Here is a 51,909-nt window from a genome sequence, read left to right as displayed (position 1 = left end):
CGCGCGATGAACTGGCGGCGTCTCGTCTTGGAAAACCGGCGCCTTCGCGGCGCCGGGCGAATCACCGAAGACGACCTGGAACTGCGTCTCGTCGGGCGCAGTCAGAAGATGGTTGACCATCGTTACAAGATACGAGCCATTGCGCCCACCGACGCCGACGTGCTGATCATCGGCGAAACCGGCACCGGCAAGGAGGTGACAGCGCGGGCTATCCACGACCTCTCTGCACGTGCAGCCAAGCCGTTCGTCGCGATCAATTGTGCAGCCATGCCGGCCAACTTGATCGAGAGTGAACTATTCGGCCATGAGATGGGTGCCTTTGCTGGGGCTGTGCGAGCTCGCTGTGGCAAGTTCGAGCATGCTCGAGGCGGCACCATCCTGCTCGATGAACTCGGCTCCATGCCGCTCGATGTGCAGGCCAAACTGCTACGGGTCGTGCAAGAGCGTCAAATCACTCGGTTGGGCTCAAACGAGTTCATCGAGTTAGACGTGCGCTTTGTCGCAACGAGTAAGACAGATCTTGAAACCGAGGTCGCCCGAGGTCTCTTCCGCGCGGACCTGTTGTACCGGCTAAACGCCGTGACCTTGCGCACACCACCCCTGAGAGAGCGGCGCACCGACATACCGCTGCTCTTTTTTCACCTGGTTGATCAGGCCGCCCGCCGCTACCGCCGGCCTGGGGTTGAGGTGCCGCCACATGTTACAGTCGCAATAGCCGACCGGGAATGGCCAGGCAATGTGCGCGAACTGCGCAATGCCGCGGAGCGCCACTTGCTCGGCTTAGGTTGGATCGATGACGAAGGGAGTGATCGGGAGCAAGCCGGTGCCACCCTGTCCGAGCGTATGGGCCGGTTTGAGCGCAACACCATTACTGCATTGCTGGCGGCTCATCCTGAAGGGCTCAAACCTGTTTACGAGTCACTCGGCATTTCGCGTAAGACGCTTTACGAGAAGATGCGGCGCTATGGCCTGCACAGCCACGAAAAAAGCAACGAGGAATAGCGGCGATCGTCAATAGAGTGAACAAGGAGAGGGTTAGCGACCGTCGCCTCACTCGGCACGCTCCCTTGTTGACCAAATGAACGCAGCTAGTCGTGGGAACGTCGCTCGTTTTCTGGGCCTCACCACCGGCGGACCCCCGTCAGAATGTCTGGAACATACTAGACCCACCTGTTGGAAAGTCTATTTTGGACGAAGCACACCCTTTGAATGCGCTTCGGTTGCAAGCTTCGATGGTTCGACTCGCTCTACTCCGGTCATTCAACAGGATCGGCTGGTTTGGTCCACTTCTGGACCCGCATGGCCGGCCTCTGAATGACTGACTAAGGATGGAACTCCGTGGCGAAAGTCAACGAAGGGTCGCAGGCCCGAACGGCCCTTGAGCGGCTTGCTAGTTCTTGTTCCTGGACGGGATGAGGCGGAACCTCAAGCATTCGCCGAGTGTCAGCTTTCGGGCAATTGCCAAAGGCCGGCAATGGCGGAGATGGGGTCGGTTCCTGCCGGACGGCAGAGCGCCCCATTCCGGTCGTTCAACCGGCTCACGCGAGTTCCCGATAGCTGCCATTCCAGTTCGGTGCCCCAGAACGGCTTCGACGGGGTGGGTTGCGGAAGGTCTGCTTTAGTTTTCCCGAGTGGAAAAGCTGACATCCAGTCGCCCATGGCTTCAAGAATCCTGAGCGTCTAGCGACCGCAGAGAGAAGCCCGGCGATGATAAAATTGACTAAGCCATCGATGCAGCGGCTGTCAGAGCGTTCACTGGTGATGAGAAGGCGCCCATAGAGTAGGTCGCCGGCGGCATCGTTGAACAGTTAGGTGTTAGCTGCCCGACGACGGCGCTCGATCTGCAAACGGCCCCGGACGTCGTTGGCTAAGTCAGGGGTGCGTCACAATGCCCTTTTCTTGCGTCAGGTTTCATTGCCACAACGTGACATGGGGTGCACGCTCGCCTGCTCTCCGCAACAAAGCTTCACGGAACAGAGATGTACGTTGTATGGCTCCCATTCATACGAACGGCGGCTTCTCGGGAAACCACAAGTTAGCCTGGAACGATAGAAATGGGATCGCTACGTTCCGGGATTTTTATGCCTGCTTTTGGTAATTAAGAATGGGCTCGCGTTCAAAAGTGTACACTGCCTATGCCGGCGTGCGCTATTCTTCTTCGGTCATAACTAACTATGAACCGCGAGCCTTGAACACTTCGGACACCCAGTCCACGAATATTCTCAGTTTAGCATTCAGGTGCCTGTTGGGCGGATAAACGACATGGAGAGGATGCAGCGGCCGCGTCCAATCTGTGAGAAGCGGTATCAAGCTTCCGTCCTCGATAAAAGGTTGCGCCATAACACCGAACGTCTGGCCGATGCCGAGGCCAGCCTTGATTGCCGTCAAATGGGCAGTGATTTCATTGACGGCCACCTGTGCGTCGCCGCCTGTTTCGATTTCCTCGCCGCTCCGGTGAAAGAGCATCGGAAAAGGCTTAGACGTTAGCGACGAGAAATAGTTGAGGCTGACATGCCCCCGATCAAGATCGGACGGGTGCTTGGGGATGCCATGGCGTTCAATATAGCGGGCGCTGGCGCAGGTCACATAATCAAGCTCGCCGATCTTGCGAGCGATCAGTGAGGTGTCACCCAATTCACCGCCACGGATGACGCAATCCACGCCTTCGCCAATAAGGTCAACTGGGCGATCACTGATACCCAAATAGAGTTCGATATCGGGATAAAGGTCGCGGAACCGCGGCAATGCGGGAATCAGTACGCAATTTGCCAACTGCGATACGATATCGATCCTCAGTCGACCCTTCGGCTGCGCCTGGTTTAGCCTCACCGCCGCATTCATGTCCTCCAGTTCGGCGATCAGCCGATTGGAGCGTTCATAATATGCGGCGCCCTCTGGAGTCACGGCGACTTTGCGGGTTGTCCGCTGGATCAGCTTCGTGCCGAGAGAGGCCTCAAGGTCAGCGATCAGCTTGCTTGCCGTTGACCGCGGTAGGTTGAGTTGGTCGGCAGCTTTGGCGAATGTGCCGGCCTCGACGATGCGCACGAAAGTTCGAAGTGCCAGAAGCTGATCCATGAGTCCAAGCTAATTCTGACTATGCATGACCGTGCATTATGAAATCAAAACTACGATCTTTAAGCAATAGGATGGCGGCTCTAAATCCTGCCCAGAACTTACCCTAAGGACTGGATATATCATGCACCAGAGATTTAACGCAAAAATCGCTGTCATAACAGGCGGCACATCTGGCATAGGCTTTGCGACCGCAAAGGCCTTAGCACAGGAAGGCGCGTTCGTATTTATTACCGGCCGTCGACAGGCAGAACTCGACGCAGCAGTAGCCGCGATCGGCGACAACGCTGTTGGCATCCAGGCGGACTCTTCCAACATGAAAGACCTTGATCAGCTTTTCGATAGTATAAAAGCGCATAAAGGCCGGATCGACATATTGTTCGCTAACGCCGGTGGTGGCGCGATGCAGTCTCTTGGCGAAATTAATGAAGAGGACTTCGACGATACGTTTAACCGGAATGTTAAGGGCGTGCTCTTCACGGTGCAAAAAGCTCTTCCGCTTCTGGCCGATAACGCCTCTATCGTTCTGACTAGTTCGACTACCAGCATCATGGGCACCGCGGCTTTCAGCGTTTACAGCGCATCCAAAGCCGCCATTCGCAATTTTGCTCGCAGCTGGATCCTCGACGTCAAGGACCGCGGCATTCGCATCAATGTCGTAAGCCCCGGCCCAGTCCGGACGCCTGGCCTAGTTGATCTTGCTGGTCCTGATGCGACGGCCCAGCAGAGCATGCTCGATCATCTGGCCAGCCAGATCCCGCTCGGTCGCATTGGTAAGCCCGAGGAAATTGCCAGGGCCGTGTTGTTCCTCGCCTCAGACGAGGCGAGCTTCGTCAATGGCGCGGACCTGTTTGTCGATGGTGGATTGGCGCAGATCTAGTGGCAGTGGTCCATGTCTCTAGGCGTCCTCGCCTTTACGGCTTGCCGGTAAAAGCGACACGTTGACTAGGTGTGACATCAGTGTCTGAAGGTGAGACCGCGATGCTGTACGGCATCGATTGGCACAGCCGACCTCCACGCCTCCGCAATGAAAGACGACCCGGTGGCTAGCTGACGTATTTGTACGTCGACTGCTGTGACTGGTCTGCCCCGCATAAGCGATCCAAAGTTATTGTTAGTGCATAGTTGGGCTGGATGCCACCGCTGGCGGGGTTGAGCCACTTTGGGTGGGCGGCCATGAGATGGCCTCTGGTGCCGGCGGTTTATAGCCGAGCGACGAATGGGGTCGGGTGGTATTGTAGTGCTGGCGCCATCCTTCGATGACGATCTACGCCTCCTTGAGCGTGTAGAAGATTTCGCCATCGAGCAGTTCATCACGCAGTCTGGCATTGAAGCTCTCGCAATAGCCATTCTCCCAGGGACTACCCGGCATGATGTAGGCGGTCCTGGCGCCAACGGCAGCGATCCAGTCCCGGACAGCCTTGGCGATGAACTCGGGGCCATCGTCTGAACGAATATGCCCAGGCGTTCCGCGCAGGATGAACAGGTCGGTGAGCACATCAACGACGTCGACCGCCTTGAGCCTGCGGCTGATCCTGATGGCCAGGCATTCCCTGGTGAACTCGTCGATGACGTTGAGCATGCGGAACTTCCGGCCATTGTGGGTTCTGTCCTCGACAAAGTCATAGGACCAGACGTGATTGGAGTGCTCGGGCCGCAGCCGGATGCAGGCTCCGTCATTGAGCCAGAGCCGCCCGCGTTTGGGTTGCTTTGGTGGAACCTTGAGCCCCTCTCGCCGCCAGATCCGCTCCACCCGCTTGTGGTTCACCACCCATCCAGCGCGATGCAGCATCGCCGTGATCCGACGATAGCCATACCGGCCATACTGGGTGGCAAGCTCGATGATGTCGGCCGTCAGAGCCGCTTCATCGTCACGGGTTTGGAGAGCCTTGCGCTGGGTGGATCGGTGTTGCCCTAGAACCTGGCAGGCTCGCCGCTGCGAGATGCCAAACTGCTCAACCACATGATCCACGCAAGCACGGCGGCGAGCGGGGCTTAGAAGTTTCCCCGGGCAGCCTCCGCCAGCACCATCTTGTCCAAGGTCAGATCCGATACCGCCCGGCGCAGCCGGGCGTTCTCGGTCTCAAGCTCTTTGAGCCGCTTCACCTGATCGCCCTTGAGGCCACCATATTCCTTGCGCCAGCGGTAATACGAGACTTCCGTCACCGCTATCGCGCGGACAGCCTCCGCAACTGTTTTCCCTGCGAGATCAGCACGTCTACCTGACGAAGCTTGGCGACAATCTCTTCAGCCGTCGGACGTTTTCTGGGCATCTGCGTATCCTTTCAAATGGGACCTTTCCCCTACTTCAAAAAGGACCACTTCTGTGGGGGCAGACCAGAACCAGTAGACCGAACCTCGCCGGTGCACCAAGGATGCAATGGACTTAAGCAATGAACAAACGCTTCCGTCACATGTGACGGGATGCTGTGACAGAACCCGCGTTTTGATTCGGGCTCTACGTCTGCATTTTCAACGCTTAGGATTGGCGGAGAGGGAGGGATTCGAACCCCCGATGGAGTTGCCCCCATGCCGCATTTCGAGTGCGGTGCATTCAACCACTCTGAATGGCTGGCCAAGACTTCTGCCAGCCAACAACCATAAAAAAAGCGCGCACATTCAGTCTGTTAAGAGTCCGTAGCACGCAAATATACGGGCAGCAATGCCAATCCGCGTTGAGCAATGGCGCTCTAGTGTCAGCTTCAATATCGCTCGCTGTGACAAGGGTGTGACAGCGTTCTGAGTGTAAACCACCTGCCGGGCGAATGAGTGAAAGAGTGAGTCACTAGCAAATTATCGCTTGCAATCATGGAGGAGGTGATCTAGTTATTCACTCACACACTGGAGCGCTGATTATGAACCCTCTACGAGACCACGGCCTTTTGCGAACCAGCTCTTATGATGAGCGTATGGATGCCTTCGGCGACTGGTTCGACATTGACGTTGATCCCGCTACAGCACTGACGCCGATCATGCTGCTTATCGGAACGAGCTTGGAACGCATTGTTGGGGAGGAGCAAACTGCCGCTGCATTTGCTCAGTTCGCGCACTGCGAGGGAGATTGGCGCCAGGCGGTAGAAGCTACCGATTTCTATCAGGGCACTCAGTTGGGCGACCGCCTGGCGAACTTGTCTGCCTATGCGGTGTTCGGTGTTATGAGGTTGGACGACGTCAATAACCACACACTTCAAACCTTGGAGGCAGCTGAGGCGCTCCTGGCTGACTATCCCGATTATAGGTGGGCGCTGTCCCCCAATGAAGAAGCCCTGGTCCCTACGGTGGCGATGGCACGAGCACGTTGGAATCTGGATAGCGGCGCTGGTCTAGATGCCGAAGGGCTTGCGCTGCTTGGTGGCGTCAAACTTAGCCGCATCAGGAACATGATGTCAGGCGACACACCCGAATTACCTAAAGATGCTTCAGGAAAGCTGTCGAACGAAGCGGCGCGAGCCTGGCTTGAAAAGCGGGACTGTTTTCTGCCGACAATTGTCTGGAATGAGGATCAAGCACGCGAGCCGGAGACAACATTGACCGCCCCTGTGTTTGTCCCGGTCGCACGAGACGGCTCAATGTTTACTCCGAGCCTCAAGCGGAATGGTACATATCGCATCGGCGAAAAAGGTGCCGAAGAGTCCATTGAGAACTATGATGACGCCCTGGCTCGACTGCAGTCCATGTCGGTCGCCCGATGGAGACGACCCAATGACAACGACAACTGGGGCATTGTTAGCGCCATCGAATGGCGCCGGGTTGATCGAACCACCCTGTAGTCTGCTGCGTCGCCCTAACTAGCCGCTGCCCATTTCTTCCTGTGTCCGGCCACCTGGCCGAAGAGCGCTTAGCCATGCCCACGAGACAGACAATGCATCTTACTCAACACGCTCGTACGCGAATTACCCAGCGCAACATTCCACCGTGGATCATAGAGACGATTTTGACCTTCGGCTCGGTACGTCACGCGCCGGGAAGTACCATGCGTGTCTTGTTTGACAGGTCCTCCATCACCCTAGCGGTGGACAGTGGTGAACACGAGCAATCCCAGCTTGAGCGATACCGCGACACCTACTTGGTAGTCGGGGGTGAGGGTCAGGTCGTCACCGTGGCCCGTCGAACACGTCGTCTTTTCAACTGAACAACCATACGAGTTTCCTCACCAAAATGAACTACACTGCAAAAAACATACTTGAGACATTGCTCACTCTCTCCCCACGCCCGACCTCGGAAGCCCCCAAAGATATGAGGGGTGTATATGGCCTTATCGATCATCTTGGGCAGTTGCGATATATCGGCTCGACAAGCTCTCAAAACGAGACGCTCTACAAGCGTATCCACCTTCGGCACCGTACAGGCTCTGAAGGCGCCAGCCACCATTTGTCGCGGATGTACAACGCAGGACGCATGTGGCGCGATAGTGCATCGACGTCGGACCTCGCCGACAGCAAGGTTGCTAAATCGCTTCGCAATGCGTTCATCGCCGAACATTGCCGGGCAGTATGGGTAGCAATCTCAGACGATCTCCCTATCGCCGCTTTGGAACGAGAGATACTGGCGCTGTCACCCGTCGATGCCATCGCGTGGAATGGCCAAGCTGCACCGATCTATGACGAGCCCGAAGAGCTGGTCGATATCACCATCGCCCGGCTCGGTTGGGGACAGGACAAGCTGGAGGCGATCAAACGCCAGCGTGAACGCTATTTGGCAGCTGCCAGAGGTAGTCAGCCTTCCGCCAAATGATGACAAGCCCACAGGGGAAACTCGGTTCTTTAGTCTCGACGTCGAGACTGCAAATTCAAACCGGGGTAGCATCTGCGAGATTGGTCTTGCCGCGGTACCGCCTTCTGTTGAAACATTGACGTCTTATGTTGATCCGCAGACCGACAATTGGTCATGCACCAGGATCATGGCGTCGGCGCCGAGCATGTCCCCGAGGAGCACCGATATTCGAGCAGTTACTGCCGCTGCTAAACACTGCCTCTGCGAGCTATACCGTCTACCAGCGCTCGCATTTCGATCGCAGTGCTATCGCCGGGTGCGCTCGATCCAGCCTCCAGATGCCGGATTGGGCCTGGAAGGACAGCGTCCAAGTTGCGCGGGAGGGGTGGCAGAGCTTAGGGGAAATGTGGTCATGGTCTGGCTTCGCTCAAGAGTACCTCGGGCTCAACTTTACACATCACGATGCAGGGGAGATGCACGAGCGGCAGCCAAGTTGTGCTCCGATAGCACCTCCGAAATCAAAACTTCGACCGGACAAGAGGCCCTCCCAGCACACACCGTACGTTCCACGGCTACCCAAACCACAAAAGCCGTCAATGAAAGGAAAAATCCGCATGGAGCCTAAAGTAATCCGAATTGAGCGTGTGACATCACGCCCAGGTGTTCACGAAGAACCCGAACTCACGAGTCGTGGTTATCGATTGGGAGATCCCAAACATGGCAGCCAGAAGCATCACGCCGATTATGCGGTTTTCGTGAAAACTTTGGACGAGGCAGCACAGCTCGTTGAGAGTGGCTTCTCCCTCAGAATGGTCGCCAAGGGTAAGCGCGCGTCTCTCATTTCCCCTGGCGGGCTGAGGATCGTGCGTGTCTAGCAACGCGGCGGGAGTTGCTAACCCAGGAAATCGTCTTCACACGCTTGAACAAACATGAGGTGCCTAGACCTTAGCGGCGCGGATCGCCGACAATCGCCCCGCGTCGTTTGCTTCCTCGACTAACCGATCAACCCATTCATCAGAGTAGGTGTAATCCTTGTGGGCAGGGTGATAGATACAATATCGCCGGTCCGTATTGCCTGGCTGCGGATTGCCCGACTTCGGCCTCACCTTGAAGAGCTTCCACGCTTTGGCATGGTCGCTGGTTGTAAAATCGACCCCAGATCTTTCGGCGACTTCAGCGACCACCACACCGGGCTTGTGGGGATACAGTTCATCAGCTGGCACCTTTTTGGCTAGCACGTTGTGAATCTCCTTGCCCTCCGGCGAGGCGGGGCTCACGAACTGAAAATGAGCATTGCTTTTGGAAGCAGCATCGAGCGTATAAATCACTCGGAACTGAAATTCGATGTTGTTCAACTGCTCCTCGGTCATGCCATCGGCGATAAGGGCATCGATTGCCTGAATTTCAGCGGGCAACGTATGATTGGCAACTATCGAGAGCTGCTCAATGGTCGGCTTTGCAAATTGTAGCGCCAGGGCCAACTCGTTTGACAACGTCAACTTGGCGCCAAATAGCTCGCAAATCGCCTTATCAAAATTCAGACAGCACGCTTGGAATATCGGTGACCACTTTAGGTCTAGCGGGCCCAGTATGAGATGCTCCACCTTGTCGCGGATGATCTTCATCGCCCGCAGGTTGCGTCGCATCTCCGCTGACAGCGGGCAATCGCCCCTGTCGATCATCTGACTTAGCAATAAGGAGCGGCCATCTTCTCCAACAATTTCAACCCCATTTCGCTCATAGTGCTCATGGAGAAGGTAGGTCCATGCGACATTGGTCAGCATGGCGAAAACTTCGGTTTTGAACTTGAGCGCTGCGCTGTTGAATATCTGCACTGCGAGGATCATTGCCTCGCGAGCACGAACAAGCCGCTCATCGTCGAACTGGTTGAGGCCGGTTTGCGGGTCGTAGGATCGCTTCTTTAGCTGATAGAACGAGACCTCCTCGGGAGTAGCAATCTGCTGTGCAGAGTTTTGTTTAACGCCGGTAATACGCCCGCTGTTGATCGTTGCTGACCGACCAACGTTCACTAAGGCCTGGATGTCTTGGTTGCGCCAACCCATCGCCAGCAGCGCTTTTACGATCCGCTTCTCCTCGGCAGTGAGCGAAATACCATTATGCCCGTTAGCAGCCACACTGTCCCCCTGAGTCAGTGAGCTAAACTATTCGCCTTCCGTGAAGAAATCCTCATCCAGCCGCTTGAACTCGATGGCTCGGCTGACGCGGACGCCGACATTTTGCTCGATCATTAGGCCGGTCAGGTCATTGCCATCTAGTAAGACGACACGCTGCGACAGATGCCGCACAAAGTCGCGGGCCTGCTGGCTGAAGCTTGATGTGGTTACGAAGACGCCCTTGGTGGCACCAAGGCCTACTAAGCTACCAACGAAGCCTTGGATGTCAGGCCTCCCGACCGTATTGCCTTCAGCATAGCGCTTAGCCTGCACATAGACCCGATCAAGACCAAGTCTGTCTTGGTTAATCACGCCATCAACACCACCGTCACCAGATCGGCCAAGCTGGGCAGCGGCGCTCTTGTGCGAGCCGCCATAGCCCATGGCCACCAGTAAATCGACAATCAGTTGCTCAAAGAACGCGGGCGAATTTTGAATAATGCGCTCTAGAAGGTCTGCACGCAGAGCCGCGTGCACAGACCGATAGGCGGTTTCGATCTGCTCTTCGGGGGTCGCCTCGGCCAGATTGGATGAGAGAGCGCTCGTTGTGCCCCCCGCCTTCTGGGTGTCCGCGCCAGCTTCCTTCCGATAGAACTCACGGAAAGTGGGCTCACGCATAAGCAGTTCAACATCGATCTTGGCAGGCTTGGTTGCCAAAAGCGCCTTGCCTGCTTTAGTCGCTACGAAGCACCCTCTGGCGGGAGATGCTATTAGCCCCGCCTTGGACATGTAGAATTTCGCCCAATGGATACGGTTGTGCAGGACACGCTGGCGACCGCTGGGCAGCAATTGTTCACGTTCGGCTTCGGTCAGGCCGAACTGATCGGCAATGCGGTCGGTGATATCGCCAACACGTTGCTCACCTTCGCTGGCCAAGACCAAAACTGGCAACATGAGGGTCTGATAGTCGGGAATGGCCATCTTCCCCTCCTACATGTCGAGTTCGGGTAGGCCGTTCACGATCTTCATCGTTTCCAGACTGACCGTGATCACACGCTGAAATAGCTCCAGCGGATAGGCTGGGTTACCCACGGTTTCGATGGCGTAGCGGTTCGCATCGTTGACGATGCCGCTGTCTTTGTCCTGACGGACCCCTTGGCGTTCCATCACCCATTCAAGTGCAGACTTGCCGTTGACCACGTAGTCGTAGGCTTCGACTGGAATGTCCTCCATGGTGATCTGGTCGTTGTAAATGACCGTGGTGCGATCCTTGGTTTTGCCGAAACCGCCGAATTTCATCTTGGTCACGCGATAGAAGCTCTCGGGGTTGACGATATTCGTCAGCCGCAAATCGCCTTGCTTGACCGTGACAGGGTATGGCTCGACCACCTCATAGTTCACGTGGAGGTCTGCAAGTGTCCGACCTGCATCGCGGAAGGCACGATAGTCGGCAACTGAGTTTACCGCCGGAATGCGCGGCAATTCCTTGAGCAGATTGTCGGCATAGCGCTCTCGGTAGTCCAGCGAATGCAAGAGACCGTAAATGTAATAGAACAGGTCTTCCTTGCTGATCTGCTCGTCAGGCCATGCAACCTGGAAATGAGCAAGCGCCTCATCGGTAATTCCATCGCGAGTTTCGATCTTCTGGCCCTCGCTCGCGAACAGTCCGCCCTCTTCGCTCTGGACACGCTCATAGAGTTTTAATGGGAAACACTGTGAGCCACCATCGGTCTGCAATTCCGGTATCAAATCCATCATCAAAGCAAACTGACCATCACCGCGTGAGTTGGCCTTGATCATAATAACCCGATTGCCTTCACCCGTTGACGGGAACAATCGTGGCATCTGATAGACCATCTCGTTTAGTCGTCGACTGAAATACAACCACTCCTTGAAGAAGGGACGGTAAAGCGCCTGGACAAGCATGCCATCGTCTACGGAAAGTGGCCTCTCTCGCTCAAAATCATTGCGAAGTGCTCGGCTCCACGAGATCGCTGTTGGGTTTTCGGCCATGAAGCGCTCGGCGGGCGTCGATGCCTCTGCATCCTGCTTGCTCTGCCACTCAGACAGACGCTGATTATAGTAGGCGACGGTCCGTTCTATGTTCCCCTGAAGCGTTTCACGGGACGAGTTGAAGCACCAGGCGTCCCGCTGAGTTTTCAGTCCTGCCGAGTAATTCGCAAAGACTGTGGGCTCTCCCGATTTCTTGTCCCCGATGGCCATGAAATTCGCAAACCCGGCGTCACGCTGCTTCAACCAATCGCCGTGCTCGTCCGGGGTGACCTCCTGCCAGCCAGCTGCCTCGCCCAGCCCGGCAAGGCTGCCAAATGTCTCGATGCGCTTGAGCTTTTCATCGCGAGTGAGGTAGTCGCCGATGTCGTGGAAGTAAATTTTGCCCTTCTCTGTGGCCTTCGGGTTCTTGATGAAGAGGGTGATCACGATAGGGGCCCGGCTGCCGCCACCGAATATCTTGCCACCCTCCCGACGCGAAGTTTCGCCACTTGTGCGTTGGTTGCCTCGAAGATGGAACACGAAAACGCTGGAGAATTCGTCAGCCAGTGACTTGCGCATACCATCGGCAGTATTGGCGTCTATCCACCCCCCGTTGGTGACATAGGCGAGAATGCCGCTGTCACCCAACCGATCTGCGCCCCAGCGGATGGCGCGAATGTAGCTGTCATAGAGCGCGTTTTTATTCGTCGCCGTGGATCGAGCGGCAAAGGTCTCAGCAATACGCCCATCGAGCCCTGGATAGTCAATGTGATGGGAAACTGCGTAGGGCGGGTTGCCCATGATGACTCGAATGTCCAATCCCCGTTGACGTTTTCGGCGTTCGGAATTGTCCGGCATGATCTGCGCGACTAGATCGCCCTTTTCATACATCTGGAACGTGTCGGTGAGACAGATGCCCTCAAAGGGCACATAGTCCCCGCCCATGATGCCGTGATAGACCGTCTCGATATTGATCGCGGCAATGTAATAGGCGAGCAGCACTATCTCATTGGCGTGGATTTCGTGCCGGAACTTGCGCTCCATCTCCTCTGGCGCGATCAGGCCAGATTGCAACAGGCGTGTGATAAAGCTGCCCGTGCCGGTGAAGGGGTCAAGAATGTGGACGCCCTCAGAGCCGAGTGTTTGGTCAAACTCGCTGATCAACACATCGTTCACCGAGCGAATGATGAAGTCGATCACCTCAACTGGCGTATAGACGATACCGAGCTTTTCCGTGGTCCGCTTGAAGGCGCGGGCGAAGAACTTGTCATAAAGCTCAACGATGAGCTTCTGCTTAGCCTTTGCGTCCGTCAGACCAGCAGCCCGGAAACGGACGGACGCATAGAACTTCTCTAGATCGCGGCTTTCTTTGTCCAAATGAGCTTCGGACAGGACACCGAGGATGCCTTGAATGGCCTTCGACACTGGGTTTTCAGTGGTGAACTGATGCCCCTCGAATAGCGTCTCGAATACCGGTCGCGTGATGATGTGCTGCGCCAGCATTTCGATGGCGTCCGCTTCGGTAATGGTGCTGTTGAGGTCGTCACGAAGCTCTTCGACGAATGTGTCAAACGCTTTTCGGGCTGGCGTATCAGGAGTGGCCAAAATGCCTTCAAGCCGCGTGATGTGCGCCTGTGCGATTTCGGCGATATTGGTTGCCCAGTCCTCCCAATAGTCGCGCGTGCCGCACTTCTTCACGATGCGGGCCATAACGGCGCGACTGAATTCGTCAACGGCAAAGCCCAGTTCAAGCTGGGTGGGGGCGAATGGTTCGCTGATGACCGTATCGTCACCCCCATGGCCGATACCTGACCGCTCCGCCTTGGATCGGCTTGGCAAGTCTTGGACCGTGGCCGTGATTGCTCTTAGCTCTTCAGATTGCGCGGTGACGCCGACGACCTCGATCTTGTCGGAAATGTCTTGACCGAGCGACGCCTTGTTGATGGTGCTATCAAAGCGATCATCATGAGCGCGGAGGGCATTCAGAATTTGCCAGACGACGCGATACTTCTCGTTGTCGCGGAGGGCCTGTTCCGGCTCCATACCAGCAGGAACACCAACGGGCAGGATGACATAGCCCATCTTCTTTCCCGGTGCCTTTCGCATAACGCGGCCCACAGACTGCACAACATCAATCTGGCTCTTTCGTGGATGCAAAAACATGATGGCATCTAGTGCCGGAACGTCCACACCTTCGGAGAGGCAACGAGCGTTTGTCAGGACGCGACAAACATCATCGCCGCCCTCAGCCTTGAGCCAGTCCAGCAATTGCCCGCGCGATTTGGCGTTGAACGTGCCATCCACATGCTCGATTTCAACTTTCAGCGCAGGCGGACGGTTCTCGGCGTCCATCTGGGGCTGCTCGCAGTTGTATTCATCGACTACCGCTGAGAACTCGTCGCGGATGATTTTTGAGGCGTTAATGCTCTTGCAGAAGGCAATGGCGCGACGCATTGGCAGCGGATCGGCAGCGACATCAGGCTTTAGGTCCTGTTTGGTGAGGGCCTTATAGCAGCCGACGATCTTCGTGGCGTCGTCAAGGATCAGGCCGTTGGTTGGGTCTTCAAGTCGCTTCTGCACCGAGGCGCTGATTAACCCCTCGTCCATGGCCAAGACTATGACTTTGTAGTCCGTCAGCAGGTCATTCTGCACAGCCCACCCAAAGCCGCGATGGAACAGGGTGTCCCCAAACTTGGTGGGGTCGTCCATGTCTGCCAGTTCGGCGCCATACTCATCGGCCTTGGTGCGAGCATTCTCACCGAAAACACGCGGCGTGGCGGTCATGTAGAGCCGCTTGCGTCCACGGACATAGCGGTCATTATGAATGCGGACAAAATTGCTGTCGTCCTCACCATCCAATGTAACGCCCGTGGTTCGGTGGGCCTCATCGCAAATGATGAGATCGAAGTCTGGCAAGCCCGCCGCCTGTGCGTCGGTCAGTGTGGCGATCGATTGATAGGTCGAGAACACCACCGTCATGCGGTCAGGCGCGGGCTGGCGGGCCTCAGCAGCTATCTTGCTCGGGTCCGTGGTGGCGGGCAGCACCAGATCGTGAATTTCGATTTCGGCAACATCATCGCCACGGCGCTTGCCGACCTGACTGTCAGAGCAGACAGAGAAAGCCCGGAGAGGCACACCAGCATCGTTGACCCATTCTCGAATGGTCTGAGACATCAGCGCTAGCGAGGGCACCATGAACAGCACTTGCTTACCGATACCGGCTACATCTTCGGCAATCTTGAGGCCGGTGAAAGTCTTGCCGGTGCCGCAGGCCATGATCAGCTTGCCGCGATCAGCCGTGGTCAGTCCGGAGCGAACGGCTTCCAACGCCTCTTGCTGGTGGTGTCGCAGCTCCTTCTTGGCGAGTAAGACCACTTCGCCTCTGCGCTCGAACGCGGACCAGTCAATGCGGCTTTCTCGAAGGTCGGTGAGGCCGATACGGGTGACCGGAATGGACTGCCCCCGGATCATCTCCTCGGCATTGGCACCCCAGTCGTTCTCCGTGGTATCGATGATGACACGGCGCGCGAACGGGGCCTTGCCCGAGGCGCTTATGAAGCTGTCGATGTGCTCTTTGCGGATGCGGGCACCAGGGGCATAGAACTTGGCTTGAATGGCCGCGTAGCCGTCTTCGTTGCGCAGTTGGGCTACAAGGTCGATGCCAGTGTCCCGGCCATCCAAGCCGCGCTCCTGGGCCCATTCAGTCCACGTCCACACCTGCGAAAACTCTTCGGACTGGATCGGATCAGCCAAAAGGTAGGCCTTTGCCAGTCTCTCAAAGTAATTGCCCTTCTCGCGTTCGCTGACTGCGGCCGTTCGGTAGGTCGTGAGCAGGTCATCAAGCGAGGACATGGAGGCTTTCGGAATACGATATCGACTCTCGGCTTCGTGCCATGATTGTTGCTCTTTGGGCAACTGCAACGATCATGACACGATGCCTTGCTGCTCGGGTGCGACAGAAAGGGCGGCCAAGCCTGCCCCGTCGAATCGCGTTTGAAGGGGGACACTTTGAAATCTGGGCTACCGGCATACACACGCACGGCGCTGACTATCAAAAATTCTCAGAACTATTTCACACCACCCAAGAACAAAGAAGGGGCCGTCATCTAGTTGGTCGACGTAGCCTCCTCCTCGCGACCGGCTCGAATGAAACGCAACAGCAATTCCAGTGCGTTGAACGGGATGCCTGCCGTCGTGTCCTTGGGATAATTTACAGCGCTTATGACGATTTCACAGGCGGAAGGTACTTCGGTCAGAGGCCCCTCGTCGGTGTAAGCCTCGTCCATTTCTCCACTCAGGGTAGCCATCAGGTGTCACATGATGATGGCTCCCTGCTCGTCGATCTTGTGCACCGCAGTCATCCGTTATGGCTCGAGTGATAGCGATCCACAATGTGTGTCAACGCGTCCGGCGAGGGATGGTCGTGCTTCCGAAGGTAGGCGTCGGCGGCACGCAGCTTGACGATGCTTTCTGCGAGGACCGGCAAATCTTCGATTTCATAATGCATATCGAGTTCACTCGACAGGTCTGCGGCAAGATCTGCGATCAGGGTCAGGTGTTCATTTGACATAGGTTATCTCCTCTTCGATTCAGCGCACCGAAGCTGTTGGTTGTGCAAGAGTGATGCGGGACTGGCACCAAGGCACGCTGGCGGAAGCGCCAACTCGATGCCGTGGGTCTGTTCCCGAGCGGGCGAATGAGTTTCAAATTTCTCGCCCACGGATCAATATAGGGCGCTCGCACGAACCTTCCAGAGAGAAGGTGTACACCAATTTTGGCATACAAAACATGGTGTTAAGCGACCCATGGGGTCACACCTCGCGACGAAAAAAAACGAAAAATCAGAGTGACATCATAGCGAGCCCGGCGGTCGGAAAGGCATAATGCCGCTTGTCATCACGAAGCCCGCTCTTGCCCAGTCATTTGGGCTTCAATGCTCTGCACAAACCATTCGACAGCTTCTTGCGTAACGGGCTCGACTTGCAAGTCGCGCGCCTCAAGCCAGATGCGACAGACCTCCCAAGCCGGCATCGCTCCGCCCGTGAGCCAGTCGATGATCTTGTCAGGCCGGTAGAACACCTTGTTGCCGCGCCCTCTAAGTGGTGGCTCAAAAGGCGGCCCGTACGCCCGCATGCGCCAATTGGCGAGGGATTGCAGCGAGACTCCCGTTAATTTCGACAATTCCATGCTGCTGATCGGGCGCCAAGGCGGCGAGGTAAGCATTTGAAAGGCATCGGCCGAAAGCTTGGAGAAATCAACTGGCATGGATGGAATGTGGTGGAAGTAAGTGAAAACTCAATGGCTTGTCTCAATGTCTCACTGTCTCAGTCTTCTCAAATTCAATAAAATAAGCTGTCATACAGAATAGAGCGGCGCGGCTTGATCACCTCCACCAACTCCGCTGCCTCATCAGCGAATTTTTTGTGCGAGACAGTGAGACACTGAGGCAGAAGCGGGGTGACCAAAGGCCACCCCGAGCTTCATTTTTACCAAGGTAGGCGCGGCTGATAGGCAGCACGCATTTCTGCGGAACTTGCCAACTCCCACTTTTCCTGATTTCGCCATGCCCACACACGGGGACGCTCCTTAGAATAAGGAACACGAAACTGATCAAGGCGAGCAAACCCCAGTCCCTTCATGACCCCAATCACCGCCGTACGAGAAACTGCGGCCCGATTGCCCAGCAGCGGACGAATTTCCCGCAACAGATCCTCCGCGGTAAGCAAGTCTCCTATGAAGGGATACTCTTCGTCCCGCATCAATGCCCGCACCTCACGCATCAAGGCGCTTTCTGAAGCTTCGATAAGAACACGCTTCGCTTCGGTCATCGGAGGCGCCTCGTCCGGAACAAAGCTCGAAATGTTGCGCTTAAGCAGATAGTTCAGAAACATCGGTGCCTCAGCGAGCCCAACCGTCCACAGTCGCTTGTAGTACTCAGTCTCTCGCGGCGTCTGCGGCGACGAAACCAGGAAGATGCGGCGATCATCTGGCGCAATTTTGACCGGCACCGCCTGATTGGTAAACCCGATCATCAACCGAGGCGTCTTTGCATCGCGGATCGGCATATTCTTCTGCTCCACCGAATGGGTCTCCTCGGTGATCCAGGGCTTCAGGGTCTCGTAAGCTTCAAGATGGCCGCCCACGCCGGATTCCTCCCAAAACAGAACCTGCTTGTCGCCCAGATCTTCATTCCACTTACTGAGAATGCGCTCCCCAGTAACCGTTTCCACGTTCGTCTTGCCAAAAACTGCCGTCATAAGGGCACGCAGGAAACTCTTTCCCGTCCCCTGCCCGCCCTGTGCAAGAGCAACATGGCGGATCTTGCGACCGGGGAACTGGACCGAATGAGCGAGCATGTTCAGGTAGTGATCGCGTTCAGATTCGATAGGAAAGAGGTAGTCAAAGTGTGCAAGCAGCACATCGCAGTTACCATCCTCGGGCGCTAAACCGGAAGCGTCCCAAGTGTTAAAAACAGACTGTCGATCGACCTCGGCAAAGCGCTCTGAGTTACCGGGCAGATAATCAAGCTTGTCCACCTTCCGCGTCAGAACGTCCCAATTCATCTCCTGGTGCGGAATCTTCTTAAGTAACGCCATGTACTTGTCAGAGAACTCTGCCGCAGACACTCGGATGTTCGATTCCGTATTGATGTACTCGCGAGTCTCAATGACATAGACATGCTTACCGAGCAAAGAGGCCTTGGCCGCATTGCGGAAGCCGAGCTGCAAAGGCGTATTCAGCCCCTCGCTACGAAATAAAGGACACTGGGCACACCCAGCAAAGCCCGCCTCATGAATGCTTTCACAGCTAGGCGCAACGATTGCCCGCTCAAGCTTCCCAGCGGCCTCTACCTCGTCGTAACGAGGGTCGGCTGCCGAAAGCGTGTGGAAAAGCGTCTGACCGTCCTCGCAAAGCTTCATAAGCCCTGCCGTGAGAAACCAGTCAGGCTCGGCAAGCTGATGGGCATTGTCCTGACACGAACGCGCCCAGGCACAACCGGCAACGATGGACTCAAACTGGGGTTGCGACTTTTCCGCGTCAACGTTTACCTCAGAGCCCTTCTTCTTGTTATTTGCACTCGAAACAATCTTGGAGCCCTTGATCACGTGCTTGGGGGCAATGGACTCGAGGTCCCTCTGCGTCAGTGACAAGGCGGGGTCGTAGCTTTCAAGAGTAACGGGCTTGGCCGGCTTGGTCTTGTGGTTAAGAGTGCCCGGATTCCGACTCAAACGGACAAGATCGCCCGTAAAGTCCATATGGCGACCGCGCGCCTGGAAAGCAGCCTGGAACGCACGATGAACACCACCAATCAGGTAGCGAGCCCGTTTGCGATCATTTCCAGACGCCACCAAAAACGGGTCTGCAAGGTGGATGCGGCCATAATAGCCATTTCCCGAATTGATGACGGCAGACAGCTTCGGCAGCCCCGCCGCCTGGATAATCGCTTGGACTTCCTCCAGCGATTCCGGAAGAAGGTCATTCCGTGCGTGCACATCCGGCAAGTTGGACTTGATATCGATGTCCATGCTGATCACGGGAAATGCGCAGACATCTTCAGTCTTGCCGCGGCCGGACACCGGCTCATGATCGTAAACGCCCAGAGAGAAGTAGCTCTGCCAGGTCTCACCTAACGCAAGCATGTACCGTTCAGCGGCTTCAATGTCGTGGACATTGAAGAACTTGAAACCCAACTTCGGGCTCCCGATAGAAACAAAGCCTTCGTCCAGGCCACCAAAAATCGTCTTAAGATTATAGGTCAAGGCAGCACCCTCACAGCGCCAGCAAGCCATGCACGGTCTGTGCACTTGCAAGGACATTCAGAATTTCTGGTATCACGTCGGCAGAGAGCACAATCTGCTCAGCGCCGATGTCCAATGCCGCAACAAGCTTTCCAAGCAGATCGTCATCCCCCATCGAAATCACGGTCGGATACAGCTGATGGCTGCAGATTTCACGGTTCGGGAGGAAAAGTTCTTCAGTCGATTCATTAAGATTGCACATCAAGTTACTTCTGTTGCCGGCCCCTAATGGCCGGTTTCAGAGATATGAGGATGCAAAGAACGACTTCCAGAGGCGGCCTGCCCGTTGTCTATTGGATATCAACGCGTTATCGAGCAGTGTCGTCCTTACGCTTCGCCAAGATGCCCAACCTTGCCGCCACACTCTCCGGCCGCAAATGCGTATATCGAGCCAGCATCCGCGAATCCCGATGTCCACTGATCAAGGCCACCTCCGGCACGGTCAGCCCAAGTTCGAAAAACCGGCTGATCGCCTCATGGCGCAAATCGTGCAACCTCAGATCCTTAATGTCGGCACGAGCGATAAGACGCTCCCATGCCTGACGCACCGTTGTCGGCAAAAGCGGAAACACCCGATCCTCATCTTCTTTCAATCCACCCAGCACACAAACCGCCAGCGGGGTCAGCGGAACAGATCGAGCATGGCCATTTTTCGTCATTCTCAGCAGCACCAGGCCACGGCAAAGATCGACATCCTTCCAGCGCATAGACAACAGCTCGCCACGGCGCATCCCGGTCTCAATCGCCAGAATGATGAAGGGCTTGAGCCAGGTTGCCCTTGCCCGTTCGACCGAATGCCAAAAGGAGTCAATCTCCTCGGGCATCAAGCGTCGGTCGCGAGCCCTACTTGGTGGCGGCAGCTTGATCTGCTGCACGGGATTTATCGGCAGCGGCATGTCCCACTCGCGACGTGCTACCTCAAAACAATGCTGCAAAATGGCCAGTTCGCGCCGTACTGTGCCAGAGCTGACTTCAAGCAACCGGCTATCGCGATACTGGGCAACAACCGAGCCCGTCAGCTTGTCTAGGCTGACCTTCACGATCGGGCGGGCACGGATAACGGTGAGCTTGGAGCGTTCCTGCTCCTGCCCCCGTTTGGTGCTGGTAATTTCCGTCTCATACCGGTGGAGAAGATCGCCAATGGTCACCTTGCGCATCTCGCGCCTCGGAACAGGTACATTGCCCCGGTCGATCTGGCGTTCCTGATCTCTAGCCCAAGCTTGCGCATCCGCCCGAGTGGCGAAGGATTGCGATTGGGACGGATAGCCGTCGCGCCGAACTTGAACCTGGTAGGAAGCACCGCGCTTGCGGATCGTGGCCATGGAAATTCCTGTCAGTGTGACACTATAGTGACAGACTGAAGGTTTGGCGCTTGTTTTGGCTTTCGCTCGAAACTAACTGTTGAGGCAAATCAAACAGTTAGTGGCGGAGAGGGAGGGATTCGAACCCCCGATGGAGTTGCCCCCATGCCGCATTTCGAGTGCGGTGCATTCAACCACTCTGCCACCTCTCCGCGAGGTCATTCGGCACGCAAGGCGCACCCGGTCGACGGGGCGGCTTATGCCATAGCCTGAACGAGGCTGCAACTCCCGTTGTGGAGCAACTTCGTTTCCCTGCTGTCAGATGCAAGTGGGTAATGAACCCCTATTTCCCCAGCACCGTGCCCGGCACAGCTGAAGGTGGGTGGTCCTTTGCCTTGGGCCCGCGTATTGGTAGTTACGATTCAACGCTTTGGTTCGCTGCATTTCCATGGATTGTCTCGTAAATCTTTATGCTCGACCGATGGCAGAGCTGGCGAAGCGGGTCGAGGACGTGCAGGCCACCATTCGCGTGGCGCTGCCACCCGAGCAGCACATCATCAAGGACTGGGTGCGCCGGCACTTCAGCGAATATTGGGTCAGCGAGGTCAGCGCCGCCATGGCTCACCAGCCGCCGGGATGCCTGATTGCCGTGTCTGACGGGGAACTGGTGGGCTTTGCCTGTTATGACGCCACCGCTCGCGGCTTTTTTGGCCCCACCGGGGTCGCCGAACAGCAGCGCGGCAAGGGCATCGGGCTGGCGCTCCTGTCGGCAACGCTCCAGGCCATGAAGGCGCAGGGCTATGCCTATGCGATCATCGGCGGTGTGGGCCCGGTCGAATTCTACAGCAAGGCCGCAGGAGCGATACCCATCTTCAATGAGGGGGAAGACATCTACCAGGGCCTGCTGCGTCTCAAGCCAATCGCGGAGTTGCAGAACTGAGCATGTCATCCACCCCACCGCTCGCCCTGTTTGTCGGCATGCCCGGCCTTGAGCTTTCCGCTGACGAAATCGCCTTTTTCCGGGAAGCCGATCCCTATGGGTTGTTCCTGTTCCGGCGCAATCTCGATACCCCTGAGCAGGTGCGCCGGCTGTGCGCCCAGTTTCGGGATGCGGTGGGAAGGGCGGATGCGCCGGTTTTCATTGATCAGGAAGGGGGCCGCGTGCAGCGGCTCAACAATGGCAACTGGCCCAATTTCCGCAGCCTGGGCAGCTTTGGCGCCCTGGCACGCCAGGACCTGGAGCTGGCCAAACGGGCCCTGCGCCTGTCGACGCTAGCCATGGGAACGATCATGGCCGAGCTCACCATCGATAGCGGCACCACGCCAGTGGTCGATCTCGCCCGCCCCGGCACCCATGACGTCATCGGCCAGCGCGCCTTTGGCGATGACCCCGAACTGGTTATCGCCATGGCCCGCGAGGTTATCGATGCCATGCTGGAGGTCGGCGAACTGCCGATCATGAAGCATATTCCAGGCTATGGACGGGTGACGGTCGATCCGCACTTCCAGTGTCCGGTGGTGGATGCATCGATTGAAGATCTGCGCCAAAGCGATTTCCGCCCCTTCATGGCGCTTCGCAACACGCCCTGGGCCATGGTTGCCCATCTCGTGTTCACGCAGATCGATCCCGACCACCCCGCGTCGGTGTCTCCGGCCGTCTACGAGCTGATACGGGACGAGCTCGATTATGACGGGGTGCTGATCACCGATTGCCTGACCATGGAAGCGCTGGCGGGCAGCTGGGCGGAGCGCGTGACGGCGGCCCTGGCAGCGGGTTGCGATATCGCGCTGCATAGCCAGGGCGACCTCAAAGCGAGCGAGGCGGCCGCCAACGCAGCGCGACCGCTGAGCGAGGCTTCGCTGCGGCGAATTGCGCGAGGAGAAGCGATGCGGGGCACATTGCGGGTGGACGCTTTGGCGCTCCACGCCGAAGTTGAACAGATTTTCAGGGAAAAGGGCATCGCCTAAGGCGCTGCCTGGAGCAAACAAGGGAGTTGAGACGTGCTGAACAAAACACTGCTCGCGGCGACGTCAGCCGCAATTCTGGCCATGGCAGCACCCGCAAGTGCGCAAGTGGTGGTGACGGTCAGTTCGGAACAAACCACCACCTGGGTGCGCAACTTCAATCCGTTCAACCAGACTTCGGCGCGTGCCACCACCAAGGACTTCATCTACGAGCCGCTCGCGATCTTCAATCGCCTCAAGAACCAGACCGAGTTCCGTCTCGCGGAAAGCTTCGAACTGGCCGATGATCTGAAGTCCATCACCTTTGTGCTGCGCGATGGCCTCAAATGGTCGGATGGCGAGCCGCTTACTGCCGACGACCTGGTGTTCACCTATGGCTATCTCAAGCAGTTTCCGGCGCTCGATTTCAACTCGGTGTCAGCCCTCCTCGACTCCGTCGAGAAGATTGACGAGCGCACGGTGCGCTTCAACCTGCTGCAGCCCAATTCCCTGATCGCCAATACCATTGTCGGCATGCCGATCGTTCCCGAGCATGTCTGGGCCGAGATCACCGATCCGGTGACCTTCACCAATGAAACGCCCGTTGGTTCGGGTCCGCTCACCGAGATCAGCCGCTTTACGCCCCAGGTCTACGAGCAGTGCCGCAACCCCAATTATTGGGATGCGGAAAGCCTCAAGGTTGATTGCATCCGCCTGCCCCAGCTCGCCGACAACCCACAGGTGCTGGCCGCACTGGCTGACGGGACGCTGGATTGGGCTACGAGCTTCATCCCGGACATCGACAACACTTTTGTGGCCAAGGACCCCGAGCACAACAAGTACTGGTTCAATCCTTCGAGCCTCGTGTCCTTCCAGCTCAGCATGATTACGCCCGACGAGAACAACCGGAAGGCGTTCACCGATGTCAATTTCCGGCGTGCTCTGAGCATGCTGATCGACCGGCAGACCATTGTCGACATCGCCGGCTATGGCTATCCACTGATCAACGAAGACCCTTCCATGCTTGGCGAGCTCTACAAGGCCTTCGCCAATCCTGAAGTCCAGGTGCAGTTTGGCCAGTTCGGCAAGTTCGACCCCGAAGCGGCAACGGCCCTGCTCGATCAAAGCGGTTACGTCGACAAGAATGGCGACGGGATGCGCGACAACCCCGATGGCACGCCGATCGCCATCGATATCGAAATCCCCAATGGCTGGACCGACTGGATCGACGCTGTCCAGATCGCCATGGAGTCCCTTCAGGGTGCTGGCCTCAACGTCAAGATGAGCACGCCCGAGGAATCGGTGTGGAGTGCCGACCTGATCGCGGGCAAGTACTCGATGACGCTCAACGCCCTAGCTTCGGCCGCCAATCCCTACTTCCCCTATATCCGCTCCTTCAACCCCGAGGATTTCGGCAAGTCGCGCTTCACGGCCCCCCATTGGGAGAACGCGGAGGTGATGGATCTGCTTGGCCAATACACCCAGATCAAGGATCCGGCGCAGCAACAAGAGATCATGAACAAGCTCCAGATGATCGTTGCCGAAGCCATGCCCGTGATCCCCGTCTACAACAGCCCCGCTTTCTATCAATACAGCACCAGGCGGTTCACCGGCTGGGCGAGTGCCGAAAACCCGATCGTCTCCCCGGTGGTATCGAATGCCAATCCAGGACGCCTGATCCAACTGCTGGCCTTGCGCCCAGTGCAACAATAAGCTGGCCGAGGGTGCGTCACCTGACGCATCCTCGGCCTCGCCCCTGGCAGCGGGTTCTTTTTCCAACACGGACGAACATCGATGGCATTTCTGCTCCGGCGCGTTGGCTTTTATCTCGCAGCCTTTCTTGCCGCCGCGACGGTCAACTTCTTCCTGCCCCGCATGATGCCGGGGGACCCGATCCAGATCATGTTCGCCAGCGCCGGATCGAACCTGTCCATGGAGAACCTCAACGCGCTCAAGCTGACCTTCGGGTTTATCGATGCGCCGGTTGGCGAGCAGTACCTGACCTATCTCAAAAGCGTCTTCACCGGTGATCTGGGGGTCTCGATCAAGTACTTCCCCCTGCCCGTGACCGAACTCCTGGGGCGCGCCCTGATCTGGACCGTGGGCCTGGTTGGCTCGGCCACTCTGCTCGGTTTTACGCTTGGCACCCTGCTCGGCATCATGGCGGCGTGGCGCCGGGGCACGATATTTGACACTGTGGTTTCGCTGCTCGCCATCTTTTCGAGCTCCGTGCCGGCCGTCGTGCTTTCGCTCATCATGTTGTTCGTGTTCGGCTATACGCTGGGCTGGTTCCCCAGCGGCTATGCGGCCGACCCCATGCTCGATCCGGCGTTTAGCTGGCAGTATATTTCGTCCGTGCTGTATCACGGCTTCTTGCCGATGATCACGCTGGTGGTTGCGCTGACCGGCGGCTTTGCGGTGACCATGCGCAACAACATGATCAACCTGCTGGGCGAGGACTACATCGTAATGGGCCGCGCCAAGGGCCTTTCCGATCAACGGGTCATGATCTGGTACGCGGCACGCAATGCGCTGCTGCCTACCGTGTCGAGCCTGGCCATCTCGCTGGGCAGCGTGCTTGGCGGCTCATTGGTGATCGAAGTCGTCTTCAACTATCCTGGCGTTGGCAACATGCTGTACCAGGCGATCCTTGCCCGCGACTATCCAGTGATCCAGGGGCAACTGCTGATCATGACGGCCGCCATGCTCATCTCCAACTTTGCCGTCGATCTGAGCTATTTGCTGCTCGATCCGCGCCTCAAAAAGGCCTGACCGTGCCGCTCCTCGCTCAGCTTGCCCATAACAAGAAGGCCGTTGTCGGCCTCACCATTCTGACGATCATCATCCTGGTGGCGATCTTTGCGCCGGTGCTGACGGAATACTCCCCCACCCAGCGCGTGGGCCGCCCCCACCAGCCCCCATCAAGCGAGCATTGGCTGGGCACGACGCGGCTGGGTCATGACGTGTTCACGCGCCTGGTCTATGGCGCCCGCATCTCGCTCGCGGTTGGCTTTGGCGCGGGATTGCTCATCACCCTGATCGGCACCGTCCTCGGCATCCTTGCCGGCTACAAGGGTGGCGTCGTCGATGAGGTCATCAACTTTTTCACCAATATGGTCCTGGTGGTACCCAACCTGCCGCTGCTGCTGGTGATCGCAGCCTTTATCGGGCAGGCAAATCCGCTGGTGATCGCACTGATCCTGGGCTTCACCTCCTGGGCCTGGGGTGTGCGCGTCACCCGTTCGGAAACCCTGTCGCTGCGCCAACGCGACTTCGTCAAGTCGGCCGAGATGCTGGGCGAGCCCAGCCGGCGCATCATGGCCTTCGAGATTTTTCCCAATCTCGTCTCGATCGTCGGCATCAATTTCATCGGCAGCGTGATCTTCGCCGTGGTTACCGAGGCGACGCTCGAATTCCTCGGCCTCGGTGATCCCAACACTGTTTCCTGGGGCATCATGCTCTACAATGCGCAGAACGCCTCGGCTCTTTCGGTGGGCGCCTGGTGGGACCTGCTGTCGCCCTGCCTCGCGCTAGCCCTGCTCGGACTTGGCCTGGCGCTGCTGAACTTTGCCATCGACGAAATCGCCAATCCCCGCCTGCGCACCGGCGGCATGTTGAGCCGCTGGACAGCGCGCGTGCGGGCCGGAGAGGGCAAGCTATGACCGATCCCGTCCTGTCCATTCGCAACCTTTCCATCGACTATGTTGGCGCCGAGGAGGATTTCCGCGCCGTCAAGGATGTCAGCTTCGACATCATGCCCGGTGAGTTCTTCGGGCTTGCCGGGGAATCGGGTTGCGGGAAAAGCACCATTGCCTTTGCCATCAGCCGCCTGCATCGCCCGCCCGCGCTGATCCTGAGCGGCAGCCAGATCCGGCTTGCTGGCCGTGACGTGCTGGCTCTGAACGAGGAGGAGTTGCGCAGCTTCCGCTGGCGCGAGGTTGCAATGGTTTTCCAAAGCGCCATGAACTCGCTCAATCCCGTCCTCACCATCGAGCGGCAGTTTTTCGATGTGCTGCGCACCCATACCGGCATGTCGCGCGCCCAGGCCCGCGACCGGGCAGCCGAGCTGCTCGCCATGGTCGATATCTCGCCTGATCGGCTATCCTCCTATCCGCACCAGTGCTCGGGCGGAATGCGCCAGCGCATCGTCATCGCCATTTGCCTTGCGCTCAATCCCAAGCTGCTGATCATGGATGAGCCAACCACCGCGCTCGATGTGGTGGTGCAGCGTGAGATACTGGGCCGTATCGATGTTCTGCGCCAGCAACTAGGCTTTTCCGTCCTTTTTATCACCCACGACCTTGCCCTGATGGTGCAGGCCTGTGATCGCATCGGCATCATGCTTGAAGGGGAGTTGGTGGAGGTGAATGCGGCGCAGACCATCTACCAGTCGCCCCAGCATGCCTATACGCGCCGGCTTTGGGGCTCCATGCCCAAGCTCTCCGGCCAACAGATTGGCGCGAGCGCAGCCCTATGACCCAGACCGAACCGGTTCTCGCCCTCGACAATGTTTCCAAGACCTTTGGTCGCGCGGACCAGCCGGTTTATGCCGCGCGTTCCGTGTCGTTTGCGCTCCATCCCGGCCGCACCCTCGCCCTGGTGGGCGAATCGGGGTCGGGAAAGACCACCGCGGCGCGCCTGATCATGCGAGAATACCGGCCTGATGCGGGGCAACTCCTGTTCCGCGGCATGCCAGTCACCAGCAGCGGTCTCAAGTCTTACCGCGCCGCGGTGCAGATGGTGTTCCAGGATCCGTTTGCCTCGCTTAACCCAGCGCACACGGTGCGCCACCATCTGGAGCGACCACTCCGCCTTCACCGGCCCAAGATGAAGGGCGCCGAACGCCGGGTTGCGATTGATGAACTCCTCTCGCGCGTCAAGCTTGATCCAAAACTGGTCGCGCCGAAATATCCGCACGAATTGTCAGGAGGCCAGCGCCAGCGCATCAGCATCGCCCGGGCATTGGCGGTTGACCCAGCGGTGATCGTTGCCGACGAACCTACCTCCATGCTCGACGTGTCCGTTCGCCTGGGCATTTTGAACCTGCTCAACGACATGAAGCGCCAACTAGGGCTGGCGCTCCTGTACATCACCCATGACATCGCCACGGCGCGCTATGTCGCTGAGGACATCATGGTGATGTATGCCGGACAGATTGTGGAATGGGGCGAAACGGATAAGGTGTTGAGCAATCCCCAGCATCCTTATACGCGCCTGCTGCTCTCGGCTGTTCCCGATCCGGACCAGCGATTTGCCGACACCTCTGGCGCAGCCGAACTCACGCATGTCGAGGAGATCCGGCGACGATCGGCCCTGCCGCAGCCGGAGGTACGGCAGGTGGCGCCCAACCATTTTATTCGGCCACTGCCCTAAGCGGCAGGGCCTAGTCGAGGCGCCGAAAAGCGGTCGGCTCGCCACCACCGCGACTGCTGATCCGCGCCACGGCCTCGGCCAATGGCTCGATTACCACCGCCATGTGGAAGGCGTTGGCGTGGATCATGTCCCTATCGCTGGTCATCATGGCAACATGGCCACGCCAGAACACCAGGTCACCCCGGCGCAGGGCGTCAACCGGGTGGCCGAGCGCGACCTGCTGGTCGGTATCGCGCGGACAATCGCGCCCGCAGGCATAGAGCGCCTGTTGCACCAGCCCCGAACAATCAAGCCCCAAGCTCTCGCGCCCGCCCCAGAGATAAGGCGTCCCCACAAATCGCTGCGCCACCGCGACGGGATCTGTTTCAGCTTCCTGCACAGGGGCGAGATGCTCCTCAACAAACCAGCCGCCTGCGGTTTGTACGAAGCGACCCTCGCGGCCCTCAGCGACCAGCAGCGCATTCATGGAATAAAGCCCGGTTGGCGCGGTCTTGATGCTGGGGCCGCTAAACGCATAGGTGCGGAGCGCCCTCACTTTGTGGGTAGGGGTTCGGGGAGCGCCGCTCAGGGCGCTCGCCGCCACAAAACCCACATAGCCATCGCGCATGGCGCGCCCGAACGCCCAGCCATCCGCCACATCGAGCACCTCGAACAATTCCCCGAACAGCACCTGATCGAGCTGTTCGGCGGACGGCGACGGCTCCCGGCGCAACGGGGCACAAGCCACCGAGGTCTGGTGGATGGTCGTATCAAGATAGCGATCAGCAGGAACAATGCCCTCAAGGGATCGGGCTGCGACGCCGTCGCGCGCCAAGGTGAGGCGATGATCAAGCAAGATGGTGTCCTGTCCTGGTGGAAGGCTCGGGGATATTACGGCTCCCGCAAAGCCCGGAGCCACTATGCGCGTGCTGAATGGTAGCGCGCTCGCTTTCTCCTGTCACGCACCCGCGAAGTGCCAGCCTTCCGCCAAGCTTGATCGGCATCACCGACAGCTGCTTCTCTCCCGCTTGTGAATCCAAGCGGGGAACAGACGTTCCGCGCAACTCGTTGGGGAGGAACGATAACGAGGTGGCCCAAATGCCGAGGTTCTTTTTCAATCACCAGTCCGACCGCGGACCGCTCGACGTGGATATCGACGGCATCAAGCTGGAGTCCCTCAATGCAGCGATCGAGGAGGCATCCTTTGCGGTCAAGGGGGCCGTTGCCTTGGCCGATGAGCCAACGCGGGGCGAGTTCCAGATTGAAGACGAAGGCCGGGTCGTTCTGGCCCGGGTCCCTTACGCGGTAGTGGATGACGAAGCAGACTAGGCGGTAACGAGCCTTTTTCCGCCAAGCTACTGGAAGCGGGTGATCGAGAACGGCTGCGGTGCCGAACTGGTGCCCTCCACCATCCCGGCAATCAAATTGGCCGTGACGGCGCTCAACGTCAGGCCCAGATGACCGTGGCCAAAAGCATATAGTATGCGCGGATCCCCCGGATGGCTGTCGATTACCGGCAGTGAATCGGGTGTGGAGGGCCGCCGGCCCATCCATTCCTTGCCCCCTTCGGGCAGCGAAGGCACGTAGCGCCGCATCTTCTCGCGCATCGCCTTGGCGCGGGCAAAATTGGGCAAAGTCTCGGGCTTGGCCAGTTCCACCGCACCGCCTACGCGCAGCCCATCTACGAGGGGCACCGCCACAAAACCATGATCGGCAAAGCCCACTGGCAATGCCAGGTTCCAATTCAGGTCCGTGAACGTCGTGTTATAGCCGCGCTCGTTCTCGAGCAGCACTTTGAGGCCCAAGCCGCGCACAAGATCGCGCGACCACACTCCGGCAGCAACAACCACCCTGTCGAACACCTGCTCCTCGCCACCCTGCAGCATGACGGCAATGCCGGCCTCTCGCTGGGTCAGGGAAAGCACCCGGCCCTGCTGCAGTTGGCCGCGCCCACGAATAAAGTCCTGGAAGTGCCGCAGGACGCTCAGCGGGTTGGAGACCATCCAATAGCCAGGCTGGTACACTGCACCAAAGAACCTCCCCTCGAGCTGGGGCACCATGGCTCGGGTCTTTTGAGGAGTTATTGCCTCGAAGTCATAGCCAAGCGCAGCCCGCACCTGCCCGGCCTCGCGCACCGCGCCGTCCAAACTGGCATGGCTGTTGTGGAGCGAGATAAACCCGGTTTGCCGCAGGTGCCCTGCCAAGCCGGCACTAGCAGCCAATTCTTGGTGATCCGCCAAGGCCGTTTGCATCAGGCCCGTCAGAGCCTCGCGGGCGAGCGCACCGCGTTGTGGCGTCGAGGCCGCCAGAAAGGCGACCAACCAGGGCATCAATGCCGGGACATCCTGCCAGCGCAAGGTCAGTGGCCCCAGTGGATCCATCAGCCATTTGGGTACTGCGGTCAGCATGCCTGGGCTGGCTATCGGCGCAATTTCGGGCAGGGCAATCAGCGCCGCGTTTCCCGACGAGGCTGGCAAGCCCCCGGGTTCGGCATCAAACACCGTTACAGCATGGCCCTGGCCAATCAGTCGGGTCGCAATCGCCGCGCCAACAATACCCGCGCCTACGACGCCGATCTTTTTCATCTTGCCCTGCCTTGAACGCTACAATGTGATTTTGGATACCGTTTCACGGTTGATGTAGCTTTGGATCTGCTTGACGATCTGTGCCGCGTGCTCGGCGGCCAAGGCATCCGCGCGATCAGCGTCGCCCGCTTCAATCGCCTCCACCATCAGGCTATGGGCTTCCACATATTGCTGGGGCAGCTTGTCATCAAACGAGCGGTAATAGATGCGCAGGATGCGTCGGCCTTCATCGAGGAGGCGCGCAAAGAGATTGGTGAAATAGCTGTTGCCGCCCGCTTCGGCGATGGCGACATGGAAATCCCGATTGGACTGGATCATGGCCAGCGCGTCGCGACGCGCCACGGCTTGCGCATATTGGGCCTCGAACTTGCGTATCGTCTCGATCTGCTCGGGCGCGTGATGCACCGCCGCTGCCCGCGTCGTTACTCGATACATCAGCGTCAGCGCCTCGAAGTAAACCGGCAGCTGGGCGAAATCGATGGTGGCAACCACGGTGTTGCGATTGGGCAGTGTCTTGGCCAGCCCTTCCGCCACCAGGCGCACCAAGGCCTCGCGGATCGGCGTGCGCGACATCTGGAACTGTTCGGAAAGCGTCACCTCATCGAGGGGACTGCCGGGATCCAGGGTAAGGTCCAGAATGGACTGTCGCAGCGTTTGATAAACTTTTTGCGCGCCCGACCCCCGGATGCGACCGGGTTCACTGCCAATCTTGGCCGTTTCGCTGGCTTTGGTTTTCACGGCGCGGCTCCCGGCATTCGCGGCGCACAAGGGCCGGCAACAATCACGAACCGTTGTGCCGGCGTATTGCCCAACAAAGGGGCCGGCCAGCACGTCGACGGATGATCAGCGATGGGCGAGCTTAGCGGCAATTGCGGTTCCGGTTCAACGCCGGAGAACGCACCCCTGAGCAGCTTTGTTTGTCGACAGATTGGATATACCGCCGGTATGGTGTCAGGTGGCCGGAACTGCGGATGCCCGGCCGGGTGGCTCAATCTGCAAAGGAAATCCTCCCATGCGCTGGTCCAAGACCGTAACCCTTGTTGAAGCCCATGCGGAAGGGGAAGTTGGTCGCATCGTCACGGGCGGGGTTATCGATGTTCCCGGCGCCACCATTGCCGACAAGCTGCGCCATATCAACGAAGTCGACGATAGCCTCCGGCGCTTCCTGGTTTTCGAGCCGCGCGCTTCGGCCCAGATGAGCACTTGTCTCATTTTTCCCCCAACACGTCCGGACGCTGATATCGCCTTCATGATTTTGCAGGGCGACAAGGCTCATGCGATGTCGGGATCCAATAGTATTTGCCTCACCACCGTTCTGCTCGAGACCGGCATGCTGCCCATGGTCGAGCCCGAAACCATCGTGCGGATCGAGACAGCGTCGGGCCTCGTGACGGCGCGGGCCAGTTGCCGTAACGGCAAATGCGAACGGGTTACGCTCACCATGAACCCGTCCTATGCCCACCAGCTCGATGCCGTGGTCGATGTGGCGGGGTTCGGCAAGGTCAAGCTCGACATCGGCTATGGCGGGATTTTCTATGCGCTGATCGACCCGGCGCAACTCGGCCTCGAGATCAGGCCGGACCAGGCCAAGAAACTGGTGGAGGCGGGCAGCGCCATCCACCGGGCCGTCAATGCTCAGCTCGAGATTGCCCATCCCGAGATCGAGGCCATCAAGGGCATATCCTACACTATGTTCACCAGCTTCAACGAGGCGGGCGAACTCAAAGGCGCCACCATCATGCCACCTGGCCGGATCGACCGGTCACCCTGCGGCACTGGCAATTCCGCCCGTCTTGCCGTCGCGGCAGCGCGGGGCCTAGCCAAGCCTGGCGACAGGTTCACCGCCCGATCCATCATCGATTCCACCTTCGAGGTTACTTATGCCGGCGACACCACGGTGGCCGGCCGCCCGGCGGTGCAGCCCATTATCTCGGGCCGCGGCTGGATCCATGGCATCCACCAGATCGGCGTTGATCCTAGCGACCCCTATCCGCAGGGTTACTCGGTTGCCGACACCTGGGGTGATGCCTTCGATTTAATGAACTAAGGGCATTGCTGTGACACAAACGTCCACCCTGCGGCTTGACGAAGCCTTTGACCTCAGCGTTGCGGTGCTGGTCCGCAACGGCTTTGCCATCGATCACGCGACGGCAGTCGCCACCGTGGTTTGTGCGGGCCAGCGCGACGAGTGTCATTCGCATGGCCTTTATCGTCTGTTGGGCTGCGTCCGGTCCATCCGGGCGGGCAAGGTGGATGGCGTGGTGCAGCCTGAACTGTTCGACCATGCGCCCGGTATTGTGCGCGTCGATGCCAAAGGCGGCTATTCGCTGCTGGCCTTTGAGGCCGGCCGCACCATGCTGGTCAACAAGGCGCGGCAGAATGGCATCGCGGCGCTGGTGATCAACCACTGCTACCACTTTTCGGCATTGTGGCCCGAAGTCGAGGCCTTGGCGGCGCAGGGTGTTGTCGCCATCGCCATGACCCCTAGCCACAACTGGGTTGCGCCATTTGGTGGCACCAAGCCCGTGTTTGGCACCAATCCGCTGGCTTTCGCCTGGCCGCGTCCGGGCAAAGATCCCTATGTATTCGACTTCGCCACCTCCAGCGTGGCGCGGGGGGAAATCGAGCTGCATCGCCGCGCCGGCAAGCCAATCCCGCTCGATTGGGCCGTGGATGAGAGCGGGGCTCCGACCGACAGCGCAGAAAAGGCGCTTAGCGGCGCCATGACGACGTTTGGCGGCCATAAGGGCTCGGCGCTATCTACGATGATCGAGTTGATAGCGGGGCCGTTGATCGGCGATCTCAGCAGTATCGAGTCCAAGCAATTCGATAACGGCGCTGGCGCAGCACCCTATCACGGCGAACTGCTGCTTGCCTTCGACCCCCAGGTCTTCACCGGAGTGGAGGCGTCACGCCATGCCGACCGGGCCGAGATCATCTTTGATGCCATTATCGATCAAGGCGCGCGCTTGCCGTCGCAGCGGCGCTATGCTGCGCGGGCGCGTTCGCTTGCCAGCGGCGAGGTTGAAGTTCCCAGTGCCTTGCTGGCCGATATCCGCGCCCTGTTGTAGGCAGGCTTGCGCTGTCGACAAAAAGGATACAACGTGGCATGAATGGTAAGTGAACCGGGCAGGTGCGTTGACGCCTGCTCGTTTGCTGGACGAGGACACGATGCAAACCGAAATTTTCACGGGCGTAATTCCCGCACTGATGACGCCGTGCAAGGCGGACCGTAGCCCCGATTTCGACGAACTGGTCCGCAAGGCCACCGAGCTCGTCGCTGCCGGCATGTCCGCCGTGGTGTATTGCGGCTCCATGGGCGATTGGCCCCTGCTCACCGATGCCCAGCGCATGGAAGGCGTGGCGCGCCTGGTCGCGGCGGGCCTGCCCGTGATTGTTGGCACCGGTGCAATCAACACGGCCTCAGCCGTCGCTTTGGCTACACACGCGCAACAGGTCGGCGCGGCTGGCTTGATGGTCATTCCCCGGGTGTTGTCGCGCGGCAATTCCCCCATCGCCCAGCGCCACCATTTCGAGGCTATCCTCGCCGCCGCACCAACTCTGCCCGCGGTAATCTATAACAGCCCCCATTACGGCTTCGAAACCAAGGCCGACCTGTTCAACGCCCTGCGCGCCAAGCATCCCAACCTTGTCGGCTTCAAGGAATTTGGTGGCCCCGCAGCCATGACCTATGCCGCCGAGCACATCACCAGTGGCGATGCCAATGTGGTGCTGATGGCCGGCGTCGATACCGGCGTTTACCACGGCTATGTCAAAGCGGGCGCGACCGGCACCATCACCGGCATCGGCAATGCCCTGCCCCGGGAGATCCTGCACCTGGTGGCCCTGTCGAAGGCCGCCGCCGTCGGCGATCCCGATGCCGGCATCCGCGCCCGGGAACTGGGCGAGGCGCTGGAAATCCTCTCCTCCTGGGACGAAGGCACTGATCTGGTGCTCTATTACAAGTTCATGCTCGAGTTGCAGGGGGAGGACGCCTACAAGCTCCACTTCAACCCCACCGACGAGCTGTCACCGACCCAACGCGCCTGGGCCGAACGGCAATTCAACCAGTTCAAGGCCTGGTATTCCCAGTGGAGCACCCTGCCCGGCGCTGTGCAGAACTACACGCGCTGAGGCGCTCACCACAACAAGAAGGCTCCCCAATGGGGAGCCTTCTTGTTTTTGGCCCGATACGACGCGCCGGGGGGCGGTGCCTTGCAGATCTAGGAGGCGGGCTTGTCCAGCAATTCGCCGGCGACTGCCCAGTTCTGTCGGGCCACATCATCAAAGACGATCCAGACACTCTCCCGCTTGGCCCCGGCATGCTCCACGACGGCATCGGTGATGGCCCGCGCCAAAGCGGCCTTCTGCTCGGGCGTGCGCCCTTCGTTCATTTCGATCTTGATGTAAGGCATGCTCAGAAACGGCCCTCCACTGGCCAGGTATCCGAAAGGCGATAGCCGGTTGGATAGGGATCGGCGGGATCCAGCATGTGCTGGTGCGTGCCGGTGATCCAGGCGCTGCCGGCGATGATGGGCACGATGGCCTTGCGATCGCCCAGCATGGTTTCGCTGTCAATACGGCAATCAAAGCGCGAGCCGATAATGGACCGGCCGATAAACGCCTCGCCCACCTTGATCTGCCCCTTGGCGTGCAACACCGCCATACGCGCCGAACAGCCAGTGCCACAGGGCGAACGGTCAATCTTGCCCGGGCGGATGGCCACGGCGTTGGCGGCAGTCAGCACGCCGTTTTCGTCCCGGGTTACGGGCGCGGCGATCTGGCAAAAGGAAAAGTGGCTCCATTCGGCATGCAGCGGGTGCTGGAACCCCAATTGCTCATTGGCGGCCCTGGTGATCTTCATGCCCATCAACGCAATGTCGCGCGCCTCATCAGGCGCAATGGCGAAGCCCAGGGCTCTGCTGTCGACGATCACGAAACTGTCCCCGCCATAGGCGGTGTCGACGGTGAGCGTTCCCACGCCTTCGACTTCCAGGGTGGCGTCGAGTTTGTCGGCAAAGGAGGGGTGGTTCTTGATCGCGACCCGTTCAGCCTTGCCGTTGCGGCACTGGGCGACGACCTCGATCAACCCACCTGGTGCTTCGAGCACCATGCGCGTTTCCGGCTCCGTCATCGGGATAATGCCCGCATCGAGCAAGACGGTCGAAACGCACATGGAATTGGAGCCCGACATGGGCGGGGTATCCTGCGGCTCCATGATGATCCAGCCCATCTGGGCTTTTGGGTTCTTGGGGGGCACCAGCACATTGACGTGCCGGAACACCCCGCCCCGTGGCTCCTGCAGCATGAAATTGCGCAGCGTTTCGTCGGTCGCAAGGAATGTGCGCTGCTCCCAGATCGTGTCACCCGGCGGTGGCAACACGCCTCCGGTTATCACATCGCCCACTTCCCCCTCGGCATGACAGGAGACCGTCTGGATGATCTTGCTGGTGCGCATCAGGAAGACTCTCCGATCACCAGCACCGGCTCGCCCAGCACGTCGAACTTGGGCGTAACGCCGAGACCGGGCTCGTTGGACGCCGACATATTGCCGTTGACGCGCTGCGGCGCACCATCGGCGATGGACACGGTGCCGTAGGAATTGAAGTCGGTGGCCGACAGGTAGAACTTTTCGGGCGTGGAGCAGGCCAGATGCGCGATGGCGGCGGTGACAATGTCGCCCCCCCAAGTATCCTCGATGGTCATCGGAATGCCCGAGGCGACGCACAGGTCGCGCATCAACTTGGCCTTGGTCAGCCCGCCGACCTTGGATATCTTGAGGTTGATCGCGTCCATCGCGTCTTCGGCAATGCCCTTGAGCAGGGTATCGGCCCCACCGATCACTTCGTCGAGCACGAACGGCAGGCTGGTGCGCCGACGGATTGAGACGCTTTCCTCATAGCTCATGCAGGGCTGCTCGATGTAAACATCGAGGTCTCGGACAGCATTTACCACGCGAGCGGCATCGGCCATGGTCCAGCCGGTATTGGCATCGCATACCAGAATGTCGGTGGGCTTGAGGATGTCGCGACAGGCGCGAATGCGCTCGATATCGTCATTGGCATTGCCGCCGACCTTGAGCTGGAACTTGGTATAGCCCTCGGCGCGGTGGCCATCGATCTTGCGGGCCATGGCCTCGGGATCTTCCTGCGAGATGGCGCGGTAAAGGGCGACTTCCTCCTGCTCAAGGCCGCCGAGCAATTTATAAACGGGAAGCCCCGCGACCTTGCCCAGAATATCCCAGCAGGCAATGTCGATAGGCGCCTTGGCATAGGGGTGTCCGCGCAGCACCGCATCCATCTGGCGATTAAGTGGCCCCAGATCGGTCGGGTCCATGCCAATGAGCTTGGGCCCGATTTCGCTGATGCCGGCGCGCACGCCCGCAGCATAACTCGGCAAATAGGCTGAGCCCAGCGGGCAGCATTCAGCATAGCCGGTGATGCCGGCATCGGTCTCCACCGCCAAGACGGTGGAGTCGAACACCTCCATGAAATTGCCGCCCGACCAGCTATAGCGACCTTCCTTGAGTGGCAGATCAACCTGCCACGCTTTGATAGCGGTAATTTTCATCTGGATCGCACTGCTGGTGAGTTCGGCTAAAGCACCGAAGCTAGGAATTCTCTGGTTTCCGGACGCTGGGGATCGCCGAAAATCTGCTCGGGCGTCCCGATCTCATGCACCTTGCCGGACTTGAAAAAGGCGACACGGTCGGAGACTTCGCGAGCAAAGGCCATTTCATGGGTGACGAGGATCATCGTCATGCCTTCCTTGGCGAGCAGACGCATGGTGTCGAGCACCTCACCCACCAGTTGCGGATCAAGGGCGGATGTGACCTCGTCGAACAACATGTATTGCGGGCTCATCGCCAGGGCGCGCGCGATGGCCATGCGCTGCTGCTGCCCGCCGGAAAGCTTGCCGGGATAGGCGTCGAGCTTGTCCCCAAGCCCCACATGCTCAAGTTGCTGACGACCGATCGCCTCGGCCTCGGCGCGGCTCTTGCCCAGCACTTTGCGGGGGGCCAGTGTGACGTTTTCCAGTACGGTGAGGTGGGGAAAGGCGTTCCACTGCTGAAAAACGATGCCGATCTTGGTGCGCAGCTTGTTGAGGTCGGTCCCCTTGGCATGCACGTCCACGCCATCGACGCTGATCTTGCCACCCTGGATCGCCTCGAGGCCATTGATGCACATCAGCAGTGTCGACTTGCCCGATCCCGAGCCACCGATGATCGACACCACCTCGCCCTTGGACACGCTGAGGCTCACGTCGTCCAGGACCCGCAGCTCATTGTAGGATTTCTGGACGTTCTCGATCTCAATCATTCTCGCGCCATTTCTTTTCCAGTTTGGCGCCCAGGCGCGAAATCGGGAAGCTGATGATGAAGTAGATCAGCCCGGCTATGCTGAGCACAAATAGCGGCTCCTGAATGCGGGTGACGATGATCTGCGATGAGCGCAGCAACTCGATGATGCCGAGCCAGGACACCAGCGCTGTATCCTTCATCACCCCAAGCGTCAGGCCGATCCAGCTGGGGAGCATGATACGCAGCGCGATGGGGTAAACGATATTGGTCATGTCCTGCCACCAGGTCATGCCCAACGAGCGTGCCGCGCGACGCGTCGTCACCGGCACGGCGGCAATGCCGCCCCGGACCAGTTCGGAACAATAAGCGGAGGTGTAGAGCGCCAGCACCACGCAAGACACGATAAAGGCGCTGATGTTGAGCCCGGCGATCGCCTGGAACGCGTTGACCAGGACGAGCTGGATCAGCAGCGGCACCGAGCGAAAGATATCGAGCAGAAAGGCCAGCGGAGCGCTCGCCCACCAAGGCGTAGTCGCCCGGAACACGCCGAACACGATGCCGAGGATCGTGCCGCCGAGCATGGCCCAGAAGGTGATCAGGAGGGTGACACCAGCCCCCTGCAGCAAAAAACCGATATCGTTGAGGCTCAAGCCAGTTTGGAACATGACTGCCCCCTCAATATCGGAACAGTCGGTAGGCAAGAAGGCGGGCACCCAGCGTGACCGCCTTGGCAAGCAGGTAATACATCACCGCGGCCAATGCGAAATACTCAAAGGTTCGGAACGTCTTGACGTTGAGTTGCTGGGTGATGCCAGTGAGATCGGTATTGAGCCCCACCACGACGCCCAGCGAGGTCATCAGGATCGCCCACACCATCTGGTTGGTCACCGGGTAGAACACGGCACGAAACATCTGCGGCAACACGATGAGCCGGAAAGCACTGATCGGGCCAAAGCCGAGGGAGCGCGCGGCGCGCACCTGAGTGGCGGGAACGGCCCGCAGCCCACCCCGGAAGGTCTCGGCAAGATACCCGGCATTGTTGAAGGCAATGCCGGCCAGCAGCGCCACGAAACTGTCGAGATGGATGCCGAACTGCCCGAGGCCGAAATAGGCCATGTAGATCTGGAACAATGCCGGCGTATTGCGGGCAATCTCGATCCAGGTGCTGGCAAGGCCACGGACAAACTTGCTGCCCGAGCCACTCATCAGTGCCAGCAACACGCCAATGATGATGCCGATGATCATTGAAAGGATGGCGAGCTGCAGCGTCACCACGGCTCCGCCCAGCATCTGCGGCAACGCTTGAAGCGCCGGACGCCAGTGGAAGGTATAATTAAACATCAAGGGCGCGTTCTAACCATCAGGGCTACAATTCTCGCGGCGCTAGAGCTCACCGTAGTGGCGCAGAAAAAAAGGAGCGCCTGCCCGGGCGCTCCTTGCCAGATACTTAGTAATAAACGCCCGGAACCGTCAGGTTCGGCGGCTCGCCTTCACCAACCCACTTGGCGTAAAGCTCGGCATAGCGGCCGGTGCGGACCTGCTGATTAACAAAGAGGTTGAGGTAGTTGAGCAAGCCCTGCTCGTTGCGCAGAGTGATGAGACCAACATAATCGATTTCGTAGGGCGCCTTGCCGCCCATGACGAAACCGGGGAAATTGCCGGTGGCGATGGTGGAAGCAGCGACGGTGGAGGTTACGACGGTCGCATCGATCTGGCCCTGCGAAAGCGCCAGCATCACGTCCGCCTGGGTCTGGTAGGAACGGAACGAACCGGCCGGGTCAGCCCATTCGTTGACGCTTTCTTCCAGGGCCAGAGCCTCATAGGTGCCAGAGGTGGAGCCCACCTTCTTGCCTTTGAGACTGTCGTAATCGGCGATACCCAGGCCTTCCTTGGTCAAGACCACCATTTCGAAAGCAAAATAGGGGATGGAAAAACCAACGGTCTTGGCGCGCTCGAGCGTATCGGAGGTCGAGGCAACGCCGATATCGACGCGCCCAGAAACCAGCGCGGGGATGCGGTCGGGAAACGGGGTTTCGACGATTTCTGCCTGCACGCCGAGCACCGCGGCAAGGTCGTTGCAAGTATCGACGTCAAATCCGACCGGGTTGTTGTTTTCGTCGCGAGATCCCATCGGCGGGAAATCCAGCACCACGGCGCAACGCAGGGTGCCCGACGCGATAATGTCATCGAGCTTGTCGGCATAAGCAGGAAGCACGGTCGTCAAGGAGGCAAGCGCCAAGGCGGCGGTAAGCAAGAGTCTCATGGTGTCCCCTTCTCGTACAGCCGAGCATGGCACTCGACGTGTCGATCCTAAGTAAAGAAAGCGTATACCAACGCTTCGAAGCGTCAATACCCCAGGGAGGTCTTTTGTGCGCAAGCTGTCGACAGCAACACTGCGGATGGCTACCGGTGTCTCGGCGTGTGGAGGTCTTCGTGGTTAGTTTCTCATCCTAAAGCCAGCGAGCACTCACTGCGGCGAGGATATGAGCTCATCGCCTTGCCGCCAAGCCGACGGGCTGTGCTATGTAAGGGCTCTGACCAACAAGCGCTCCGCAGCAAAGAATGCAATCTCGCGCTGACGAGGCGCGCTGCAGCCGCGCTCGCTCAAACCGCCTGGACCGGTTACCAATGATCGAACTCATCGAACTGCCCGAACTCACTGCCATCGGCATCATGGTCGAGGCGCCCGAGCCAGAACTGGCACAAGCAATCTCGAGGGCATGGACCTGGCTGTTTGAAACCGAGACCGGAGCGTCGAGCTTTCTTGCCGCCTCGATCGGCGTTGAGGGCGCTATCCATCGTGAACTCGTGGGCTTTCTGGCCGCCCGCAAAACCGATGTGCCTGCCGGGATGATCCTCCATGAGATCCCGGCACAACGCTATCTGCGGATCGGATATGAGGGACCCGTGAGTGGCATAGCCGATGGGTTTGCCCAGCTTTATGCGTACGCCGCAGCACGCGGCCTAACCGCCACAGAGTTCAAACTCGACTTCGGCTACATCCCTGGACTACCAGCGGTGCGGCATGAACTGCATGTTGCGCTCGCCCCGGAGATCCTTCGCCTCGGCTAAGAGCTTGAGCCGTGCGGCCCCGCTTGGAAGACATGCCCCCTGCCGATTGGACGTGCAGTGGGCGTGTCGCTATGAAGACCCGGCATTAACTGGAAAGCAATATGACTCCCATCCTTGGCGTCTTGCTGATCATCGGCCTGATCGGCGTCAGCGTGATCGTGTCGCTGTCGGAAATCGCCTTCGCCGCAGCGCGGGAAGTGCGCATCCGCGCGCTGGCTGAAGGGGGCGACAGCAGGGCCCTGCGGTTCGTCGCGCTGCGGGGCGAGGCGGGCAGCGTTATCACCGCATTGCAGATCGTTACCAATGCCGTGTCGATCTTGGCGGGTACGCTCGGGCATGATGCGTTTGGGCCGGTTTTCGCCGACGCCCTGCGGCTGGTGGGCGTCGCCCCTGACCTGGCCCTGCCGATCGGCTCCGTGCTGGCCTTCTTGCTGGTCACCATGCTGTTTGTGCTGCTCGCGGACCTGACGCCCAAGCGCATTGCCATGCTGGTGCCCGAACAGGTCGCCCTGTCGCTGGTGTGGTTTCCCGAAACCTCGGTCAAGGTGCTCAAGCCCCTGGTCTGGTTCTTCGGCAGATTGTCCGACGTGATCATCGGCTGGTTCAACATCGAGTCCAAAGTGGCTGCCGACGAAGTCACGGCCGAGGACTTCCGGCTTATCCTGGCCGGCGGTGCCGCGTCAGGCATGCTGATGAAAAACGAACATCGGCTGATCGAAAATGTCCTGGCGCTCGAGTTGCGCAGCGTCACCTCGGTGATGACCATTCGCGACGACATCGTTTATCTCGACATCAGCGACCCCCATGAGGTGCAGCAGGACAAGGTGCGCCGCCGGCCGTTTTCGCATTACCCCATCTGCGACGGGGGCATCGACGCGGTGATTGGCTGTGTTCGCGCCGAGGACGTGCTGGTCACCGCGATGGACAAGCATGGCGAGGTGGATTTCGCCAAGGCCCGCCGCGACGTGCTATCAGTGCCCGACACGCTCAATGTTTGGGAGGTCCTTGCCGAGTTCCAAGCCCAGAGCACGGGCTTTGCCCTCGTGGTCAGCGAATACGCCCATGTGGTTGGCGTGGTCACCTTCAAGGACCTAATGGGCGCGCTGATGCAAGGCCTGGCCAACCCCTTCGAAGAGCAGGCAATTCTCAAGCGCGATGAGCAGAGCTGGCTTGTCGACGGCGTAGCGCCGTTCGTGGATGTCACGCGCACCTTGGGGATCAAGCACCTTGAAGCCGAAGCGGCCTATGAGACCATTGGCGGCTTCATCGTCCATCGGCTGCGCCGGGCGGCCCGCAAGGGCGACAAGGTGGAAGCAGCCGGCTATGTATTTGAGGTGGTGGACGCCGACAAAATGCGGCTCAACCAGCTGCTGGTGACCAAGACAGGCAAGGCGAAAGGCTGACTCCCGCCGCCTTAGCACCGGGCACGGCCGCAATCAATCAAGCTTCAGCCCGCAAGCTCCCGACGCCGCCCGAAGCCTGAACGGAACGGCTACCGGCATTGATTGCTGCGGCCAGGCATGCTTGCGGATCGGCGCCGCTGAGCCAGGCGTGCAGGAACCCGGCGTTGAAGGCATCACCAGCGCCGGTGGTGTCGATCACCTCCACCTTGGGGCTCGGCAGACGGAAAATCTGGCCATCAACGGCAAGCAAGGCGCCCTCCGCGCCGCATTTCAACGCGACGCAAGGAAAATACCGGGCCAACTCTACCAACGCCACTCTCGGCGAACTCCATCGAGGACATTTAAGCCCGGGCGAAACAGGGTGGGAAAAGAACAGCAAGAAAGCGCTGCAGGACCGAAGCGGCTGTAGGCAACAATCTCTCACGTCGAACCTGAGCTCGGCAACTTGCTGCTGGCCGTTAGAAGTGGCGCATTCTCTCCGACTATCCAAAGCGAGCTCTCGTGTCTCGGAGCCGAGAAAACCCGTCTAGAAGACGAACTTTCTGCGAGCGAAGGACCGCGTATGCCGGCACCGCCCTTGGTGAACAGCAGCATGATACACATCGACTTGCGCGCCGTGGCCATCACGGTGAGCGTGGTGTTGGAGATCTCCACGCCTACCGGCACTCTATGGAACGGAACGATAGTCGAGAAGATCGTGGTTCGCCCTGGAAGGAAGCACATCGACCTACAGGTTCACGGCAAGCTTCCCGTCATCCCAGCGTCGGTGCGTGCTTGCGAAATCGAGGAGGAGGCGATCCGCGCGAAGTACAAGGATCGATTTGGAATCCTCCGCGCAGAAGGTCACTTTGAGACGTCGGGGATCGACTGGAACTCATGCGACGCATAACGCCTAGATACAAATAAAAAAGCGCCCTTGCGGGCGCTTTTTTATTTTGGTTGCGGGAGCAGGATTTGAACCTGCGACCTTCAGGTTATGAGCCTGACGAGCTACCGGGCTGCTCCATCCCGCGTCAACCGTTTGGCTAGCGCCGAACGTGACGGGTATATACGAGCTGGTTCGGGATAGCTCAACCCCTAAACGACGACAAAAACGCTTTCTTGGGGAGAACGCGTCTGCTCGGCGCGGCCAAGCTCGCTTTACCGCACACGCCAGCCCTGCTTAGTGTGCCGCCGCAAACCGGAATCGATTCATGAACACCAGACGTCTTGGCCGTACCGACATCCACGTAACCGAACTGTGCCTTGGCACCATGACCTGGGGCAGCCAGAACACCGAAGCCGAAGGTCATCGGCAAATCGATATGGCGCTGGAAGCCGGTCTCAATTTCATGGATACCGCCGAGCTTTATGCCGTGCCCGGCAGCCCGCAGACCTCCGGGCGTACCGAAGAAATCATCGGCAGCTGGTTTGCCAGTTCCGGCAAGCGCGACAAGTGGATTCTGGCTTCCAAGATTGCCGGCGGCGGCTCCAAACATATCCGCGACGGGCGACGATCAGATGGCGAATCGATCCGAGTGGCGGTGGAGCAAAGCCTGAGCCGGCTGCGGACCGACTACCTCGACCTTTACCAAATCCATTGGCCCTCGCGCGGCCACTACAATTTCGATAACTCGTGGACCTACGCGCCCCACAAGCAACAGACAGCGGACGTGCTTGGCAATATCGAGGACATGCTCGAAACCCTGGGCGCGCTGGTCCAGCAGGGCAAGATACGGCACATCGGCGTTTCCAACGAGACCACCTGGGGGATAACACAATGGCTGCGCATCGCCGAGGCCAAGGGGCTGCCCCGCCTTGTATCCGTGCAGAACGAATATAGTCTGCTGCGTCGCCACTTCGATCTCGATCTTGCTGAGCTGAGCCACCACGAGGATGTCGGGCTCCTTGCCTATTCCCCGCTCGCCGCCGGTATTTTGACGGGCAAGTATGCGGGTGGCACCGTTCCCCCAGGCAGCCGAGCTGAGTATCAAGGCGGCATGTGGCGACTGAACGAGCATTCTGAGGCGGCCACCCAGGCCTATATTGCCCTGGCGCGCGAGCATGGATTGGATCCGGTGCAAATGGCACTCGCGTTCTGCCTCACCCGTCCCTTCTTGACGTCGGTCATTGTTGGGGCGACCAGCACCGAACAGCTGGCCACTGCGCTGGGTGCTGCCGATTGCGTGCTGTCGCCCGACGTTCTGGCCGGCATCGAGGCCATTCACCGCCGCTATCCGCGCCCGATCTGATCGGGCGCATTCCCAATTGCCGCATTGGCGCAGTAAGCTCGGTCACCACAACCATACCAACGGGCTGCGATGACCCTGCTTACCACTGTCTTTCCGCTGCTCTGCTACTTCGCCTACAACATCATCGTGCCGATGGTGGAGCGGCGCCGCCCTTCATTGTCGGTGATCATGAACATGCAGCGGCGGCGCTGGGTGGCGAATGCGGCACGGCGCGAAAGCCCGTTTGACGCCATCCTTTCGGGCAACATCATGCAGTCCGTCAGCTTTCTTGCCTCCACCGCCGTGCTGCTGGTCTTGGCGGTGTTCGCAGTTTTTGGCCAACTGCCCGCGCTGATGGACGCTCTGGAGTCCCTGTCGCTGGATCGCACCTATTCCATCGTCGAAGTGCAGATGCATCTCGTCGTCATGCTTGCCATGTTCGTGCTGGCCTTTTTTGCCTTCACGCTCTCGCTGCGCCAGTTCAATCATTTCTGCATCATGCTGGGTGCACTCGATCACGAAACCCAAGCCACGCCCGAGGAAATCGACGCGATTGCTCATATGAACGCCCTGGGAGCGCGCAACTTCAACAGTGGCATCCGCGCCTACTACTTCTCTGTCGCCACAGTTGCCTGGTTCGTGTCCGAATGGTTGGCCGTGGCGGTCTGCCTTTGCACCGTCCTGGTACTGGCTTATCGGGAATTCTTCTCGACGGCGCACCGCACCGCGGCATCGGCTGCCCTCATTGCCGCCAGACGCCAGAAGGGACAACAGCAATAGCTCCGTCCGGCAGACGCTGCGCCTGCCGCGGATTAACCGACACCATTTTGTGACATTGACAATCAGCAATAACGAACGCTACTGCACTCCCATCCACCCACGGGAAGTTCTGGCACGCTATGCTCGTCTGCCAATGCAACATGATTACCTCCAAGCAGATCGAGGACATCGTCCTTGAACTGCTCGAACAAGATCCGTGGCAGTTGGTCGTGCCCGCAAAGGTCTACCGCGAACTGGAACGCCGTGCTAAATGCGGCGGCTGTGTACCTAATGTGGTGGACATCATCGTCCGCGTGACGGAGAGCTTCCACCTGCAGCAGGCACGAACCCCGGGCGAACTTGTCGATGTACAGGCCCGGTTGGAAAAGCTTAAGCAGAAACGGAACGGAGTACCGCGTGAAGGGCGAACCACAGGTCATAGAGCGGCTTAACGAGGCCCTCTTTCTTGAACTCGGTGCAGTCAACCAATACTGGGTGCACTACAGGCTGCTCGACGACTGGGGCTATCGCAAGCTCGCCGCCAAGGAGCGCGCCGAGTCGATCGAAGAAATGCACCACGCCGATCGCTTGATCGAACGCATCATTTTCCTTGAAGGCCATCCGAATCTGCAGCGCGTTGCGCCGCTGCGCATTGGCCAGACCATCAAGGAAGTGCTCGAGGCCGATCTGGCCGGCGAATACGAGGCGCGTGAAGCCTATCGCACTAGCCGCGAGCTCTGCTCACAGCTGCACGATCATGTTTCCAAGCAGCTCTTCGATGAACTGCTCGCCGATGAGGAAGGTCACATCGACTTCCTTGAAACCCAGCTGGACTTGTTGGCCAAGATTGGCGAGGAGCGCTACGGTCAGCTCAACGCCGCTCCAGCGGACGAGGCCGAATAACGCCACATACGGCTCAAGAGGCGCAAGATGATCTGGCATGTTGGACGACTGATCGACCATGTTCATCTTCGTGCCCGTGACTTCGAGGCCAGCCGGCGCTTCTACGAAGCCGCACTCTTAACCCTTGGCCGCCCCATTGAGCATGGCGGCCAAGGCTGGTTTCAGGTGGACGAGTTGTTCGTCGACGCTGCCGACGCAGACTCCGCGCCAACGCACATCCATCTAGCCTTCCAGGCTCGCGATCGCGAAACGGTGGACAAGTTCTACCAGGCAGCTCTTGCCGCTGGCGGCAAGGATAATGGCGCGCCGGGCGAGCGTTCCTACCACCCGGGCTATTACGCCTGCTTTGTGCTCGACCCCGACAACAACAACATCGAAGCGGTGTTCCACGGCCCCGCAGCACGCTCGGCTGAATCGGTCGAGCTTCGGCCGATCACTGAAACCGAGCAAAGCTGAAGGCGCAGCTGATCGTCACTGCGCGATGGGCTGAAACATTGAATTGAGCTGCTCTGCGATCTGGTCCATCGGGGCAATCGCCTCCGGCAGCTGCTCGGGCGCTTCGGGCGCCACTGCCGCGTAAGGCACCCCGCTCGGGAACGCACCAAACATCTGGAAGAACGACACCATGTCGTCGAGCACCGGCATGCGCCAACGCCAGAGCGAGCCCATGGCAATCACCGGCTCCATGTGACCAAAGCCTTCATAATATTTGGTGGTGACCCAAACGCCATTGGCCTTCAGCACCTCAGCGAAGTGCTGGGTGTTCTGCATGCGCACAATAGGGTCGGTGGTGCCGGTGGCCAGATACATGGGTGGCGCATCCGGGCCAACAAGATTGATCGGCTGCGTGCCTTCCGGGTTCGGTGCCGAGCCAAAGGCTTCGCGCACCTCACCATATTCGAACGGGTAGAAATCATAAGGCCCCGAGAGCGCCGCAACGCCCCGGATCGACAGCGTCACTCCATATTCGCGCAAGAATGACGGCTCCAGCGCCAGCATGACCGCGTTGTAGGCGCCGGCCGAATGCCCGGCCAGGAACAAGCGATTAGGATCGCCGCCATAGTCGGCGATGTTGTCCTGCACCCACCGGAGTGCATTGGCACTGTCCTCAAGAAACCCAGGGAATCGCACTTCGGGTACATGGCGGTAGTCAGCGATCACCGTGACAAATCCGCGGGCGGCGAGCGCGCGGCCCGCGAACTGGTAGTCGCTCCGCTCGCCGCGATTCCAGCCGCCCCCATAGATAAAGAAGACGACCGGTGCAGCGGCGCCACGCTGCTCGGGGGCGTAGATGTCCAGCTTGTGCCGGGGTCCGTCGGCATAGGCTAGCCCATCGGCCACCTTGGCGGTACCGCTGTCCATTGACGCAGGAAGGTTGAACGGGTCCATCACTGACACGGCCAGGGCCGGGCTGGCTTGGAGTGAGGAAGCCAGCAGAACGGCCATAATGGCTCCGCGCAGCGATCTGATCGAGACAAGTTTCATCATGGGGCAAAGCAATCGAAGTGCGGGATAACGAAGATGCCCGGCCAAGCCGGGCATATTGTGACGGCGGATGAACTCTTGAGACTAGCGCTTCAGGGAGTCCAGCAGGCGCCCGGAGATATAGCCGTCAGCCGGCAATCCCGCCTTGGCCTGGTAGGCGAGGACAGCAGCCCGGGTCTTGGGGCCGAGCACACCGTCTGGAGAGCCGATATCAAATCCGGCGCGGGCCAACAGGCTTTGGAGCTCTGCGCGTTGGCTCTTGTTCAGTGCATAGTCCCGGGGCCAAGGGGCAACAAAGGGACCGCCGCCGATGATCCGGTCGGCCAGATGTCCAACGGCCAGAGCGTAACTGTCTGAGTTGTTGTAGCGTTTGATCACTTCGAAATTTGGCAGCAGCAGAAAGGCGGGCCCCGAGGCACCTGTTGGCAAGTAGAGCCGGGCTGTATCGCTGGAGCGAGGGAATGGCTTGCCGGAAGCTCGGCTGATACCCATCGCCTGCCACTGGCTGACCGAGGCGCGCTCCATCTGCCGCGCGGCAGCGAAATTGAACCCTTGTGGGAGGCGAACTTCATAGCCCCAGGTCTCGCCCGGGCGCCAGTTGAACGACTTGAGGTAGTTGGCCGTAGAGCCCAAGGCATCAGGCACTGAATTCCAGATGTCCTTGCGACCGTCACCGTTGAAATCAACAGCGTAGCGCATGAAGCTTGAGGGCATGAACTGGGTGTGCCCCATGGCGCCCGCCCAGGATCCCACCATGTTACGGGGGCTTACATGGCCATCCGAAACGATGCGCAGGGCGGTGAGCAGTTCATCGCGGAAGAAATCCGCTCGATAGCCACCTTCCGTTAGCGTCGCCAAGGCATGGATGGTGTTGTTCCCACCCATGAAGCCACCGAAATTGGTCTCCATGCCCCAGATCGCCAGCACGACCTCGGGCTGCACACCATAGCGCTGCGCCGCCGCAGAAAGCGTCTGGTTCCACTCGGCGCGCATTGCTCGCCCCTTTGCCGCTTGCGCGTCCGTCACTCGCTTGGTGACATAGTCTGACGCCAATGAAGCAAACTCAGGCTGCTTGCGCGTGAGCTCCATGACTTGAGGGATCGGACTATACCCAGCAAACGAAGCTTCAAAGGCCTTCCGGCTCACTCCCCTTGCTTCCGCTTGTGGCCAGAGGCCACGAACGAAATCGGCGCTGTTGGCAAGCGCAGGCGCGCTTCCGAAGTTCAACAAAGCGGCAAAACAAAGCGCTACAATCGAGTAGCGCGACCTTCTGAGCGACGGGTGCAACATCAAGTGAGCCTCCGGAGAGTGCGAAAAGGCTTAAGCGAGGCGGCTAAAGCCGGTCTGCGCGATGGCGGTTGTCTCGCCACCGCTACCACAAACTTAACTATCCGGATTAAGATCACCTTAAGGCTCCGGTTCAAGCAGATCACGTCGACGTCATTGCCGCTCACGCGAGGGCGCGTTGGTTGTCATCGCCACCAAAGGGCACGCTTGCGTCAGCTGCGCCCTTGGCCCGTACATAGGTGATGTGCGGATAGGGAATCTCGATTCCGCGCTCTTCGAACACCGTCTTGACGATCTCGCTATAGGTCCGGCCCGTGCCCCAGTGCTTGCCGGGGAGGGTCTTGATGCGCACCCGCACCACCACGGCCGAGTCGCCAAACGCAATGATCCCCTGCATGTCGAGCTCGTCAATAATCTCGTTCTTATGCTCGGTTTCCAGCAAACGGTCAAAGGCGTCCCGCAGCGCCTGCTTGACGACGCTAATATCGGACTCGTAGGCGACACTGATTTCAGCCACATGGAAGGAGAAACCCTTCACCATATTGGAAACCAGATCCACCGAGGAGAACGGGATCAGGTGCAGGGTTCCGGTCTGATCGCGAATGCTGACCGACCGGATGGTGAGTTTCTCCACCACCCCGGACTTCCCACCGGCCTCCACCACATCCCCCTCGTTCATGACGTTTTCGAACTGGATGAAAATGCCGGTGATGATGTCTTGCACAAGCTTCTGGGATCCAAAACCGATAGCCAGACCCAGCACACCAGCCCCTGCCAGCAGCGGCGCGATATTGACGCCGATCTGTGCCAAGGCCAGCATCACGCCAAACACCACCAGTGCGATCGTGAAAGCATTCTTGAACAGGCTCAGCAGAGTTTTCTCGCGCGCTGTCGGCATCTTGCCGGCTCTGGCGCTGAGCCGAAACTCGATCCACGACGCCACGACAATATAAAGCACCACGCAGGCGAGAACGATAAACGCTGCGGCGATGAGGGAGCCCACGATCTCCTGGCCCCGTTCCGAACCCAACCAGCCGAGTGCATCGAACATCCCCCAGGCCTGCACGACGGCGAGGACAACACCCGCAACGACCACAAGACGGATGATCTGCATGACCCGGGGCACAAAGGCTTGCAGCCGCGTTTCGAGGAGAGGCAAGTTCTGGCGCACATCCTCAGGCAAACTCAAACCGAAGCGGATCACCCGAGAGATGGCGCCCGAAATAGCCATTCCGGCCAGGACCGCGATGGCAGTCTGGAAGGTTGCGCCCAACATGAACGGGAGGGCCCCGTCCGGATTGGCAAACCAGGCGACCAGCAGTGTGAGGAGGTAGGCGATGGCCACAACGTGCCAATAGCGGCCCACAAGAAGCAGCGCCTGACCGACCCCGTCATTGCCGCGCTCCGCGGCAACCTCGGTGAGCCGGGCTCGTGCCCCTTCCTTGCACTGCAGCACCACGATGATGGCCAATGCCACCGATGCGGTCATGGCGATAACTTGGACGGCGGCGGCCGCGTCACGCGAAACACTACTTGAAAGCACGGGAGCGACGAAAAAAAACGTATAACCGAGCAGCGATACCAGCCGGCCGGTGCAGAACGACCAATAAGCCGCGTCGCTGTTCGAGAGAGGAGTCCAGCGTAATGCCGCCGAACGCGGGGAAAAAACCGTATGGACCAGCAGCTTGCTGAGTTCCACCAATAGGAACGCGTTGAGCAACAGCGACTCGTTGACTCCCACCTGCCCGCCACGGTCTCTGGCCAAAGTCAGCGCGGTAGCAAAACCAATCCCCCAGGACATCAACACCGAGGCGCCGTCGATCAGCGCCGCCGCAACGACGGCCCCTGTCCGTACGCGCCATCCGCGCGCCGCCACCCGGCCGGCTAAACGCTGCTGCAGCCAAATGACGACGATGCGCAGGGCCATCAGGCTGCCGAAGAGGCCCGCAGCAACGAGCGCGAGGTTCAAGGCTGCGGTACGCACCTGGGCAAAGTCGGTACTGAGGGCCGCGTTGATGCTACCGCGAAAGTCCTGCACGACGTGAACAAACGCATCGGCGGCGCGCCCGGCGGTTTTGGACAGAGCCCTTGTATGTTCTGCCAGTTGACGGGCGACGCTCAGCGTCGGGGCCGGCTCCTCTATTGTTGCGCTGGCATCCTGGCCTGCAGCCCCTTCCAGGCGCTCAATGAGCGCCTGCCGGGCGGCATCGTTCTCGAGGATCTCAATCAACTGCCTGACGCTTTGATCGTCCTGGACCTCGCTATCGCTAGCCGTAGCCGGCTGGTCTGCGGATGGAAGAAGAGGCACCTGAGCGAGCGCACCGCCCGTTAGCGCCGGTGCGAGCATGCACAAGATCAAAAGAATACGCGCAAGGATCATGAAGGATGGGGCCCGGAAGTTTGGGAGCGGGAGAATGGTGGTAGCATACTGGGCCCACACCACGGCAAGGATATGGCCTCTTCCCTCCCCCCTGCTTCATTGCTCCGAACGCGAAAAAGCCCCGCCTCATTTCTGAGGTCGGGGCTTTTGTTTTCGAGATTGTATTGAGACATCCGTTTTTGGCAGACCTGGCAGCGACCTACTCTCCCAAGCCTTAAGACTTAGTACCATTGGCGCG

48 protein-coding genes, 2 tRNA genes and 1 pseudogene are annotated in these 51,909 nt (G+C 59.1%); 24 read left to right on the top strand and 27 right to left on the bottom strand.

Features of this window, described 5'->3' with window-relative positions; all coding sequences use genetic code 11:
- The coding region (locus AC3YOG_RS20130; RefSeq protein ID WP_489936392.1) for a sigma 54-interacting transcriptional regulator at positions 1–1,002 on the top strand (1,002 nt) is incomplete at its 5' end.
- A gap of 1,170 nt (positions 1,003–2,172) precedes the next feature.
- Here the strand turns inward: AC3YOG_RS20130 and AC3YOG_RS20125 are convergent.
- A complete protein-coding gene (locus AC3YOG_RS20125) occupies positions 2,173–3,075 on the bottom strand; it encodes a LysR family transcriptional regulator (RefSeq protein ID WP_489936391.1) in 903 nt (300 codons plus the stop codon).
- A 121-nt stretch (positions 3,076–3,196) separates the two neighbouring features.
- Here AC3YOG_RS20125 and AC3YOG_RS20120 point away from each other — a divergent pair, with 121 nt between their 5' ends.
- Positions 3,197–3,952, top strand: a complete 756-nt coding sequence (locus AC3YOG_RS20120; protein ID WP_489936390.1) for an SDR family oxidoreductase — start codon at positions 3,197–3,199, stop codon at positions 3,950–3,952.
- 234 nt (positions 3,953–4,186) lie between these two features.
- Here the strand turns inward: AC3YOG_RS20120 and AC3YOG_RS20115 are convergent.
- Positions 4,187–5,345, bottom strand: a pseudogene (locus AC3YOG_RS20115) (IS3 family transposase).
- A 582-nt stretch (positions 5,346–5,927) separates the two neighbouring features.
- Between AC3YOG_RS20115 and AC3YOG_RS20110 the strand changes: the two are divergent.
- The 3 genes from AC3YOG_RS20110 (at position 5,928) to AC3YOG_RS20100 (ending at position 8,660) form a co-directional block, all read left to right on the top strand.
- Positions 5,928–6,842, top strand: a complete 915-nt coding sequence (locus AC3YOG_RS20110) for a hypothetical protein (protein ID WP_489936389.1) — start codon at positions 5,928–5,930, stop codon at positions 6,840–6,842.
- Positions 6,843–7,230: 388 nt separating this feature from the next.
- Positions 7,231–7,806, top strand: a complete 576-nt coding sequence (locus AC3YOG_RS20105; protein ID WP_489936388.1) for a hypothetical protein — start codon at positions 7,231–7,233, stop codon at positions 7,804–7,806.
- A 575-nt stretch (positions 7,807–8,381) separates the two neighbouring features.
- Positions 8,382–8,660, top strand: a complete 279-nt coding sequence (locus AC3YOG_RS20100; RefSeq protein WP_489936387.1) for a hypothetical protein — start codon at positions 8,382–8,384, stop codon at positions 8,658–8,660.
- Positions 8,661–8,723: 63 nt separating this feature from the next.
- Here the strand turns inward: AC3YOG_RS20100 and AC3YOG_RS20095 are convergent, their stop codons facing one another.
- The 10 genes from AC3YOG_RS20095 to AC3YOG_RS20050 form a co-directional block, all read right to left on the bottom strand.
- Positions 8,724–9,920, bottom strand: coding sequence for a DUF3644 domain-containing protein (locus AC3YOG_RS20095; RefSeq protein ID WP_489936386.1), 1,197 nt, complete (start codon positions 9,918–9,920; stop codon positions 8,724–8,726).
- Between the two features lie 27 nt (positions 9,921–9,947).
- Positions 9,948–10,880, bottom strand: a complete 933-nt coding sequence (locus AC3YOG_RS20090) for a restriction endonuclease (RefSeq protein ID WP_489936385.1) — start codon at positions 10,878–10,880, stop codon at positions 9,948–9,950.
- A 9-nt stretch (positions 10,881–10,889) separates the two neighbouring features.
- Positions 10,890–15,743 (bottom strand): DEAD/DEAH box helicase, encoded by a 4,854-nt coding sequence (locus tag AC3YOG_RS20085; protein ID WP_489936384.1) that lies wholly within the window; start codon positions 15,741–15,743, stop codon positions 10,890–10,892.
- Between the two features lie 254 nt (positions 15,744–15,997).
- Entirely contained in the window at positions 15,998–16,177 is a 180-nt protein-coding gene (locus AC3YOG_RS20080; protein ID WP_489936383.1) for a hypothetical protein, read from the bottom strand.
- A 71-nt stretch (positions 16,178–16,248) separates the two neighbouring features.
- Entirely contained in the window at positions 16,249–16,461 is a 213-nt protein-coding gene (locus tag AC3YOG_RS20075; protein ID WP_489936382.1) for a hypothetical protein, read from the bottom strand.
- A 326-nt stretch (positions 16,462–16,787) separates the two neighbouring features.
- Positions 16,788–17,156 carry a hypothetical protein gene (locus tag AC3YOG_RS20070; protein WP_489936381.1) on the bottom strand — a complete coding sequence of 123 codons (369 nt, stop codon included), beginning with the start codon at positions 17,154–17,156 and terminating at the stop codon, positions 16,788–16,790.
- Between the two features lie 221 nt (positions 17,157–17,377).
- Positions 17,378–19,651: a primase-helicase family protein gene (locus AC3YOG_RS20065; RefSeq protein WP_489936380.1), complete on the bottom strand. Its 2,274-nt coding sequence runs from the start codon at positions 19,649–19,651 to the stop codon at positions 17,378–17,380.
- Between the two features lie 10 nt (positions 19,652–19,661).
- Positions 19,662–19,892: a hypothetical protein gene (locus AC3YOG_RS20060; RefSeq protein WP_489936379.1), complete on the bottom strand. Its 231-nt coding sequence runs from the start codon at positions 19,890–19,892 to the stop codon at positions 19,662–19,664.
- A gap of 106 nt (positions 19,893–19,998) precedes the next feature.
- A complete protein-coding gene (locus AC3YOG_RS20055) occupies positions 19,999–21,012 on the bottom strand; it encodes a tyrosine-type recombinase/integrase (protein WP_489936378.1) in 1,014 nt (337 codons plus the stop codon).
- 101 nt (positions 21,013–21,113) lie between these two features.
- Positions 21,114–21,203 (bottom strand) — tRNA-Ser (locus tag AC3YOG_RS20050).
- A 269-nt stretch (positions 21,204–21,472) separates the two neighbouring features.
- Between AC3YOG_RS20050 and AC3YOG_RS20045 the strand changes: the two genes are divergently transcribed.
- The 7 genes from AC3YOG_RS20045 to AC3YOG_RS20015 all read left to right on the top strand — a co-directional run bounded on the left by AC3YOG_RS20045 (position 21,473) and on the right by AC3YOG_RS20015 (position 28,308).
- Positions 21,473–21,931: a GNAT family N-acetyltransferase gene (locus tag AC3YOG_RS20045; RefSeq protein ID WP_248305157.1), complete on the top strand. Its 459-nt coding sequence runs from the start codon at positions 21,473–21,475 to the stop codon at positions 21,929–21,931.
- Between the two features lie 2 nt (positions 21,932–21,933).
- Positions 21,934–22,959: a beta-N-acetylhexosaminidase gene (gene nagZ, locus AC3YOG_RS20040; protein WP_489936377.1), complete on the top strand. Its 1,026-nt coding sequence runs from the start codon at positions 21,934–21,936 to the stop codon at positions 22,957–22,959.
- 36 nt (positions 22,960–22,995) lie between these two features.
- Entirely contained in the window at positions 22,996–24,648 is a 1,653-nt protein-coding gene (locus AC3YOG_RS20035; protein WP_489936395.1) for an ABC transporter substrate-binding protein, read from the top strand.
- A gap of 81 nt (positions 24,649–24,729) precedes the next feature.
- The gene (locus AC3YOG_RS20030) at positions 24,730–25,707 is read left to right on the top strand and encodes an ABC transporter permease (protein WP_489936376.1); all 978 of its coding nucleotides are present in this window, start codon (positions 24,730–24,732) and stop codon (positions 25,705–25,707) included.
- A 2-nt stretch (positions 25,708–25,709) separates the two neighbouring features.
- Positions 25,710–26,597: an ABC transporter permease gene (locus AC3YOG_RS20025; RefSeq protein WP_489936375.1), complete on the top strand. Its 888-nt coding sequence runs from the start codon at positions 25,710–25,712 to the stop codon at positions 26,595–26,597.
- A complete protein-coding gene (locus AC3YOG_RS20020; RefSeq protein ID WP_489936374.1) occupies positions 26,594–27,412 on the top strand; it encodes an ABC transporter ATP-binding protein in 819 nt (272 codons plus the stop codon). Before AC3YOG_RS20025 ends, AC3YOG_RS20020 begins: the two co-directional genes overlap by 4 nt.
- On the top strand, positions 27,409–28,308 hold the full coding sequence (locus AC3YOG_RS20015) for an ABC transporter ATP-binding protein (RefSeq protein WP_127754529.1): 900 nt from the start codon (positions 27,409–27,411) through the stop codon (positions 28,306–28,308). The genes AC3YOG_RS20020 and AC3YOG_RS20015 overlap by 4 nt, the downstream gene beginning before the upstream one ends.
- A gap of 10 nt (positions 28,309–28,318) precedes the next feature.
- On the opposite strand, the gene AC3YOG_RS20010 is transcribed toward AC3YOG_RS20015, so the two are convergent.
- Positions 28,319–29,143, bottom strand: a complete 825-nt coding sequence (locus AC3YOG_RS20010) for a C40 family peptidase (RefSeq protein WP_489936373.1) — start codon at positions 29,141–29,143, stop codon at positions 28,319–28,321.
- Between the two features lie 242 nt (positions 29,144–29,385).
- Here AC3YOG_RS20010 and AC3YOG_RS20005 point away from each other — a divergent pair, with 242 nt between their 5' ends.
- The gene (locus AC3YOG_RS20005) at positions 29,386–29,616 is read left to right on the top strand and encodes a DUF6894 family protein (RefSeq protein WP_127754531.1); all 231 of its coding nucleotides are present in this window, start codon (positions 29,386–29,388) and stop codon (positions 29,614–29,616) included.
- 26 nt (positions 29,617–29,642) lie between these two features.
- Here AC3YOG_RS20005 and AC3YOG_RS20000 read toward each other — a convergent pair whose 3' ends face one another.
- Both AC3YOG_RS20000 and AC3YOG_RS19995 read right to left on the bottom strand, forming a co-directional pair.
- The gene (locus tag AC3YOG_RS20000) at positions 29,643–30,872 is read right to left on the bottom strand and encodes an NAD(P)/FAD-dependent oxidoreductase (protein ID WP_489936372.1); all 1,230 of its coding nucleotides are present in this window, start codon (positions 30,870–30,872) and stop codon (positions 29,643–29,645) included.
- Positions 30,873–30,890: 18 nt separating this feature from the next.
- Positions 30,891–31,610: a GntR family transcriptional regulator gene (locus AC3YOG_RS19995; protein WP_489936371.1), complete on the bottom strand. Its 720-nt coding sequence runs from the start codon at positions 31,608–31,610 to the stop codon at positions 30,891–30,893.
- Between the two features lie 274 nt (positions 31,611–31,884).
- Between AC3YOG_RS19995 and AC3YOG_RS19990 the strand changes: the two genes are divergently transcribed.
- From AC3YOG_RS19990 to AC3YOG_RS19980, 3 genes are all read left to right on the top strand, one after another.
- The gene (locus AC3YOG_RS19990; protein ID WP_489936370.1) at positions 31,885–32,919 is read left to right on the top strand and encodes a proline racemase family protein; all 1,035 of its coding nucleotides are present in this window, start codon (positions 31,885–31,887) and stop codon (positions 32,917–32,919) included.
- A 10-nt stretch (positions 32,920–32,929) separates the two neighbouring features.
- Complete coding sequence (locus tag AC3YOG_RS19985; RefSeq protein ID WP_489936369.1) at positions 32,930–33,943, top strand: Ldh family oxidoreductase; 1,014 nt, start codon at positions 32,930–32,932, stop codon at positions 33,941–33,943.
- A gap of 100 nt (positions 33,944–34,043) precedes the next feature.
- A complete protein-coding gene (locus AC3YOG_RS19980) occupies positions 34,044–35,006 on the top strand; it encodes a dihydrodipicolinate synthase family protein (protein WP_489936368.1) in 963 nt (320 codons plus the stop codon).
- 89 nt (positions 35,007–35,095) lie between these two features.
- Here the strand turns inward: AC3YOG_RS19980 and thmT are convergent, their stop codons facing one another.
- The 7 genes from thmT to AC3YOG_RS19945 form a co-directional block, all read right to left on the bottom strand.
- Positions 35,096–35,287: a 2-hydroxymuconate tautomerase gene (gene thmT / locus AC3YOG_RS19975; RefSeq protein ID WP_489936367.1), complete on the bottom strand. Its 192-nt coding sequence runs from the start codon at positions 35,285–35,287 to the stop codon at positions 35,096–35,098.
- A 2-nt stretch (positions 35,288–35,289) separates the two neighbouring features.
- Positions 35,290–36,330 (bottom strand): trans-3-hydroxy-L-proline dehydratase, encoded by a 1,041-nt coding sequence (locus AC3YOG_RS19970; RefSeq protein ID WP_489936366.1) that lies wholly within the window; start codon positions 36,328–36,330, stop codon positions 35,290–35,292.
- The gene (locus tag AC3YOG_RS19965; protein WP_489936365.1) at positions 36,330–37,442 is read right to left on the bottom strand and encodes a cis-3-hydroxy-L-proline dehydratase; all 1,113 of its coding nucleotides are present in this window, start codon (positions 37,440–37,442) and stop codon (positions 36,330–36,332) included. Before AC3YOG_RS19965 ends, AC3YOG_RS19970 begins: the two co-directional genes overlap by 1 nt.
- A 26-nt stretch (positions 37,443–37,468) precedes the next feature.
- Positions 37,469–38,191 carry an amino acid ABC transporter ATP-binding protein gene (locus AC3YOG_RS19960; protein WP_127754539.1) on the bottom strand — a complete coding sequence of 241 codons (723 nt, stop codon included), beginning with the start codon at positions 38,189–38,191 and terminating at the stop codon, positions 37,469–37,471.
- Positions 38,184–38,837, bottom strand: coding sequence for an amino acid ABC transporter permease (locus tag AC3YOG_RS19955; protein WP_127754540.1), 654 nt, complete (start codon positions 38,835–38,837; stop codon positions 38,184–38,186). Before AC3YOG_RS19955 ends, AC3YOG_RS19960 begins: the two co-directional genes overlap by 8 nt.
- Before the next feature lie 10 nt (positions 38,838–38,847).
- The gene (locus tag AC3YOG_RS19950; protein ID WP_489936364.1) at positions 38,848–39,513 is read right to left on the bottom strand and encodes an amino acid ABC transporter permease; all 666 of its coding nucleotides are present in this window, start codon (positions 39,511–39,513) and stop codon (positions 38,848–38,850) included.
- Positions 39,514–39,619: 106 nt separating this feature from the next.
- The gene (locus AC3YOG_RS19945) at positions 39,620–40,435 is read right to left on the bottom strand and encodes an ABC transporter substrate-binding protein (protein ID WP_489891255.1); all 816 of its coding nucleotides are present in this window, start codon (positions 40,433–40,435) and stop codon (positions 39,620–39,622) included.
- Positions 40,436–40,800: 365 nt separating this feature from the next.
- Between AC3YOG_RS19945 and AC3YOG_RS19940 the strand changes: the two genes are divergently transcribed.
- Positions 40,801–41,244, top strand: a complete 444-nt coding sequence (locus AC3YOG_RS19940; protein ID WP_127754543.1) for a GyrI-like domain-containing protein — start codon at positions 40,801–40,803, stop codon at positions 41,242–41,244.
- A 101-nt stretch (positions 41,245–41,345) separates the two neighbouring features.
- Positions 41,346–42,647: a hemolysin family protein gene (locus AC3YOG_RS19935; protein WP_489891256.1), complete on the top strand. Its 1,302-nt coding sequence runs from the start codon at positions 41,346–41,348 to the stop codon at positions 42,645–42,647.
- A 37-nt stretch (positions 42,648–42,684) separates the two neighbouring features.
- Here the strand turns inward: AC3YOG_RS19935 and AC3YOG_RS19930 are convergent, their stop codons facing one another.
- Positions 42,685–42,963, bottom strand: coding sequence for a carbohydrate kinase family protein (locus AC3YOG_RS19930; protein WP_489936394.1), 279 nt, complete (start codon positions 42,961–42,963; stop codon positions 42,685–42,687).
- A gap of 246 nt (positions 42,964–43,209) precedes the next feature.
- On the opposite strand from AC3YOG_RS19930, the gene AC3YOG_RS19925 reads away from it, so the two are divergent.
- On the top strand, positions 43,210–43,536 hold the full coding sequence (locus AC3YOG_RS19925; protein ID WP_489936363.1) for a hypothetical protein: 327 nt from the start codon (positions 43,210–43,212) through the stop codon (positions 43,534–43,536).
- A 47-nt stretch (positions 43,537–43,583) separates the two neighbouring features.
- Here the strand turns inward: AC3YOG_RS19925 and AC3YOG_RS19920 are convergent.
- Positions 43,584–43,660, bottom strand: a tRNA-Met gene (locus tag AC3YOG_RS19920).
- Positions 43,661–43,840: 180 nt separating this feature from the next.
- Between AC3YOG_RS19920 and AC3YOG_RS19915 the strand changes: the two genes are divergently transcribed.
- The 5 genes from AC3YOG_RS19915 (at position 43,841) to AC3YOG_RS19895 (ending at position 46,975) form a co-directional block, all read left to right on the top strand.
- The gene (locus AC3YOG_RS19915) at positions 43,841–44,878 is read left to right on the top strand and encodes an aldo/keto reductase (protein WP_489936362.1); all 1,038 of its coding nucleotides are present in this window, start codon (positions 43,841–43,843) and stop codon (positions 44,876–44,878) included.
- 69 nt (positions 44,879–44,947) lie between these two features.
- Positions 44,948–45,637 carry a DUF599 domain-containing protein gene (locus AC3YOG_RS19910; protein ID WP_127754556.1) on the top strand — a complete coding sequence of 230 codons (690 nt, stop codon included), beginning with the start codon at positions 44,948–44,950 and terminating at the stop codon, positions 45,635–45,637.
- A 140-nt stretch (positions 45,638–45,777) separates the two neighbouring features.
- Entirely contained in the window at positions 45,778–46,068 is a 291-nt protein-coding gene (locus AC3YOG_RS19905) for a (2Fe-2S)-binding protein (protein WP_248305160.1), read from the top strand.
- Positions 46,034–46,519: a bacterioferritin gene (gene bfr, locus AC3YOG_RS19900; RefSeq protein ID WP_127754558.1), complete on the top strand. Its 486-nt coding sequence runs from the start codon at positions 46,034–46,036 to the stop codon at positions 46,517–46,519. Before AC3YOG_RS19905 ends, bfr begins: the two co-directional genes overlap by 35 nt.
- A gap of 27 nt (positions 46,520–46,546) precedes the next feature.
- Complete coding sequence (locus AC3YOG_RS19895) at positions 46,547–46,975, top strand: VOC family protein (protein ID WP_489936361.1); 429 nt, start codon at positions 46,547–46,549, stop codon at positions 46,973–46,975.
- A 15-nt stretch (positions 46,976–46,990) separates the two neighbouring features.
- Here AC3YOG_RS19895 and AC3YOG_RS19890 read toward each other — a convergent pair whose 3' ends face one another.
- The 3 genes from AC3YOG_RS19890 to AC3YOG_RS19880 form a co-directional block, all read right to left on the bottom strand.
- A complete protein-coding gene (locus AC3YOG_RS19890) occupies positions 46,991–47,965 on the bottom strand; it encodes an alpha/beta hydrolase (RefSeq protein WP_248307262.1) in 975 nt (324 codons plus the stop codon).
- A 123-nt stretch (positions 47,966–48,088) separates the two neighbouring features.
- A complete protein-coding gene (locus AC3YOG_RS19885) occupies positions 48,089–49,294 on the bottom strand; it encodes a lytic murein transglycosylase (protein ID WP_489936393.1) in 1,206 nt (401 codons plus the stop codon).
- Positions 49,295–49,454: 160 nt separating this feature from the next.
- Positions 49,455–51,671 (bottom strand): mechanosensitive ion channel domain-containing protein, encoded by a 2,217-nt coding sequence (locus AC3YOG_RS19880; RefSeq protein WP_489936360.1) that lies wholly within the window; start codon positions 51,669–51,671, stop codon positions 49,455–49,457.
- Positions 51,672–51,909: the final 238 nt, after the last annotated feature.

The sequence above is a fragment of the Devosia sp. Z6_126 genome (genome assembly GCF_058133495.1).
Note: the sequence above shows the minus strand (reverse complement) of the source record. Positions and strands in the feature narration are given on the sequence as shown.

Excerpts from the sequence above, each read along its gene's own strand:
- AC3YOG_RS19890 (WP_248307262.1), bottom strand. The coding sequence starts at position 47,965 with ATGGCCGTTCTGCTGGCTTCCTCACTCCAAGCCAGCCCGGCCCTGGCC.
- AC3YOG_RS20075 (WP_489936382.1), bottom strand. The coding sequence starts at position 16,461 with ATGTCAAATGAACACCTGACCCTGATCGCAGATCTTGCCGCAGACCTG.
- AC3YOG_RS19880 (WP_489936360.1), bottom strand. The coding sequence starts at position 51,671 with ATGATCCTTGCGCGTATTCTTTTGATCTTGTGCATGCTCGCACCGGCG.
- AC3YOG_RS20120 (WP_489936390.1), top strand. The coding sequence starts at position 3,197 with ATGCACCAGAGATTTAACGCAAAAATCGCTGTCATAACAGGCGGCACA.
- AC3YOG_RS20005 (WP_127754531.1), top strand. The coding sequence starts at position 29,386 with ATGCCGAGGTTCTTTTTCAATCACCAGTCCGACCGCGGACCGCTCGAC.
- AC3YOG_RS20060 (WP_489936379.1), bottom strand. The coding sequence starts at position 19,892 with ATGTGCAATCTTAATGAATCGACTGAAGAACTTTTCCTCCCGAACCGT.
- AC3YOG_RS19945 (WP_489891255.1), bottom strand. The coding sequence starts at position 40,435 with ATGAGACTCTTGCTTACCGCCGCCTTGGCGCTTGCCTCCTTGACGACC.
- AC3YOG_RS19910 (WP_127754556.1), top strand. The coding sequence starts at position 44,948 with ATGACCCTGCTTACCACTGTCTTTCCGCTGCTCTGCTACTTCGCCTAC.
- AC3YOG_RS19925 (WP_489936363.1), top strand. The coding sequence starts at position 43,210 with ATGCCGGCACCGCCCTTGGTGAACAGCAGCATGATACACATCGACTTG.
- AC3YOG_RS19970 (WP_489936366.1), bottom strand. The coding sequence starts at position 36,330 with ATGCGCACCAGCAAGATCATCCAGACGGTCTCCTGTCATGCCGAGGGG.
- AC3YOG_RS19885 (WP_489936393.1), bottom strand. The coding sequence starts at position 49,294 with ATGTTGCACCCGTCGCTCAGAAGGTCGCGCTACTCGATTGTAGCGCTT.
- AC3YOG_RS19960 (WP_127754539.1), bottom strand. The coding sequence starts at position 38,191 with ATGATTGAGATCGAGAACGTCCAGAAATCCTACAATGAGCTGCGGGTC.
- AC3YOG_RS20100 (WP_489936387.1), top strand. The coding sequence starts at position 8,382 with ATGAAAGGAAAAATCCGCATGGAGCCTAAAGTAATCCGAATTGAGCGT.
- AC3YOG_RS20045 (WP_248305157.1), top strand. The coding sequence starts at position 21,473 with ATGGCAGAGCTGGCGAAGCGGGTCGAGGACGTGCAGGCCACCATTCGC.
- AC3YOG_RS20020 (WP_489936374.1), top strand. The coding sequence starts at position 26,594 with ATGACCGATCCCGTCCTGTCCATTCGCAACCTTTCCATCGACTATGTT.
- AC3YOG_RS20030 (WP_489936376.1), top strand. The coding sequence starts at position 24,730 with ATGGCATTTCTGCTCCGGCGCGTTGGCTTTTATCTCGCAGCCTTTCTT.
- AC3YOG_RS20055 (WP_489936378.1), bottom strand. The coding sequence starts at position 21,012 with ATGGCCACGATCCGCAAGCGCGGTGCTTCCTACCAGGTTCAAGTTCGG.
- AC3YOG_RS19905 (WP_248305160.1), top strand. The coding sequence starts at position 45,778 with ATGATTACCTCCAAGCAGATCGAGGACATCGTCCTTGAACTGCTCGAA.
- AC3YOG_RS20000 (WP_489936372.1), bottom strand. The coding sequence starts at position 30,872 with ATGAAAAAGATCGGCGTCGTAGGCGCGGGTATTGTTGGCGCGGCGATT.
- AC3YOG_RS19950 (WP_489936364.1), bottom strand. The coding sequence starts at position 39,513 with ATGTTTAATTATACCTTCCACTGGCGTCCGGCGCTTCAAGCGTTGCCG.
- AC3YOG_RS20085 (WP_489936384.1), bottom strand. The coding sequence starts at position 15,743 with ATGTCCTCGCTTGATGACCTGCTCACGACCTACCGAACGGCCGCAGTC.
- AC3YOG_RS20070 (WP_489936381.1), bottom strand. The coding sequence starts at position 17,156 with ATGCCAGTTGATTTCTCCAAGCTTTCGGCCGATGCCTTTCAAATGCTT.
- AC3YOG_RS19990 (WP_489936370.1), top strand. The coding sequence starts at position 31,885 with ATGCGCTGGTCCAAGACCGTAACCCTTGTTGAAGCCCATGCGGAAGGG.
- AC3YOG_RS19965 (WP_489936365.1), bottom strand. The coding sequence starts at position 37,442 with ATGAAAATTACCGCTATCAAAGCGTGGCAGGTTGATCTGCCACTCAAG.
- AC3YOG_RS20090 (WP_489936385.1), bottom strand. The coding sequence starts at position 10,880 with ATGGCCATTCCCGACTATCAGACCCTCATGTTGCCAGTTTTGGTCTTG.
- AC3YOG_RS19915 (WP_489936362.1), top strand. The coding sequence starts at position 43,841 with ATGAACACCAGACGTCTTGGCCGTACCGACATCCACGTAACCGAACTG.
- AC3YOG_RS20080 (WP_489936383.1), bottom strand. The coding sequence starts at position 16,177 with ATGGACGAGGCTTACACCGACGAGGGGCCTCTGACCGAAGTACCTTCC.
- AC3YOG_RS19935 (WP_489891256.1), top strand. The coding sequence starts at position 41,346 with ATGACTCCCATCCTTGGCGTCTTGCTGATCATCGGCCTGATCGGCGTC.
- AC3YOG_RS20125 (WP_489936391.1), bottom strand. The coding sequence starts at position 3,075 with ATGGATCAGCTTCTGGCACTTCGAACTTTCGTGCGCATCGTCGAGGCC.
- nagZ (WP_489936377.1), top strand. The coding sequence starts at position 21,934 with ATGTCATCCACCCCACCGCTCGCCCTGTTTGTCGGCATGCCCGGCCTT.
- AC3YOG_RS19955 (WP_127754540.1), bottom strand. The coding sequence starts at position 38,837 with ATGTTCCAAACTGGCTTGAGCCTCAACGATATCGGTTTTTTGCTGCAG.
- thmT (WP_489936367.1), bottom strand. The coding sequence starts at position 35,287 with ATGCCTTACATCAAGATCGAAATGAACGAAGGGCGCACGCCCGAGCAG.
- AC3YOG_RS20015 (WP_127754529.1), top strand. The coding sequence starts at position 27,409 with ATGACCCAGACCGAACCGGTTCTCGCCCTCGACAATGTTTCCAAGACC.
- AC3YOG_RS19940 (WP_127754543.1), top strand. The coding sequence starts at position 40,801 with ATGATCGAACTCATCGAACTGCCCGAACTCACTGCCATCGGCATCATG.
- AC3YOG_RS19895 (WP_489936361.1), top strand. The coding sequence starts at position 46,547 with ATGATCTGGCATGTTGGACGACTGATCGACCATGTTCATCTTCGTGCC.
- AC3YOG_RS20110 (WP_489936389.1), top strand. The coding sequence starts at position 5,928 with ATGAACCCTCTACGAGACCACGGCCTTTTGCGAACCAGCTCTTATGAT.
- AC3YOG_RS20105 (WP_489936388.1), top strand. The coding sequence starts at position 7,231 with ATGAACTACACTGCAAAAAACATACTTGAGACATTGCTCACTCTCTCC.
- AC3YOG_RS19980 (WP_489936368.1), top strand. The coding sequence starts at position 34,044 with ATGCAAACCGAAATTTTCACGGGCGTAATTCCCGCACTGATGACGCCG.